Here is a 55,886-nt window from a genome sequence, read left to right as displayed (position 1 = left end):
CTGATAGAAACACTCTGGAAGGATGATCGGCCATGACCACCGCGCGTACGGCCACGCCGAGCACCGCCCGGGCGATCAACGACCGGCTGGCGCTCAACCTCCTGCTCGAACAGGGTCCGCTCACCGCGACCGAGCTGCGCGACCTCACCGGCCTGTCCCGGCCGACCGTCGCCGACCTGCTCGACCGCCTCCAGCGCACCGGCCTGGTCGCCGTCGTCGGCGAACGCGGCGAACAGCGGCGCGGCCCCAACGCCCGGCTCTACGCACTCGTCGCCTCCCGCGCCCACATCGCCGCCTTCGACGTCCGCGAGGGCGGCGTCAGCCTGGTCGTCGCCGACCTCGCCGGGCGCAGCCTCGCCACCGCCGAGGTGCCGGTCGATCCGTCGGGCGGTTCCTCGGGCGCGTCGGGTGAAGACACCGCCGGGGCGATCGTGCGCACCCTGCTGGAGACGGCGCGCGGCGCCGGCGTCGAGCGGCTGCACACCGTCGCGGTCGGCGCCCCGGGCCTGGTCGACCCCGCCACCGGCCGGCTGCACAGCACCGGCAAACTCCCCGGCTGGCACGCCGAACTCCTGGCCGCCCTCAGGGAGTTGCCCGGTACCGACGTCATCCTGGAGAACGAGGTCAACCTGGCCGGCCGGGCCGAGTACCGGGTCGGCGCAGCGCGTGACCGCGACACCTTCGTGCTGATGTGGCTCGGCCACAGCGTCGGCGCCGCCGTCATCCTCGACGGGCGGCTGCGCCGGGGCTTCTCCGGCGGCACCGGCGAGATCTGCTTCCTGCCCGTCCCCGGCACGGTCGGGCTGCCCAGCGCCGACAGCTGCGAGGGCGGCTTCCACGGCCTGGTCGGCAGCGCCGCCATCTGCGCACTCGCCCGCACCCACGGGCTGCCCGCCGACCCGGCCGCGGACGCGTCCGCCGCCGAGGCCGTGGTGCGCGCCGCGCCGGCCGCCGGTGCGGCGGGCGAGGCGTTCCTGGACGAGCTGGCCGAGCGGATCGCGCTCGGCGCGGCCGCGCTCTGCGTGGTGCTCGACCCGGGCTGCGTGGTGCTCGGCGGCGAGATCGGCCGGGCCGGCGGCGCCGAGCTGGCCGGGCGGGTCGAGCGGCGGCTGGCCGGGTTCTCCCCGCTGCGCACCGAGGTGCGGGCCGGTACGGCGGGCGGCGGGGCGGTGCTCGCCGGGGCGGTGCTCACCGCCGGGGACGCCGTGCGGCGGGACCTCTTCGGCGAGCCGTAGGCCGTGCCGACGGACGGCGCCCAGGGGCTGGTCCGGGGCCGTTTCCCGTCGGCGTCCTTGGTACGGCAGGATGGCGGAGGGGCGCGCGTACCCCGTACCTCGAACCACCGTCAGGAGTCGCACATGGGCCAGCCCGAGGTGCCGGTCAACCCGTACCGCATCGGTGAGGCGGCGGCGCTGCTCGGCGTCAGCGCGGACACCATGCGGCGCTGGGTGGACGCCGGGCGGCTCGCCGCCGTGCGGGACGAGCACGGGCACCGGATCATTCCCGGCGCCGAGCTCGCCGCCTTCGCCCGCGAGCTGGCCCGGCCGGAGAACGCCGAGGCCGAGGGCCGGCCCTCCTCGGCGCGCAACCGTTTCCCCGGGATCATCACCGACGTGGTGCTCGGCGACGTGGCCGCGCAGGTGGAGGTGCAGGCCGGGCCGTTCCGGGTGGTGTCGCTGATCAGCCGGGAGTCGGCGGAGGAGCTGAACCTGGTGCCGGGGGCACCCGCCACGGCGGTCGTCAAGTCGACCAATGTGATGATCGAGCGACGCTAGGGCGTGGTTCTCGGATCACGCCGGGCGGTCGCCGTGATCCGAAGGACACGCCCTGGTCCCGTCCTTCCGATCCGCACCGAAGAACCGAAGACGAGTCCCGACCGAGAGGCCCGGATGCCGCCCCCGCACCTGCCGACCACCCAGAGCGCCGTGCTGGCGATCGAGGCCGTCGCCGCCCGGCACGGCCGCGCCGTGCGCGCCCAGCACGACATCGGACACGACCGGACCTTCGCCGGACTGGTCGGCCACGACGACGGGCCGGACGCCATCCCGCACGAGGCCCTGCTGGAGTTCGGCGGCAGCCCGCGGACCGCCGTCCGGCTGTTCCACCACGACGAGGCAACCGTGACGGTCGAGGGCATCCCCTTCGACGTCCCGCGCGACAGCGTCCCGGCCTTCCTGAACTCCGTCTGGTCCGGCCTGGTGCACGTCAAGGCACGGACCTTCCCGCCGTCCACCACCCTGATCGTCACCGTCCCGCGGGAACCCGGCTACCGCGAGTCGCTCGGCGCCCACGACCTCACCCCCTGGCTGTCCGGAAGGATCCGATGAGCCCCGCCGCCCCCGCCGACCGCCGCCCGGTGCTCGCCGTCGCCCACCGCGGCGACCCGTACCGCCACCGGGAGAACACCCTGCCCTCCGTCGAGTCCGCGCTCGCCGCCGGGGCCGACGCCGTCGAGGTGGACGTCCAGCTCACCCGCGACAAGGTGCCGGTGCTGCTGCACGACCCCACCCTGGAACGGCTCTGGGGTGACCCGCGCTCGATCGGCCGGGTCACCACCGAGCAGCTGGCCGAGCTGCGCCAGGGCGCCCTTTCCGTGCCCACCCTCGCCGAGGCGATCAAGGTAGTGGCGGACGCGAACGGCCCGCGACTGCTGATCGACCTGGACGAGCCCGGGCCGGCCGCCGCCACCTGGTCCGTCGTCACCGGGCTCGGCGCCGAGGGGCTGGTCGCCTTCTGCGGCCACACCACCGCCATGCTGGCCGTGCGCGAGCTCAGCCCGGACGCCGAGATCGCGCTCACCTGGAAGCAGCCCCGGATGCCCGCGCCCGCCCTGCTGCGCGACCTGCGCCCGCGCTACCTCAACCCGCCGTTCGGCCTGGTCACCCCCGGGTTCGTCGAGGCCGCGGCGGACGAGGGGCTCGCCGTCTCCGCCTGGACCGCCGACCTGCGCCGCACCATGCGCCGACTGCGCGACACCGGGGCCGCCTCCATCACCACCAACCGGATCTCCGTGCTGCGCTCCGTCGTGGACGGCCGCCGGTGACGGTGCTCGGCAACCGCGCCCTGGGCCGAGCCCTCCTGGCCCGTCAGCACCTGCTCGCCCGTACGGACCGGACGCCCCTGGAGGTCGTCCACCACCTCGACGGCCTCCAGGCCCAGGCCGTCCCCCAGCCGCCGTACCTCGGGCTGCTCTCCCGGCTGGACGGCTTCGCCGGGGAGCAGCTCACCGGGTTGGTCGAACGGCGGGCGGTGGTCCGGATCGCGCTCCAGCGCGGCACCATCCACCTGGTCACGGCCGAGGACTGCCTGACCCTGCGCCCGCTGCTGCAGCCCGTCCTGGACCAGGCGCTGCGCACCACCTACGGCAAGCGGCTGGCCGGACTGGACCTGGCCGCGCTGGCCACCGAGGCCCGCGCCCTGGTCGAGGAGGAGCCGCGCACCTTCCAGCGCCTCGGCGCGCTGCTGGCCGCCACCCGCCCCGACCGCGACCCGGCGGCGCTGGCCCAGGCCGCGCGGTGCCTGCTGCCGCTGGTCCAGGTGCCACCGCGCGGGCTGTGGGGGCGCGGCGGCCCGGCCGCCCACACCACCGCGGAGGCCTGGCTCGGCCGCCCGCTCGACCCCGCGCCCCCGCCGGACGGCCTGGTGCTGCGCTACCTCGCCGCCTTCGGCCCGGCCGGGGCGGCGGACCTGGGGAAGTGGTCCGGCCTCACCGGGCTCGGCCCCGTGCTGCGGCGGCTCGCCCCGCGGCTGCTGACCTTCCGGGACGAGCAGGGCCGACTGCTGTACGACCTGCCGCAGGCGCCCCGGCCCGAGCCGGACGCCCCGGCGCCGGTGCGGCTGCTCGCGCCGTTCGACAACCTGCTGCTCTCGCACGCCGACCGGAACCGGGTGCTGCCGGAGGAGTACAAGGGGCGGGTGATGACCCGGAACGGGCTGGTGCTCGGAACCCTGCTGGTGGACGGGCTGGTCGCGGGGACGTGGCGGCTGACGGGGGAGCAGGAGGCGGTCGTCCAGCCGTTCGTCCGTCTGGCGCGGGCGGACCGCGAGGCGGCGGAGGCGGAGGCGCACCGGGTACTGGCCTTCGCGGGCGCGAGCGGGGGCGGGACGGTGCGGATCGAGGCGGTCGGCTAGCCGCCACAACGGGCGGGTCGTCAGGTTCTCTGGTGAGATGGGTCGGTTCGGACTCAACGACGACCCCCGTCGGAGGCTGCCGTGTCCGTGGAGCGCCCGCCCGGTGGGCGGCCCGACCACCGCAGGCCGTACCTGATGCTGCCGCCCGCCGTGCGGCGGGCGGCAGCCTGGTCGGTGGCGGTGATCCTGCTGATCACCGTGGGCTCGCTGGTGGTGTTCGCGCTGGTCGAACTGAGGGCCGCCACCGTGCCGTTCATCCTGGCGCTGCTGGGGGCCTCCCTGCTCCACCCGGTGGTGCCCTGGCTGGTCCGGCGGGGGGTGAGCCGGAGCCTGGCGGCCGCACTGACCTGCCTGGTGCTGGTGGTCGCGGTGGTCGGGGTGATCGTCCTGCTGGTCAACTCCCTGGTGCACAGCGCCCCGCAGATCGCCACCTCGCTCCCGTCCGCCGGACGGCGGCTGGCCGAGTGGCTCGGGCCGTTCGGGGCGAAGGTCCAGCACGCGCTGGAGAACGCCAAGGGCGAGACCAACTCGCTGCTCTCGGCGCTGACCAACGGCGTGCTCTCGGGGCTCGGCCTGCTCGCCCAGCTGCTCACCGGCGGGGTGCTGGCCCTGGCCCTGGTCTTCTTCTTCCTGCGCGACGGCCACCGCACCGGCGACGCCATCCGCGCCACCCTGCCCGGGCGGGGCGCCGACACCGTGGTCGCCTGCGCCGACCGCGCCTTCGAGGCGATGGCCGGCTTCATGCGCGGCACCACCCTGATCGCCCTGATCGACGCGGCCTTCATCACCGCCGGCCTGCTCGCCCTCGGCGTCCCCGGCGCCCCGGGCCTGGGCGCGCTGGTCTTCATGGGGGCGTACGTCCCGTTCGTCGGCGCGTTCCTGTCCGGCACGGTGGCGGTGCTGGTCGCGCTGGCGGACGGCGGGCTCGGCACGGCGCTGTGGGCGCTCGGCGTGGTGCTGGCGGTCCAGTTGGTCGAGGGCAACGTCCTCCAGCCGGTCATCCAGAGCCGCACGGTGGAGCTGCACCCGGCGACCATCATGGTCGCCGTCGTGGCCGGCTCCGGCATCGCGGGCATCATCGGCGCTCTCCTGGCGGTGCCGGTGTGCGCGGCAGGCATGGGCGTGATCTCGGTCCTCCGGGGGCTGCCGGACGCGCGCGGGTAAGTCGGTTGCCCCGGGCTGGCGGGTGTGCGAGGATCACTAATGCGACGAGAGTCGCGATAGTGATGGAGGGGTGCGGGTGGAACTGTTCGAGGTGGCCGGGGCGGGGGACGGGCCGTACGGGGTGGCCGTGGGGCCGGACGGGGGTGTGTGGTTCACCCTGGTGCACGCCGGGGAGGTCGGGCGGCTGGCACCGGACGGCTCGGTGCGGCGGTTCGGGCTCGGTGCGCCGCGCTGCGGGCCCTCGGTGATCACCGCCGGGCCGGACGGGGCGCTGTGGTTCGCCCAGATGAACGCCGGGCGGATCGGACGGATCACGGTGGACGGCGAGGCGTCCTCGTTCGCGCTGTCGGCGGTGGACGCCGGACCGGGCGGGATCGTCACCGGGCCGGACGGCGCGCTGTGGTTCACCGAGGTGAACGCCGACCGGGTCGGTCGGATGACCACGGACGGCGAGCTGACGGAGTATCCGCTGCCGGTGCCGGGCGCCTTCCCCGCGCACATCACCGCCGGGCCGGACGGCGCGCTGTGGTGTGCGCTCAACCAGGCCGACGCGATCGCGCGGGTGGGCACCGACGGCGAGACGACCGTCCACCGGCTGCCCACACCGGGCACCGCGCCGGTCGGGATCACCGCCGGGGCCGACGGGGCGCTCTGGTACGTGGGGATCGGCGGCGGACTGGTCGGGCGGATCACGGTCGACGGGCGGGTCACCGAGTACCCGCTCGCCGACCGCGCGGCCAGGCCGCACGCGATCGCCGCCGGGCCGGACGGACGGCTGTGGTTCACCGAGTGGGGCGCCGGCCGGATCGGCGTGCTCACCCCGGACGGGCGGCTGGACGGCCACCAGGTCCCCGGCCCCGGCGCCGAACCGCACGGGATCGCCGTCGGCCCGGACGGGGCGGTGTACGCGGCCCTGGAGCGCGGGCAGATCGCCCGGCTGGCGGGCTGAGCGCCGTGCCGGGGCAGCGGGGGCGCAGGCGCAAGCAGGAGGAGGAACGGCGTCGGTGGACCGAGCGCCGGGCCGCCGTCGAGGCCACCGCCGGGCCGTGGGAGGTGCTGCTCAGCACCCAGGGCTCCGCCGAGCAGCGGGACTTCGTGCGGCGACTGTACGAAGGCGGGCTCCCGGACGGCGTCGAGGTGGTCTGCGACATGCTCTGCGGGCGGCTCCGGCGGCCCACCTGGTACCAGGTGCGGATGCGTCGTGTGAACGGTGGCGCCGAGGACTGACGTTTCGTCAACCATGTCTCGGCGAAGGGCCGGTGCGAGGGTGGGGCCCGACCGGGCCCGGTCGGGAGGTCCCGGGTGCGGTCCGGTAACTCGGGCCCAGCGGCCCCGGCCGGGCGGGTCCAAGGGCCCTGGGACGCGCGGGGCGCGGGTTCGGATCATGGATCGCCACCCATTCGCACGACGTTCCGAAGGAGCGCGTCCTTGAGCGCCACCCAGGCACAGGGCGACCCCACCCCGCCGCCGACGCCCCTGCCCCCGCGCCCGGTCCGGGCCAGGCGGCCGGGTTCGGCCCTGGTCGGACTGCTGACCACCACCGACCACAAGACGATCGGCACCATGTACCTGGTGTCCTCGTTCGCGTTCTTCCTGATCGGCGGCATCCTGGCGCTGGTCATGCGCGCCGAACTCGCCCGGCCCGGAACGCAGATCCTCTCCAACGAGCAGTTCAACCAGGCCTTCACCATGCACGGCTCGGTGATGCTGCTGCTCTTCGCGATGCCGCTGTTCACCGGCTTCGCCAACTGGATCATGCCGCTCCAGATCGGCGCGCCCGACGTGGCGTTCCCGCGCCTGAACATGCTGTCCTACTGGCTGTTCATGTTCGGCTCGCTGATCGCCGCCGCAGGCTTCGCGACCCCGCAGGGCGCCGCCGACTTCGGCTGGTTCCTCTACGCGCCGCTGTCCGACGCGGTGCACTCGCCGGGCGTCGGCTCCGACATGTGGATCATGGGAGTCACGCTGTCCGGTTTCGGCAGCATCTTCGGCGCGGTCAACTTCGTCACCACCATCATCTGCATGCGCGCCCCCGGACTGACCATGTTCCGGATGTCCATCTTCTGCTGGAACGTGCTGCTCACCTCGGTGCTGGTGCTGCTGGTCTTCCCGGTGCTGGCCGCCGCGCTGCTGGCGCTCGAATGCGACCGCAAGTTCGGCTCGCACGTCTTCGACCCGGCCAACGGCGGGGCGATGCTCTGGCAGCACCTGTTCTGGTTCTTCGGGCATCCCGAGGTGTACATCCTGGCGCTGCCGTTCTTCGGCATCGTCTCGGAGGTCATCCCGGTGTTCAGCCGCAAGCCGATGTTCGGCTACGCGGGCCTGATCGCCGCCACGGTGGCCATCGCGGGGCTGTCGGTGACGGTGTGGGCCCACCACATGTACGTCACCGGGCAGGTGCTGCTGCCGTTCTTCTCCTTCATGACCTTCCTGATCGCCGTGCCGACCGGGGTCAAGTTCTTCAACTGGGTCGGCACCATGTGGAGGGGCTCGCTGAGCTTCGAGACGCCGATGCTGTGGACGGTCGGCTTCCTGGTCACCTTCCTCTTCGGCGGTCTGACGGGCGTGCTGCTCGCCGCCCCGCCGATCGACTTCCACGTCTCCGACTCGTACTTCGTCGTCGCCCACTTCCACTACACGCTGTTCGGCACGGTGGTGTACGCGATGTTCGCCGGCTTCCACTTCTGGTGGCCCAAGATGACCGGCAGGAAGCTCGACGAGCGGCTGGGCCGGATCACCTTCTGGACGCTCACCGTCGGCTTCCACGCGACCTTCCTGGTGCAGCACTGGCTGGGCGCCGAGGGCATGCCCCGCCGTTACGCCGACTACCTGGCCTCGGACGGCTTCACCACGCTCAACACCGTGTCCACCATCGGGTCCTTCCTGCTCGGCCTGTCGATCCTGCCGTTCCTCTACAACGTCTGGAAGACCGCCAAGTACGGCGAGAAGGTCACCTCGGACGACCCCTGGGGCTGGGGCCGCTCCCTGGAGTGGGCCACCTCCTGCCCGCCGCCCCGGCACAACTTCGTCAAGCTGCCCCGGATCCGCTCCGAGTCCCCGGCCTTCGACCTCCACCACCCGGACATCGCGGCCCGGGACGTGCTGGAGAACACCGGGAAGCCGGCCGCGCACCTGGGCGGGGTGGAACCGGTGAAGTACGACCGGCCGCTGACCCGGGCGCAGCGGGCCCGTACGTCGCCCTCGTCCTCGTCCTCGCCCTCGTCCCCGTCCGCCGGCGGCTGAGGCCGCCGCCCCGAACGGTCGTCCCCGCCCGCCGCTGCCCCGGGCGGGCGGGGACGGCCCCCGCCACCCACCGTCAGCCCTGCGCCCCAGGAAGGCCGGCCCATGACCCGCACCGTGCTCGCCATCGGCACCGCCGCGCTCACCGCGAGCGGCTGCGTCTGGTACCTGCCCGCCATCGCCGACCTCCAGGCCGGTGCCGACCGTCCCCGCTCCACCCGTACGGCCGCGGCGGCCTGCGTGCTCTGGTGGGCGGCGCTCGCACTGGCCGGCGGACTGCTGCTCGCCGTGCCCGACTGGCACCCGGCCGCCCAGGTGGCCCTCACCGGGCTGGTCGCCGGCACGGCCCTGCGGCTGCGGGCGGCGTGGGACCGGCGCGGCGAGCAGCGGGAGAGCGCGGCGCGCTGGGCCGCGCTGGAGGCGGGACCGGTGCCGCGCGGCGGCCGCCCGGCGGCCCTCGCCCTGGCCGGGTGGCTGGTGGTCGGCGCGGCGGTGGCCTCGCTGGGCGCGGTGGCGATCCTGCTGTCCGCCGGGGGCGGGCTCGCCCCGAAGGCGGTGCTCGCGGCGGTGGGCGGGGCGGCCGTCGCGCTCGCGTTCCTGCTGGTGGGGCTCGGCAGCGTCCGTCGGCAGGGGCGCTGAACGGCGTCCGGCCCGCGCCGACGGGGGGACGGCGGAGTGGCGGTGAGGGGGGCGGGGCGGGCGAATGGGGTCGTTCGGCCCTGGGCCCCGGCCGTCGCGCGGGGGATGATGCGCTGGGCCCCGCTGTTCGTGTGCGGGGGTGACGAGGGCGGAGCCGCGTGATGGCGACCATGGCGGAGGGGGCCGAGGCTTCGGCGCCGGTCCGGGTGTTCCTGCTGGACGACCACGAGGTGGTGCGCCGCGGGGTGCACGACCTGCTGGACGGTGAGCCGGACCTGGTGGTGGTCGGCGAGGCCGCGACGGCCGAGCAGGCGCTGGTCCGGGTGCCGGCGCTGCGGCCCGACGTGGCGGTGCTGGACGTGCGGCTGGGCGACGGGGACGGCGTGTCGGTCTGCCGTGAGCTGCGGTCGCGGATGCCCGACCTGGCCTGTCTGATGCTCACCTCCTTCGACGACGAGGAGGCGCTGCTGGACGCCGTGATGGCCGGCGCCGCCGGGTACGTGCTGAAGCAGATCAGCGGCACCGACCTGGTCGCCGCCGTCCGGACCGTCGCCTCCGGCCGTTCGATGCTCGACCCGGGCGCGGCCACCCGGCTGCTGAACCGGCTGCGCAGCGACGCCGAGCCGGCCCGGCCGGTGACCGCGGGCCCGGCCCTGACGGTGCGGGAGCAGGAGGTGCTCGCGCTGATCGGGGAGGGCCTGACCAACCGGCAGATCGGCGAGCGGCTCTACCTCGCCGAGAAGACGGTGAAGAACCACGTCTCCCGGCTGCTCGCCAAGCTCGGCGTGGAGCGCCGGGTGCAGGCGGCGCTGATCGCCACCGAGCTGCGGCAGTCCGCGGCCGCCCAGTGGTCCCCGCTGCGCCGCGGCTGACGGGCACCGGGGCCGACGGGTCCTCCCCGGAGGAGCCGCGGGGATCCCGGGGGCGGCGGCGAGGCACGGTCGGCCGGGTCGGGGTGCTCCTGGCGTCCTGGGCGACGGGGCCGGCGGACGCGGACCGGGTACCGCCCGCCCGCGGAGCACTGACGCGGCATCGGCCGGTGACCGGAACGACTGCGTCCCCTACGCTGGGCCGGACATCGCCGACGGAGGGACCGTGACGCCGTGTTCGACCCCGTGACCGCCGCGCTGTACGAGCGGGACGAGACCAGCCGGTCGCTGGGCATCGTGCTGGAGTCGGTGTCCGCCGGGCGTGCGGTGATGCGGATGACGGTGGCCGCGACGATGGTGAACGGGCACGGCACGGCGCACGGCGGGTTCCTCTTCCTGCTGGCGGACGCCGCGTTCTCGTACGCCTGCAACAGCCACGGCCCGGTGACCGTCGCCCAGGCGGCGCAGGTGGCCTTCCTGGCCCCGGCGGCCGTCGGGGACGAGCTGGTGGCGGAGGCGGTGGAGCGTTCGCGGGCCGGGCGCGGCGGGATCTACGACGTGACGGTGCGTCGGGCGGACGGCAAGGTGATCGCCGAGTTCCGGGGGCAGAGCGTGGTGATCGGGGGCCGGCCGCGGCACGACTGAGCCGGCCCCCGATTCCCGGGTCGGGCTACTGCCGGGGCCGCTCGTCCAGGACCTGCTGGAGCTTGCCGGTCCGCGGGTTGGTGACCAGCTCCGAGCGCGGCACCCACTCGACCGAGAGGTGGTGGACGCTGCCGAGGGCGACCTCGGACGGGTAGAGCGGCAGGGCCGTGTAGACGGCGTCCACGAGGCGGCCGGCGAGTTCGGCGGGCGGCGGCTGGCCGATGTGGCCGAGCCGCAGGATGACGCCGTCCCGGCCGTTCCACCGACGTTGCACCAGCTGCATCCCGGCGATGTGGCGGTCCGGGTCGGCGGCGAGCAGGACGGCGCGGATCTCCTCGGTGGGCAGGGTGACGGTGCCGGCCCGGGCGCCCTCGGCGGAGCGGCCGAGCAGGCGGAAGCGGCGGCACTCGCCGTCGACCCATTCGGCGCGGTCGCCGGTGGGGTAGCGCAGGATCGGCATCAGGGTGCGGAACAGGTTGGTGACCACGACCCGGCCGGGCGTTCCGGGCGTGGTGACGGGCTCGCCGGTGACCTCGTCGAGCAGTTCCACCACCGTGCGGTCGGCGAAGGCCTCGTGGACCCGGACGTCCTCGCCGGGGACGGGCGCGCCGACCAGCCCGGCGTCGTTGGAGGCGTAGCCGACCGAGGCGACCGCGGCCTTCGGGAAGGCCCGGGAGAGCAGCGGGCGCAGGTCGGCGAAGAGCAGGTCGCCGCCGAAGAGCAGCAGTTCGACGCCGTCGGCGCGCTCCCCGCGGGCGACCAGGCGCTCGGCGACGGCGCTGAGCTTCATCGGCTCGCCGGCCAGGACGTGCACGCCGAAGCCGGTGATCAGGTCGGCGACGTAGTCGTCCGGGGCGGCGCCGCCGACGCCGAGGCGGACGTTGTCCACCGGCGCGTGGTGCAGGGCGTTCTCGATGTAGAGGAAGCCGCCGTAGAGTTCCCCGGCGACGAAGAGGTTGGCCACCCGGTGCCCGGGCCGCAGCCCGGCCCGGACGAGCCCGGCGCCGAAGGCGGTGACCGAGTCGGCGTGTTCGGTGCGGGTCCACGGTGAGAACTTGGGGACGCCCGTGGTGCCGCCGGTCTTGTAGACGCCGGCGTCGGTGAGCGGGCCGGTGAGCACCCGGTTGTCGGGCCAGGTGTTGGCGGCCCAGAACGCGGTCTGGTCGATCACCGGAAGCAGGTCGAGCCGGTCGACGTCCGGCGGCAGGTCGCGGTGGAGCTCGGCGTAGAACGGGGAGTTGGCGCGGGCGAACCGGACCAGCTCGGCGAGGGGCTTGGCGGGCATGGCGGGACTCCGGGGGTCAGGTCGTGGACGGTGGCTGCCCGAGCCAGCTGCGGGCCAGGGTCTGGACGGCGGAGCCGTCGGGGTCGGCGAGTTTGGCGGCCAGGTAGCCGGCGGCCCAGGCGCTGGTGGGCACCCGGAACGGCGGCCGCCGCTCGCGGAGGGTGCGGACGACGACCTCGGCGACCTCCCGGGCCGGCTGGCCGGCCGACTCCCAGCCCTGGCCGCCGACCCAGTCGAGGTAGCCCGCGAAGGTCGGCGCGTACGGGCCGGAGGCGGCGTGGAGGGTGGCCCGGTCGACGTCGGGGAAGATCCCGAACCCGGTGTCCGGGACGAAGCCCGGCACCACCAGCGACACCTGGACGCCGTGCGCCGCCGCGACCGGGGCGAGCGCCTCCATGAAGCCCTCGACGGCGAACTTCGCGGCGCAGTAGGCCTCGTTGAACGGCTGCCCGACCACCCCGTGCACGCTGCCGACGGTGACCAGCCGCCCGCCCGCGGCGCGCAGCAGCGGCATGGCGGCCCGGCTGACGGCGGCGACGCCGAAGAAGTTGACCTCCAGGTTGGCGCGCAGCGCCGCGTCGGTCGACATCTCCAGGGTGGGGTCGGAGTTGGAGACGCCCGCGTTGTTGACGAGGGCGTCGAGCCGCCCGTACGTCCGCCGTACGGCCGCCAGGCAGTCGCTGACAGATCCGGGGTCGGTGACGTCCAGTCGGCGGACGTCCACGGTGACCCCGGCGGCCTCGGCCGCGCCCAGCAGGGCCGTCGCCCGGGCGGGTTCGCGTACGGTGGCGACGGTGGTGTACCCGGCTCCGGCCGCGGCGAGGGCGGTGGCCAGGCCGATGCCGGAGGAGGTGCCGGTGATCAGCAGGACCTTTCCCGACGGGTCCACCGGGTGCTGGTCGTTCATGCGCCCACCTCGCTGCGCCCGGCCGCGTCCAGCAGCGGCTGGAGGCCGAGGGCGGGGAGGAAGGAGCAGGCGGCGAGCAGGGTGCCGCCGGCCGTCACCGCCCGGGTGGCGTCCAGGATGCCGAGCGGCCCGGTGAGCAGGGTGACGGCGAGGCCGCCGACCAGGGCGGCGAGCGGGATCACGCCCCAGGTGACGGTCCGGAAGGCGGCGTGCATCGCGCCCTGGTTGCGGGCGGACATCCGGGACTGCCGGGCGGGGGCGCTGCACACGTTGATGCAGGACATGAAGAAGCCGTAGCAGCCCATGGTCACGGCGATCACCGGGCCGGGGGGCAGCGCGGGCGCTGCGAGCACGCCGAGGCCGACCAGGCAGTGCAGCAGCAGCGACCAGGCCATCGTCCGGCCCAGGCCGAACCGCCGGGACAGCCGGGGCGCGACCACGGCGCCGAGCAGGGCGCCGAGCGCGGAGACGGACATGGCCGCGCCGAAGACGCCGACCTGCACGCCCAGGCCGCGGTAGGCGAGGACGGGCAGCACGGTGACGAACACCGGGCCGCCTGAGTTGAGGGTGACGGCCGCCAGCACCACCCGGCGCAGCACCGGGTCGGCCCAGTTGAGCCGGAAGCCGAGGGTCAGCCGCTCCCGGATCGAGCCCTCCTCGACAGTCCGCTCGCCCCAGGGGCGCATGTACCGGAAGCAGACCGCCGAGACCAGGTAGCTGGCCGCGTCGACCAGCAGGGCGGCCACCCCGAGCGCGCCGTACAGGGCGGCGGCGACCGACGGCCCGGCGACCTCGGCGACCGAACCGCTGCCCTCCAGCCGGGAGTAGGCGCGGACCATCCCGTCCTCCGGCACCACGGCCGGGACGGCGACCAGGTAGCCGACGTTGAAGAAGATCGTCGCGCCGCTGATGACGGCCACGCAGCCGAACAGCAGCGGGGTCGAGAGCACGTCCAGCGCGTACCCGAGCGGGATCGCGGCGACGGCCGCCAGCCGGACCAGGTCACAGACGAGCATCGTGCGGCGCTTGTCCCAGCGGTCCACCAGTACCCCGGCGACCGGCCCGAGCAGCGGGATGCCGAGGTACTGGGCCATGGCCACCACGCCGACCTGGAGGGCGGAGGCATGCAGCACGAAGATCATCAGAGTGGGGACGACGAAGACGGTGACCTTGTCGCCGACCAGGCTGACGGTCTGTCCGGCCCAGAACAGCGAGAAGCTCCGGCCGAGCGGTGACCCCTTCGACTCCTCCGGGCGGGCCCGGGCGGCTTCCGCGGTCACGACTCCTCCCGGACGACCAGGGCGGCGGTCTTTCCGGTGCGGCCGTTGCCGACCAGTTCGTCCACCGGGCGCACCCGGAAGGATCCGGGGTCGTGCTGGAAGGCCGTGTTGAGGGTGAAGGTGTCGCCGAACAGCTCCTCGCGCAGCCGCTCGACGTCCGGGGCCGCGCCCCGGCCGGCGGCCAGCACCAGCACCTCCACGCCGGTGGCCCGGCCGTCCCGCTCGGTGAGCACCACCTGCGCCCGGGCCACCCCGGGCTCGCGCTCCGCCCGGGCGATCAGCTCGTCCACGTCCAGCCCGAGGCCGCGCACCTGGACGACGCTGTCGCGCCGGCCCAGCACGCGCATCGCCGGCTCCGGGCGGCCGCAGCGGCAGCCGGTCAACTCGCCCGCGTCGCCGGTTCGGTAGCGGAGCACCGGGTTGAGCATCTCCGGGTTGAGGGTGGTGAAGTCGAGCAGTCCGTCGGCGTCGGCGTGCACCAGCTGGTCCGGCAGCGGGTGGAAGACGTCCGCCGGGCAGTGCGGGGTGTTGGTGCCCACCACCCAGGTCTCGGTGCTGCCGAACATGCCCCAGCGTTCGGCCCGCGGGGCCACCGCGGCGAGGTCCGCCTCCAGCTGCGGCTGCCAGGCCTCGCCGAGCCACAGCACCTTGCGCAGCGAGGGGAGTCGGGAGCCGGTGGCGCGGGCGTGCGCGAACCACAGCCGCAGCACGCTGGGGGTGCCGCCGATGGCCGTCACCCGGCGGGCCGCCAGGAACTCCAGCCAGGCGCCGTACTCCTCGCGGGCGACCGAGCCGAGCGCGATGATCCGGCAGCCGGAGAGGTCGGCGAGCGCGGCGGCGAGGAAGTGGGCGCCCCACATCCGCCCGGCGCCCCAGGCGTTGACGAAGACGTCGGTGCGGTCCAGCGGCTGCCAGTGGGCGTGCACCCCGGCCATGTAGAAGCCGGTGGGGGCGTAGCCGACCTTGGGTGCGCCGGTGCTGCCGCCGCTCTGGAACAGCCAGGTGGCGGACCGCTCGGCGGCCGGCTCCAGGTGGGCGAGGGCGGTGTTGAGGTCGTCCTTGGCCAGCGGCGGGAGCTCGGCGAGCCGCTCCAGGGAGCCGGCGTCCAGGTGCCCGGGGTAGCGCCCGGCCAGGGCGGGGACGCTGCGCAGCCGCTCCAGGGTGCGCCGGGCCACCCGGAGCCCGGGCCCGGCGGCCTCGGGGGTGAGGGAGAAGGCGGTCATCGGGCGTCCGTCCGGTGGTGGGGGGCGAGGGGCAGGGTGAGCGGGCGGGCGCCGTCGGTGAGCCACTCGGCGTGGCCGTCGCGGTAGGCCGCGAACCGGGCCCGGGCGACGTCCCGTTGCAGGGTGCGCTCCGGGTCGGTGTGGTCCGGGGCGATCACCCCGTCCGGCTCCAGCTCGGAGAACCAGTAGCGCTCGCCGTCGAAGAGGAAGTCCACGCAGAAGAACGGGATCGGCAGCCGTTCGGCGAACCAGGCGGTGGCGGCGGCGAGTTCGGGCGGTACCGGGGGGAACTCCATGGCGCCGCCGCGGCTGGCGTTGGCGACCGGGGAGCCGGGCTCGGGGGTGCGCTTCATCACCGCGTACGGCCGCCCGTCGACCACGTACACCCGGTAGTCGACCGTCCCGTCGCCCAGGTACGGCTGGATCACCAGGGTGGTGTCGCCGCCCTGGGCGAGGCTGGCCAGGCCCCGGACGTCCTCGGGGCCGCGGGCCAGGTTGATCCCGCCGCCGCCGCACCAGCCGGACGGCTTGACGATGGCCGGATAGGTCATGTTCCCGAGCGCGACCTCGTAGCCGTACTTGGCGGTGTCCCGGCCGGTGCCGATCCGCACGGTGGGGACGGTCGGCACCGGGGAGCCGGCCAGGAAGAGCAGCGTGGCCAGCTTGTCGTTGCCGATCAGTGACACCTGCGGCGGGAACGGCAGGTAGAAGCCGGCCTGTTCGAGCACCGCGTACAGCGCGTACTGGTTGAAGACGTCCATCGACTGGTACGGCAGCGAGTAGAGCGCCGTGATGAACAGGGTGTCCTCGGGGGTGACGGGTTCGTCGTCCACGTACACCAGGGGGCGTCCGGGGGCGGTGGCGTCCACGGTGACGGCGTCCGGGGCGTGCCGGCTCCAGCGCAGTCCGAGGTCGGCGGCGCTCTCGGCGTAGAGGTCCCAGAAGAATCCGTGCCACAGCTCGGCCATCCGGGAGGACTCCCGGTCGGGGAAGATCCAGCACATCCGGCGCAGACCGCCGGCCGGGTCGGGGGTGCTCATCGGGCTCCTCGGGGTGCGGGGGCGGCGGACGGGTCGGTCCACCAGCGGCGGCCGGCCTCGGGCAGGGTGTCCACCGGGTCGTAGTAGGGGTGGCGCCGGTCGAACGCGGACGCGTCGGCCGGGTCGCACTCCAGGCTGGTGCGGTAGTTCTTGGTCCAGTACGAGATGCCGCGCTCGCGGTCGTAGGCCACCGCCTGGTGCACCCAGCGCTTGCCGACCCGCGGGACGTCGCAGACCAGGCGCGGCGTGGCGTAGCCGGGCAGGTAGCCCATGATCGACTCCTGGAGGTGCTGCGCCCGGTGCAGCGGGGTGCGCCAGTGCTCGGCGCCCGGGACGAGGTCGCAGAGGTAGAAGTAGTACGGCAGGACGTTGGCCTCGCCCTGGAGGGCGAAGCAGAGGTCGAGCAGGGCCTGCGGGGTGTCGTTGATCCCGCGCATCAGCACGCCCTGGTTGCGGACGTCCCGCACTCCGGCGTCCAGCAGTGCCCGGGCCGCCTCGGCGACCAGCGGGGTGACGGACCGGACGTGGTTGGCGTGGGTGTGCACGGCGAGGTTGACGGCGCGGCGGGCGGCGACGGCGGCGACCCTCGCCACCCCTTCCAGCACCCTCGGCTGCAGCCAGTGCTGGGGCAGGCCCACCACGGCCTTGCTGGCCAGGCGGATGTCGCGCACCGAGCCGAGGTCCAGCAGCCGCAGCAGGAAAGCCTCCAGGCGCGGCCAGGGCACGTTGGCGAGGTCGCCGCCGGAGACCACCACGTCGCGCACCGACGGGGTCCGCTTGAGGTAGTCGAGCATCTGCTCCTGCCGGTCGGCGGGCCGCAGCCTTAGCCGGGTCTTGGCCACCTGCGGGGTGGAGGTGCCGACCAGGTCCATCCGGGTGCACGGGCCGCAGTACTGGGGGCAGGTGGCGGTCAGCTCGGCGAGCACCTTGGTGGGGTAGCGGTGGGTCAGGCCCTCCACCGCCCACATGTCGGCCTCGTGCAGCGAGTCGCGTTCGGCCAGCGGGTGGCTGGGCCAGTGCGGGTGGCGGTCCGTGCGCACCGGCAGCATGTAGCGGCGCACCGGGTCGGCCAGGAAGGCCTCGGTGAAGGCCTGCGGACCGGCCGGGGCCTCGGCCGCCATGGTGTTCAGCACCTGCGGCGGCAGCAGGACCGGCATGGTGGCGAACTCGGCCTGGTCGGCTTCGAGTTCGCGGTAGAAGTGGTCGGTGAGCAGCTCGCCGACGACCTCCCGCAGCTGGCGGGTGTTGCGGACGGAGTGGGTGCGCTGCCACTGGGCGTCGCGCCACTGCGCCTCGGTGACGCGGCGCCAGCCCGGCAGTCGGCGCCAGTCCGGTTCGACCAGCGGCGTCCGGGCGTACTGGTACGGCTGGCGGATCACGGGGCGGTCCACGGCGTCTACTGGCCGGTGAGGAGGTCGGCGTGGCGGGTGCGCAGTTCGCGCTTGAGCACCTTGCCGGTGGGCCCGAGCGGGAAGTCCTCCGGGGTGCGGGCGATGCGGACGGCGGCGAGGGCGGCCAGGCCCGCCCCGGCCAGCGCACGGTTGGCCGCGGCCCGTACGTCCTCGGCCGCTCTGTCCTGGGCTTCGGCTTGCAACTGGACCACGGCGATGGGCAGTTGGGCGGCACCGGGGCCCGCCGGGACGCCGACCACGGCGCAGTCCCGGACGAGGTCGGCGCAGTCGGCGAGCAGCACCTCCTCGACCGGCAGGCTGTAGACCGGGCCGTCGGCGGTGTCGATGACGTCCACCGTGCGGTCGAGGTGGTGGAAGCGGCCGTCGGCGTCGCGGCGGGCGACGTCGCCGGTGAGCCAGTAGCCGGCCAGCTCGAAGCCGGCGGTCAGCCGCTCGTCGTTCCAGTAGCCCGGGGTCAGCGAGGGGGCGTCCACGGCCAGCAACCCGGCGGTACCGTCAGGGAGTTCGTTGCCGTCGTGGTCCAGCACGGCGGCCCGGCGGACGACCTCCAGCGGCTTGCCGACGCAGCGGTCGTCGCGCTCGCTCTCCGGTGTGGTGACCTGCCCGAACAGGGCCATGCCCATCTCCGAGGAGCCCAGGCCGTCGATGAACTGCGAACCGGGCAGGGCGGGTTCCTCGGACCGCTGCCGCGGCAGCAGCCAGGGGCGGATCAGTCCGGCGGGCCGCTCGCCGAGGGTGACCAGCCGGCGGACGTGCCCGTGGTGGGCGCTGTCGCCGGTGTTGAACCAGGAGTGCACCCGGGCCGCGCCGCGCACCGGCAGCTCCCCGGTGGCCAGTTCGACGAAGGTGCGCGGGAAGGAGGCGACCATGGTCGGCTGGAAGGCCTCCATCACCGGTTCCACGACGACGCGCCGCCAGTCCGACATCACCACGGTCGGCAGCCCGAGCAGGACGGCGGTGAGGAAGTAGCTCAGACCGCCGGCGTGGGTGTGCGGCATCAGCGACATCAGCCGGTCGTACGGCTCGGCGGGGAAGCGCACCATGCGGGGCTGCTTGCCGTCCCAGAAGCCGCGGTGCGCCAGCATGGTCGACTTGGGGGTGCCGGTGGTGCCCGAGGAGTGGATCAGCGCCACCACGTCGTCGGCGGAGTGCCGGTACGGGTGGCCGGCGGGCAGGGCGACGGAGGCGGCGTCGAAGGCACGCACCTCGGCGGCGAGAGCGAGGAAGCGCGGGCGCCGCTGCGGGTCGGCGCGGTAGGCGGCGGCCAGCCGGGTGGTGTCGTCGGCGACCACGCCGACCACGCCGACGTGGTCCAGGTAGCGCACCAGCACCTCGTGCCGCAGCGCGTCGTTGACCAGCGCGGGGACGGCGCCGAGCGAGGTGAGCGCCAGGAAGTGCAGCAGCGGCTCCAGGCCCTCGCCGACCACGACGGCGACCGGCTCGCCGGGGCGCACCCCGTTGGCGTGGTACCAGGCGGCGTAGCGGTCGCGCAGGGCGACCAGGTCGAGCAGGCTGTGGCCGCGCAGCACCACCTCGCCGTGGTGGTCGGTGCGGTGGGTGAAGACGAACGGGACGGAGCGGTGCGGGTTTGCCGCGACCGCGTGGTCGAGGAAGTTGCCGGCCCCGAGGGTGGGCTCGGTCATCAGCCGCTGCCTGGCGGCGAGGGGCGCGACGGGACTCTGATCGCTCATGGCGGCCTCCGGACGTGGGGTGCCGGGCGCGGGTCCTCGTGGGACCGGCGCCCGGGGAGCGGTGAGGGGGGTGTGGTGCCCGCGGGGGGACGGCGCGGGCGGGGGAGGGGGTACGGCCCGGGGCTCGGGCCGGGGCCGGTCGGGTCAGCCGCGGGCGAGGATCTCGGCGACCACCCGGTGGCCGGAGCGGACCGCGCCCTCCATCAGGCCGAAGAACTCGGTGCTGGTCTCGGTGCCGGCCCAGTGCACCCGCCCGTGCGGCTCGGTGAGCGTCGGACCGATCCTGGTCCAGTCGCCAGGCCCCAGCAGTGCGGCGTAACAGCCCTTGCTGTAGGGGTCGTTGAGCCAGTCGGTGACATGGAACCCGATCGGCTCGGGGAGCATCGGGAACAGCCGGGCGGCCTGGCCGAGGGCCTCGGCGCGCTGCTCCCCGGGGCTGAGCGCGGCGAAGCGGTGGGTCTCGCGGCCGGTGACGAAGCCGGTCAGCACACCGATCCCGCCCTCGGGGGAGTCGTCCACGGTGGAGAGCAGCGGCCCCCGGGCGTTGACCGACCAGCCGGACAGGCCGTGGTCGCGCCAGAGCGGGGCCGGGTAGACCAGGTGGACCTTGACCGCGCAGCCGGGCACGGTGCGCTCCTCGGCGCGCGGCGTCGGCAGGGCGGGGCGGTAGGCGATCGCGTCGGCGAGCAGCGGGGGCAGCGCCAGCACCGCGACCTCCGCCCGGTGCGAGCCCCGGTCGCTGTGCACGGTCACCTCCCCGTCGTCCTGGTGGACGGCCCGGACGGCCTCACCCAGCCGCACCCGGGGGCCCAGCCGTTCGGCCAGCCGCTCGCACAGCAGGTGGGCGCCGCCGTCGATCCGGTCCTGCTGGGCGCCCCCGGCGAAGGCGTTGAGGTAGCGCAGGCCGCCGCCGGAGCGCAGGTAGAAGGCGAGGTGGAGGACGGAGATGTCGGCCGGGTCGGCGGCGCACATCTCGCCCAGGAAGAGCGGGAAGAAGAGCGCGGCGTCCGGGTGGGTGAGGTGCTGCTCGGCCCACTCGGCGGCGGTCAGGGTGTCGAGCTTGGCGGCGTCCGGGGTGAGCCAGGGTGCCTCCGGACGTACGGCTTCGGTGAGTTCGGCCAGCCGCTCGAACAGGTCGCCGAGGGCGACGGCGTTGAGCGGCGGGAACCGGCCGTCCCGGGTGACCGGCTGCGCGGAGTCGGCGTGGAGGGCGAAGCGGCTGGCGCCGAGCATCGTGGTGGGCGCCTTCCTCAGCCCCGAGTGCGCCAACAGCGCGCCGAGTTCGGTGTGCTTGTCGCCCAGGTAGGCGGCGCCCGCGTCGACCCGGACGCCGGGCACGGCCTCGATGCCGCGGGTGCGTCCGCCGACCCGGTCCCGGGCCTCCAGTACGGTGACGGCGAAGCCGTGGGCCGTCAGCCCGGTCGCGGCGGTGAGCCCGGCGAGGCCCGCGCCGACCACGACCGCGGTGCGTCTGTGCTCCTCGTTCATGCGGCGGCCGCGATGCGCCGTGCCAGGCGTGCCGGGGTGGGGGCGAGCAGGAAGTCGTCGAAAGCCAGCTCGACGCCGTGGGCGCGGGCGACGGCGCTCAGTACCCGGGTGGCGAGCAGGGAGTCGCCGCCGAGGTCGAAGAAGTCGGAGTCGGCGGTGACGTCCTCGTCCTCCAGGACGCGCCGGAAGACGGCCACCAGGGCGTCGGTGGTGGCGGGTGTGGTGAAGTCAGTGCTCAAGGGAGGTCTCCTTGGATCCGTCGGGGGAGCCCGCGTAGCGCAGGTGGCAGCCGGCCCGGTCGACCTTGCCGCTCGGGGTGTGCACCAGCCGGGGCACCAGGGTGATCCGGCCCGGCACCAGGTGGCCGGGGACCCGGGCCCGCAGGTAGGACAGCAGTTCGTGGTCCAGCCGCCCGGCCGGGGCCTGCGGGCGCGCCACCACGTACGCGACCAGGGTGGTGCGGCCGGCCGCGGTGGCGCCGGCGACGGCGGCCGCGGTGACGTCCGGATGGCCGGTGAGGTGCGCCTCGACCTCGGCCGGGTCGACCCGGATGCCGCGGACCTTCAACTCGCCGTCCAGGCGGCCCTGGTGGGTGAGCAGTCCGTCCGGGTCGCGGCTCATCCGGTCGCCGGTGCGGAAGAACCGCCCGTCGTCCAGGGTGACGAACCGGGCCGCGGTCGCCTCGGGCAGGCCGAGGTAGCCGAGCGCGAGGGCCGGACCGCCGATCAGCAACTCGCCGCGCTCGTCGAGGCGTTCGACGACGTGCGGCAGGGCGCGGCCGATCGGTGCGCGGGTGGTGCCGTCCCAGGCCGGCCCGGGGGCCAGCGGGCCGGCCAGGTCCACGGCATGGGTGATCTGGGTGGTCTCGGTGCAGCCGTAGGTGTTCAGCAGCCGGACCCCGCCGGTCGGCAGCCGGGACCAGTCGGCCAGCCGGGCGGGCCCGGCCGGTTCCCCGCCGATCACCAGCAGGCGCAGGCAGGAGGGGAGCCGGTCTCCGGAGTCGACCAGGTGGTGGACCAGTTCGTGCCAGAAGGCGGTGGGCAGGTCCAGCACCGTGATCCGCTCGCGCTCGACCAGCCGCAGGAACCGGGGGAAGGAGCCGCTGTGCGCGTCCCGGTCCATCACCAGGGTCGCGCCCGTGGTGAGGGTCGGGAGGATCTCCTCGAAGCAGGTGTCCCAGTTGAGCGAGGCGAACTGGAGCACCCGGTCCTCGGGGGTGAGCCCGAACAGCCCGCCCAGCGCGTGGGCGGTGGCCGCGACGGCCCGGCGGGGTGTCACGACGGGTTTCGGCTGCCCGGTCGAACCCGACGTGAAGAGAATGTAGGCCGGTTGTTCCGGGCCCGTCCGGAGCGGGTGCACCGGGGGGTCTCCCGGGATTTCCTCGGGTTTCGGTAACTCCACTAATCGGGTGTCGAGTTGGAGGAGGTCTCCGGAGCTTCCGGACACCGCGGCGCGGCACTGCGCGGCCGCCGCCATGGCGTGTCGGCGGGCCGCCGGGAATACCGGATCGACGGGGCAATAGGTGCCCCCGGCGGTCAGCACGCCGAGAAGCGCGACCACCGTTTCCGGTGCGTGGGCGGCCGGCACGGCGACCGTGCCGGGATCCGGGCCGAGGCTTCCGGCCAGGGCGTTCGCCGACTCCAGGAGCCGGCGGTAGCTCAGGGCGCGTCCGTTGTGGACGATCGCCGGACGACGGGGATTTCGACGTGCGATATCACTGAACACGTCAAGTAGGTCGGGGGCGACCCGAAGGGAACCGTGAATAATTGACATGCCCGCCCCAAATGCGCTGAGAACTGCTCATCCGTGCTCGGCGAACGGCGACTCTACCTTCGAACATGCGTGGCGACAATGGATGTTGAGGGTGTTCTTCCAAGGGTCCGTGGTGGAAGTGTGAACTGCTCACCGCCGGTCGCTTCGTTCGGGTAGGTACGGTGCGCCCGGCCCGTTCCGAGGCGACGGCGGTGGAGGCGGACGGATGCGTGCGGACCACTTGCCCGACCGGCGTGCGGTTCGCTTGACTACGCGTCGGAACGGGGAGGACGGATGCTCGACTACGACGCGGAGGCGCGGCACTACGACACCACCCGCGGTGGCGAACCCCGAGCGGAAGCCGCCGCCCGGGCCGTCGAACGGCTGCTGCCGCCCGACGGGCGGACGGTGCTGGACGTCGCCTGCGGCACCGGCATCGTCACGGCGCACCTGCTCCGCCCGGGCCGCACCGTCCTCGGGATCGACCGCGCGCCCGCGATGCTGCGCCTCGCGGCGCGGCGCCTGCCCGGCGCCGTCCTCCGCGCGGACGCGACCCGGCTCCCGCTGCGCACCGGCACCGTGGACGCCGTGGCGATGGTCTGGCTGCTCCACCTGCTGCCGGACGCCGCGCCCGTCCTCGCGGAAGCCCGGCGGGTGCTGCGCCCGGGCGGGGTGCTGATCACCACCGTGGACAAGGAAGACGCGTACTTCACCGCCCCGAGCGACCTCGCCGAGGCCATGGCAGCCCTGCGCCGCCGGCACGCCCCGCAGGCGGCGGACGGCGCCGCCCGGCTGACCGCCCAGGCTGCCGCCCTCGGACTGCGCCCGGCGGCCGGGGCGGAGTTCCCCGGCCTCGGCCAGGGCCGCAGCCCGCGCGCGTGGCGGGAGGCCGTCGCCAAGGGGCGCATCCCCTGGTGCCGGGCCACCGCCGACGCGGCCACCGCAGTACGGGCACTCGCTGCCCTCCCCGACCAGGACGCCCCGCGCCCCGATCCGCGCTACCGCCTGCTGGCCTTCCGGGGCTGACGGGGGGCCACCGCTTCGAGCGAGGTGGCCGGCTCCGTGCCGTCCCGGAGACCGTGGCCGCTTCGACTCCCTGCACGGGCGGTTCCTCCACGCCGGGCGGCGCCGTGCGGCCCGAGGCCGCGGCGGAGTCCCCACGTGCGGGGCGGGCCGTTCGCGACCGGGCGCGACCGCGTCACGACCCGAGCGGCGCCTCCCACACCAGGCGGGTGCCGCCGCCCTCGCCGTCCGCCGGGCCGAGGGTGAGGGCCCCGCCGACCCGTTCGGCGCGCTCGGCGAGGTTGCGCAGCCCGCTGCGCCGGCCGCTCTCGGGGATGCCGACCCCGTCGTCCGCGACGCTGAGCACCACCCGGCCGGCCAGGGCGCGCAGGGTCACCTCGACCCGGGTGGCGCGGGCGTGCCGGGCGGCGTTGCTGAGCGCCTCCGCCAGGACGGCGACCACGTGCTCGGCGAGTTCCTGCGGGACGTCGGTGTCGAGCAGGCCCTCCATGCTCAGTCGGGGCGCGAGGCCGAGGGGGCCCTGGGCCTCGGTGACGACCCGGGTGGCGCGGGCGCGCAGGCCGCGGTCGGGTTCGCTGTGGGCGCGCAGGCCGAAGATGGTCGAGCGGATGATCTTGATGGTCTCGTCCAGGTCCGCCACCGCGCGGGCGACCCGGTCGGCGGCGGCCGGGCTGTCGATCAGCCGGGCCGCGCTCTGCAGGGTCATCCCGGTGGCGAACAGCCGCTGGATGGCCAGGTCGTGGAGGTCCCGGGCGATCCGGTCGCGGTCCTCCAGCAGGTTCAACTGCTCGGCGTCGCGCCGCCGTTCGGCCAGCTCCAGGGCGAGCGCCGCCTGGTCGGCGAAGCCCAGCAGCGGTCCGGTCTCCTCCGGGCCGAACGCGGCCGCACCCTGCGCCCGGGCGAGCAGCAGCACGCCGCGCCCGTATCCGGTGCCGGTGCCCAGCGGCACCGCGACGGCCGGGCCCAGCCCGTCGAAGCGGCCCGCCGGACCGGCCGCGAAGCGTGCGTCGCAGGCCAGTTCGTCGCTGGTCACCGGCGAACCGGAGGCGTACGCGGCGCCGGAGAGCGTGCCGTCCACCGGCACCGTCACTCCGAGCCGGGCCGAGGGCTCGGCGCCGAGCGCGACCTCCACCGCCAGTTCCTCGGCCCGCTCCTCCGGGCCGGCCAGCGCCACCGAGACGTCCGCCAGCTCGGCACCGGCGATCTCCCGGGCCCGGCGGGCGATCAGCTCGACCACGTCCAGGCGCGGCGCGCCGGACAGCAGGCTGCGGGTGATCTCGGTGCTCGCCCGCAGCCAGCGCTGGCGCAGCTGCGCCTCCTCGTACAGCCGGGCGTTGTCGATCGCGACCCCGGCCGCGACGGCCAGGGTGGCGATCACCGCCTCGTCGTCCTCGTCGAAGTCCAGCCCGCCGCGCTTGTCGGTCAGGTAGAGGTTGCCGAACACCTCGCCGTGCACCCGCACCGGCACCCCCAGGAAGGTGTGCATCGGCGGGTGGTTGGGCGGGAAGCCGACCGAGGCCGGATGGTCGGACAGGACCGGGCAGCGCAGCGGCCGCGGGTGGCGGATCAGCTCGCCGAGGATGCCCCGGCCGGCGGGCGGCGCGCCGATCTCCGCCATCTCCTCGTCGGACAGACCGACCGTCAGGAACTGCGAGAGGCTGTGCCCGTCCGGGCCGATCACGCCCAGCGCGCCGTAGCGGGCGTCCACCAGGTCGACGGCGGCCTCGACGATCCGGTGCAGCGCCTGCGCGAGGTCCAGCTCACGGCCGACCGCGAGCACCGCCTCCAGCAGGTTGTGCACCCGGTTCTGGGTGCCGCGCGCCGCGTCGATCCGCCACTGGAGCTCCTCCAGCAGTTCGTCCAGGCGCAGCCGGGGCATCCGCGCGCCGCCGCCCGCCGCGCTGCCGTCCGCTCCGCCCACCGCTGTCCTCCTCGTTCTCGCCCGCGCTCGTTCCCGCCCGGACCCGTCCTCGCCCCGACCGCCGTCGCTTCGACCGCCGTCGCTTCGACCGTCCACGCCGACTCGGGCGCCGTCCGACTAGCGGGAACGTCGTGTCCACACGGTAGTGCCCGGGTGTCGCCGGGGTGGAGGCCGGGGTCGCCCGTAGTGTTCCGGCCGTCGGGTCCTTCGTCCCGCGGGAAGGGGGCTTGCGGCCCCTGGTGGCGGGCCGTCGGCGGACGGCAGGGTGGGAACAGGGCGGACGGGGCGTCAGCGCGCGCCGTTCCCGGCGCCGAGGCAGTAGGAGGAACTCTGATGACGTCAACCGTGGTGGCCGGGATCGACGGCTCGCCGGCGAGCACCGCCGCCGCCCAGTGGGCCGCCGAGGAGGCGCGACGCCGCGGGGCGGCGCTGCGGCTGGTGCACGCCTGGCCGTGGCTGACGGACGGGGTGTCCACCTTCGCCGAGCCCGACGACCTGCCGGCCGCCGCCCAGCGCATCCTGGCCGAGGCCGCCGACGCGGTGCGCGAACTGCACCCGGACCTGACCGTCCGCACCGACGCGGTGCTGGACGCCCCGGTGGACGGGCTGGTGTCGGCCGCCGCAGAGGCGGACCTGCTGGTAGTCGGCTCGCGCGGGCGCGGCGGCTTCACCGGGCTGCTGCTCGGCTCGGTCGGAATGGCGGTGGCCGGGCGCAGCGACGCGCCCGTGGTCGTGGTGCGGGACACCGGGCAGGGGTCCGAGCCCTCCGGTGAGGTGGTGGTCGGCGTGGACGCCCACAGCCCCGAGGAGGCGGTGCTCGCCTTCGCCTTCCGCGAGGCGGCCCTGCGCGGCGCCCGGGTCCGGGCGGTGCACGGCTGGGACCTGCCGCCGCTGTTCGGCTACGCGGGCGGGGCCGTACCGCCCGAGGAGGTCGAGCAGTTGGAGGCGTTGGAGGCGAAGCTGCTGACGCTCGCCCTGGCCGGGCAGCGCGAGCAGCACCCGGCGCTGGAGGTGGTCGAGGACGTCCGGCTGGGCGCCGCCCGCGGACTGGTCCAGGCCTCCGCCGGGGCCGCCCTGGTGGTGGTCGGTCGGCGCCACCGCTCGATCGAGCTCGGCGCGCGCCTCGGCCGGGTCGCGCACGCGGCGCTGCACCACGCCGAGGCGCCGGTCGCGGTCGTCCCGCACGACTGACGCGCACGGCCCGGCGGTCGGGGGCCCGCTCCCCGCCCGCCGGGCCGTCGGGGTCAGCGCGGGCGCTCGCCCGGCGGCAGGACCGTGGCGGTCAGCCGCAGCGGCGGGCTGTGCCGGAAGGTGAGGGTGAAGCCCACCCGCTGGCCCGGCTTCAGCGGGGGAGGGGCGGCGATCATCAGATCGGCGTCCTCGGGGGACATCGCCAGTTCGCCCCCGCCGGGGACGGGCAGGGCGGGGACCGGCTCCCAGCGGCCCGCCGCACCCTGGTGCAGGTGCCGCTTCGGAGTGATCGGCCCGCCGAACTCCCAACTGGCACCGGTCAGTTCGTCGGGGATGTCGCCCGGGTTGCGGATCGTGAAGAACGCCGCGGTGGCCGAGGCCGCGCCCGCCGCCGGCAGCAGCATCCAGCCGTCGTCGGCCACCACCGCGCGCGGAGCCCCGGCGCCGCCGACGGCCGTCCAGCCGGTGAGCAGGGCCAGCGCCAGCGCCGCCGCGCCGACCGGCGGGCCCGCCGCCTTGAGCCGCTCGGCCGCCTTGAGCCGCTCGGCCGTCTTGAACCGTTGCGCCGCGTTGAACCACTGCGCCGCGTTGAACCGTTCGCGCGCCCTCATCGTCGGCCCCCCGTCCGCCGCTGCCCGCGCCCCGGTTCCCAGGTGCGCAGCCGCAGACTGTTGCCCACCACCAGCAGCGAGCTGAGCGACATCGCGACCGCCGCCAGCATCGGGTTCAGCAGCCCGACGGCCGCCAGCGGGATCAGCACCAGGTTGTAGCCGAAGGCCCAGAGCAGGTTGGCCCGGATGGTGGCCAGGGTCTGCCGGGCGAGACGCACCGCGTCCACCACCGCCTCGATCTCGCCGCGCACCAGGGTCAGTCCGGCCGCGCCGATCGCGGCGTCGCTGCCGGAGGCCAGGGCCACCCCGAGGTCGGCCGAAGCCAGCGCGACCGCGTCGTTGACGCCGTCGCCGACCACCGCGACCGTCCGTCCGGCGGCCCGCAGTTCGGCCACCACCTCGGCCTTGCGCTCGGGCGAGGCCGAGGCGTGCACCCGCTCGACGCCCAGCTCGGTGGCGACGGCCCGCGCGGCGCCCGGGCCGTCGCCGGTCAGCAGGACGGTCTCCAGCCCCATCCCGCGCAGCCGGTGGAGGGCTCGCCAGCTGCCCGAGCGCAGGGTGTCGCCGACGGCCAGCACGGCTGCCGGCCGTCCGTCCAGCTCCACCAGTACGGCGGTGCGTCCCGCGTCCCCGGCCGCCGTGACGGCCCGGGCCAGCTCGGGCGGCAGTGCGGCGGCGGTGGCGGCGCCATCGGGCCGGACGACCCGGACCGAGCGGCCCTCGACCGTGCCGGACACCCCGAGCCCGGTGGTCGCCGCGAAGCCGTCCACCGGCGGCAGCGCCCCGCACCGCTCCCGGGCGGCCGCCGCGACGGCCCGTCCGATCGGGTGCTCCGAGCGGTGCTCGACCGCGCCGGCCAGCCGCAGCACCTCCCGCTCGGTGAACCCGGGGGAGCCGTCGGCGACCGTCGCCGCCGCCAGCTCCATCCGGCCGGTGGTCAGCGTGCCGGTCTTGTCCACCACCACGGTGTCCACCCGGCGCAGGCTCTCCAGCACCTCCGGGCCGCGCACCAGCACGCCCAGCTCGGCGCCCCGGCCGGTCGCGGCGAGCAGCGCCGTCGGGGTGGCCAGGCCCAGCGCGCACGGGCAGGCCACCACCAGCACGGCGACCGCCGCCGTCACCGCCGCCTGCGGGGCCGCGCCCGCCCCCAGCCAGAAGCCCAGCACGCACACCGCCACCGTCAGCACACAGGGCACGAACACCCCGGCGACGGCGTCCGCCAGCCGCTGCGCCCGGGCCTTGCCGGCCTGGGCGTCGGCCACCAGTGCGGTGATCCGGGCCAGTTGGGTGTCCGCGCCGACGGCCGTGGCCCGGACCACCAGCGCCCCGCCGACGTTCACCGTCGCCCCGGCCACCCGGTCCCCGGGGCCGACCTCGACCGGCACGCTCTCCCCGGTCAGCAGGCTCTGGTCGAGCGCCGAACCCCCTTCGACCACCACCCCGTCGGTGGCCACCCGTTCCCCCGGCCGTACGACGAACTCCTGCCCGGGCAGCAGAAGTTCGATCGGAATCAGGCGCTCCTCGCCGTCCTTCGCCCGGACGCACACCTGCTTGGCGCCCAGCTCGGCGAGCGTCCGCAGAGCGGATCCGCTGCGGCGCCGCACCCGCCCCTCCAGCCGCCGCCCGGCGAGTACGAACAGCGGGACGCCGACCGCCGCCTCCAGGTACACGTGCGCCGCGCCGCCGCCGTCGGCGGTCAGCGAGAAGGGCATCCGCATGCCCAACTGCCCCGCCCCGCCCAGGAACAGCGCGTACGCCGACCAGCCGAAGGAGGCGACGACACCCAGGCTGACCAAGGAGTCCATGGTCGCGGCGGCATGCCGCAGCCCCCGCAGGGCCCGCAGGTGGAAGCCCGCCGAACCCCAGGTCACCACCGGGACGGCCAGTGCGAAGCACGTCCACTGCCAGGCGGTGAACTGCAGCGCGGGCACCATCGACAGCACCAGCACCGGGACGGCCAGCAGGGCGGTGACCAGCAGTCGCCGGCGCTCGTCCGGCTCCTCCTGCGCCGGACCGCCGGGCGCCTCGGCCGAGGCCAACTCGGCCGTGTAGCCCGCCCGTTCGACCGCCGTGACCAGCTCCTCGACGGACACCCCGGCCGGATGCAGCACCCGGGCCCGCCCGGTCGCCAGGTTCACCCCGGCCGTCACCCCGTCGATCCGGCCCAACCGCTTCTCGACCCGGCCCACGCACGCCGCACAGGTCATCCCGCCGACGGCCAGATCGGTGGACACCAGCGACTCGGAGTCCGCCCCCGCGACCGGGCTCACCGCATCCCGCCCATGTCGTGCCCACCGGCCCCGGGTGACGCCCCGCCGCCCCGGCTCGGCGTCAGCCCCGGAGCCACCGGCCCGGCCTGCCGCCCCGCCTCGTACGCCACCACGAACACCACCACCAGCAGCAGGGCGAACCCCGCCAGCACACTCAACGGCCGGACACCCGGCGATTTCGCACTCACCCCCCACCAGTCGGACGACCGGAGCGGTTGGTTCCCGCACCGTCCGGAGCCGCTTCCGTCCCGGGCGTCACCAACCTCGGACCGGTCGGTCCAGCGGTGCACGGCGGCTTCCCAGGATCACTGACCGCGGACGCTCCGGGGGCCGGTGACGCCGGCTCCCAAAGCCGTTGCGCGGGAGCGCAGTTCGCGATCGGCGGTGACCACCAGGCAGGCCCGCGCCGGTTGTCCGGCGCGGGCCTCGCGGACCAGTTCCACGATCCGGTCGTCCCCGCTGCCGTCCGCCGGCACCACCCGGACCTCGGGCACACCGGTGACACCCCGGGCCGCGCCCTCGACCACCAGCACCACCTCCAGCGGGCCGGGATGCTCCGGCAGCCCCCGCTCGGCGACCATGACCAGGGAGTCCCGCAGGCGCTCCGCGGCGCCGCGCCGGTCGCGCCACCAGCCGTCGGGCACCGAGCCGACCACGTTCGCGCCGTCCACCACCAGCAGGAGCGGCGGTGCGGCCTCGTACTGTTCCATGGCTGCCAAGCCTGCCACGGCGAGCGGCCTCCGGGGCGGTCAGTCCGCCAGGGTGATCCGGACGCCGACGGTGCCGCGCTCGCCGCGGCGCAGCCGGCTGCCGAGCAGGGTGAGCACGCCGAGCAGGCCGTACTTCTGCCGCAGCAGGGTGCGGTAGGCGGCGGTGCGCTCGGGGCCGAGGATCTCGGCGGTGGCGGGGTACTGCTCCCCGGTCGGCCTGCCCTTGACGTCGCAGGGTCCGACCAGGACGTCGGCGCGGTTGCGGATCCGCTTGACCTTCCAGGAGTCCGTGACGGTCCAGACGCCGAGGGCCTCCCCGTCGCGGACCACCCACACCGGGGTCGGCACCGGGGTGCCGTCCTTCTTGTACGTGGTGACGAGCAGGTAGCTGCCGGCGGAGAGGCTGACGATCCGGGCGAGCCGGTCCGAGGCGGCGGGGTCGGGCGTGGTCATGGCCGGAAGTCTAGGCCCTGGGCCCGGCTCCGCGGGCGCCGCCGCAGGTCAGCCCCGGTGGGTGCGGCGGCGCAGCAGGGCGCGGGCGCGGCGGAAGTGCCGCCGGTGGGTGCGGCTGCCGACCCCGGTGGAGCCGATGCCCATCACTCCCACGCCGGTGGGACCGCCGACGAGCATCGGCGCCGTCGGGACGGCGGACGCGGCAGGACCGGCGGACGCGGCGGCGGCCGAGGCGCGGCGGCGGCTGATGGTGCGGGCGGTGCCCCAGGCGGCGAGTCCGGTGGCGAGGACGGCTCCCGACCACAGCGCGGGTGCCAGGCCGGGGCCGCCGTGGAGGACGGGCGTGCGGGACCAGGGCGGCAGGTCGGCCTCGCCGTTCCCGGCGGCCCGCGGCGCACCGCTGGACGGGCTGCCCGAGGCCCCGCCCGTGGCGCCGGCGGTGGCCTGCGGGGCGAGGTCCTCGACCAGCTGCCCGACCGGCTCCACCTTGCCCGCGGCCGCGAAGCCCCAGTCGAGCAGGCTGGCGGCCTCGTCGTACACCCTGCCCTGGGCCTCGGGGTGCATCACCGTCACCAGGAGGATGCGGCCGCCGCGCTCGGCGGCGCCGGTGAAGGTGGCGCCCGCGTTGGTGGTGTAGCCGTTCTTGACGCCGATCAGCCCCGGGTACTTGCCGAGCAGCCGGTCGGTGTTGGCGATGTCGAAGGTGGTGCGCTGGCCGGTGGTCTTGTCCAGGCCCCCGGGGAAGCGCGCGGTGCGGGTGGAGCAGTAGGAGCGGAAGTCGGCGTTGCGCAGGCCGGCGCGGGCGAACAGGGTGAGGTCGTACGCGGAGGAGACCTGGCCGTCCATGTCGTAGCCGTCGGGGGACGCCACCTTGGTGTCCTTGGCCTGGAGCGCCCGGGCGCGGGCCTGCATCTCGCTGACGGTCTGCGAGACGCCGCCGTTCATGTGCGCGAGGACGTGCACGGCATCGTTGCCGGAGCTGAGGAAGACGCCCCGCCAGAGGTCCTCGACCCGGTACGGGAGGTTCTCCTTGACGCCGACCAGACTGCTGCCGACGCCGAGGTCGGCGAGTTCGGCCGGGGTGACCTGGTGTTCCAGCGAGCGGTCGAACTTGGGCAGCACGGTGTCCGCGAACAGCATCTTGAGGGTGCTGGCCGGGGGCATCGGCAGGTGGGCGTTGCGGGCGGCGAGCACCTCGCCGGTGCCGGCGTCGGCGACCAGCCAGGAGCGGCCGGTCAGTTCGCGGGGCAGGGCGGGGGCGCCGGCCAACGGCGCGACCTGGACGTCCGAGCGGCCCAGCCGCTCGCCGCCGACGGTGGAGGAGCCGGTGTCCTGGGCGAGGGCCGCCGGGGCGCCCGCGGCGAGCACCAGGGCGGAGGCGGCGGAGGCGACCGCGATCGTGGTGACGGACGGTGACTTCTGCTGACGCTTCTGCTGCACACGGCGAACGTACCGGCGCCGCCGCCGGGCCGCCGTGCCTGCTGCTCCGTCCGAGCCACCGGCCCTCCGGCGCCCGCCTGTCCGCCTGTCCGCCTGCCCGTCGGTCCGCCCGTCCGGCGCCCGTCCGGCGCCCGTCCGGCGCCCGTCTGGCGGGCGCCCGTCTGCCCGGCGCCCGCGACTTTGGTGATCGCCGGTCGCGCCGAAAGTCGGTTGGGCGGGCGGCGGCGGATTCCTAGGCTCGGGGGCATGAAGAACCTGCTCGGCTACCTCGGTTTCGTGCTGATCCTGGGCGGAGGCTCCGGCCTGGTGTCCGACCGGCTCGGGGGCTTCCGGCTGTTCGGCTTCGTCCGCTTCCTGGTGCCGGACGGCCACGAGACCGCCGGGTACGCCGCGCTGCTGGTGCTCGGCGTCCTGCTGGCGATCCCGGCCGCCCGCAAGGGCTGACCCGCCAGGTGCGCCAGGTGCGCCAGGTGCGCCAGGGCCGGCCCTGAACCCTTCGGTGGCGTTCAGCCCCCGGCCCCCGAGGCCACCCCGTCGAGCAGCACCGCGAGTCCGGTGCGGAAGGCCTCCCGGCCGCCGTCCTCGGGCGCTCCGCCGCCGGTGCTCTGCAGGGCGGTCAGCAGCGGGAAGCGCTGCGGGAAGTCCGGTGCGAGTTCGGCGAGACGGGCCGAGCGGGTGTTCCACCAGTCCTCGTCGGCGACGCCGGTGGCGGCCGCCGCGCCACGCGCGTCCGCGGTGGCGGCTGCCGTGCCACGGACGAACTGCCAGAGCGCGGCGACCGCCCCGCGCAGTCGCTCCGGGGCCAGCGCGGCCGGTTGGAGCGCGGTCAACAGGCTCTCCATCGCGGCGAGTTCGGCCGGGCCGAGGACGGGGCGGGCCTGCGAGACCTGGAGCACCCAGGGGTGGCGCAGGTAGCAGGCGTACAGCTGCTCGCCCCAGGCGGTGACGGCGGCCCGCCAGCCGTCCGACGGCGGGAGTTCACCGGGGAGTTCGGCGAGCACCCGGTCGTGCATCAGGTCGAGCAGTTCCGCCTTGCCGGGCACGTAGGTGTAGAGCGCCATCGCGGTGCGGCCGAGCCGTTCGCCTACGGCGCGCATCGACAGTGCGGCCATCCCCTCGGCGTCGGCCACCGCGATTCCGGCGGAGACGATCGCGTCCACACTCAGGCCCGGTTTCGGGCCGCTGCGCCCGGTGCGCGGTTCCTCGGCCCGGCCCCAGAGCAGGGCGAGTGAGCGGTCGGGGTCTCCCTGCCCCGCGTAGACGGTCATCCCAGTGTCTCCTTATGGCGTAAAGTATCTGCCCGACGGGAACTCTTTATGTCGTAAGGTTATCAGCATTCCGCACCGAAGGGGTTTCGCGATGACACTGCCAGTCACCTTTGCCGAGGTCGTGGCGGTCGACCGGATCACGCCGCGCACGGCCCGGGTCACCTTCGAGGCCGAGGCCCTGGCCGACACCGTGGGCACCACGCCCGACCAGCAGCTCAAGCTCTGCTTCCCGCGCCCCGGTCGGCGCCGGCCGGTGCTGCCCGTCCAGCAGGGCGACCCGATGGGCTGGTACCAGGCCTACCTGGCGATCCCCGAGGCCGAGCGCCCGCCGCTGCGCAGCTTCACCCTGCGCCGCCGGCACCCCGGCACCCGCCGGATCGAGATCGACTTCGTGCTGCACGGCGACGCCGGTCCGGCCGCCGCCTGGGCGCTGCGGGCCGCGCCGGGGGACGTGCTCGGCCTGGTCGGACCGTCCGCGCTGTACGCCCCGCCGGTCCCGTTCGCCGAGGCCGCGGCGGAGGCCGACTGGGTGCTGCTGGCCGGGGACGAGACCGCGCTGCCGGCCATGGCGACGCTGCTGGAGGCGCTGTCCGAGGGGGTGCGGGCGTACGCGTGGATCGAGGTCGAGGACCGGGCGGAGCGCCAGGAGCTCCGGGGCCGGGCGGAGTTGGAGGTGCGCTGGCTGCACCGGGACGGCGCGCCTCCGGGCAGCGTGCTGACCGGGGCGTTCCGGGGCGGCGTGCTGCCGGGCGGGCGGCCCTTCGTCTGGCTGGCCGGGGAGGCGGGGGCGGTACGGGCGGTGCGCCGGTGCCTGGTCGAGGAGCACGGGGTGTCGAAGGAGGGCATCGACTTCACCGGGTACTGGCGCCACCGGCTGACCCAGGACGACGCGCCCACGGCCGAGGACCTCGCGGATGCCCAGGAGCGGCTGGCCGCGTCCTCCTGACGGTTCGTGACCGGAACCGCCGGCGGCCGGGGTGCGTGGACGAACTCCCCGGCCGCCCGCGCGGCGTCCGGCCCGGCCCCGTCGAAGTGCGTTGTTTCGACCGCGCTCGGAGGGGAAGGAAGGGTCGCAGTGTCGACAAGTAGGCAGTCGGTGGCGATGTTCCGCCGGTGGCCAGAGTTCGCCACTGGCACTTTTTGCAGGTCGATCGCTCAGTTCTCACCGTTCTCCGACCGGCTCTGATCGGTGAAAAAGGGGCGGACGACGCCGGATTTATACTGTGTATTTTACTTTCTGATGGTCATTTTTACTTTCTGATGGGGATTTCGCCCCTTGTCGTGGTCGTGCCGGATGCGCTGGAATGCGTCCGCTGTCGGGACGCGCGGTCCGGAGCACACGCGTCCGACCAGGATCCGGGTATGCTCAGCCGTGCAACCTGACGTCTCATCAGACGAAAGGATGTCCATTGATCGGCTGGCGCAAGACCCAGCTAGCAGCCGCCGTCACCGTCACCGCCGCCTCCATGGTCCTGAGCCTCGGGACCATCGCCAGCGCGGCTCCGGCCCAGGATCCGCAGAACGCCCAGGCGTCCTCGGACGGGGCGCCGGCGCCGGTGATCGTGATCCTCAAGGACCAGATAGCGGACGCCCCGGCCGACCACGGCCACCTGGGCGCCCGTCAGCAGAAGACCGCCAGCTCGCAGGCGCCGCTGCTGAACAAGGTCAAGGCCAACGGCGGCACCAACGTCAAGAGCTTCGTGGTCGGCAACGCCTTCTCGGCCACGGTCAGCCCGGCCCTGCGCGCCTCGCTGCAGGCCGACCCGGCGGTCGCCGCCGTCGTCGCGGACACCCAGGTCCAGGTCGCCCCGGTCGCCGGGGCCACGGCGAAGAAGGACGCGAACACCGCGGCCCCGTCCTCGGGCACGTCCGGCGACGCGTCGAAGGCCGTTTCGGGCAGCAACGGCCAGGCCTCCCAGGAGAACGCGACCAACACGGTCTGCCCCTCGGACCCGTCCAAGCCGCTGATGGAGCCCGAGGGCCTCTACTCGGTGCACGCCTACACCGGCAACGGCAACCCCGGCGTGGAGAACCTGGCCACCGGCAAGGGCGTCAAGGTCGCCTACATCGCCGACGCGCTCGACCCGAACAACCCGGACTTCATCCGGGCCGACGGTTCGCACGCCGTGGTCGACTACCAGGACTTCTCGGGTGAGGGCTGGAACACGCCGAGCGGTGGCGCCGAGGCCTTCGGCGACGCCTCGGCGGTCATCGCCCAGGGCCGTCAGACCTACGACGTCTCGCAGTGGGTCAACGCCTCGCACCCGCTGCCGGCCGGCTGCAACATCCACATCCGCGGCCTCGCCCCGGACGCCGACCTGGTCGCCCTGAAGGCCGGCGGCGAGATGATGTCCAACTCGTCGATCCTGCAGTCCATCGACTACGCGGTGCGGGTCGCCCACGTGGACGTGCTGAACGAGTCCTTCGGCGGCAACGTCACCCCGGACAGCGGCGCCCACGACACCATCGCGCTCTTCAACGAGCAGGCCGTCAAGGCCGGTGTCACCGTCGCCGTCTCCACCGGTGACGCGGGCCTCAGCGGCACCATCGGCACCCCGGCCACCGACCCGTACGTGATCTCGGTCGGCGCCTCGACGGACAACCAGAACTACCAGCAGACCGGTTACGCGGCCTCCAAGTTCTCCAACGGGACCTGGAGCAACAGCCGGATCTCGGCGCTGTCCTCGGGCGGCTTCACCATGGCCGGGCGGACCCTCGACCTGGTCGCCCCGGGCGAGTCGGACTGGGCGCTGTGCACCGCCGACACCTCCAAGTTCGCGGACTGCACCAACTTCAACGGCAAGCCCACGAACATCCAGTCGTTCGGTGGCACCAGCCAGGCCGCCCCGTTCGTCACCGGTGCCGCGGCCCTGGTCATCCAGGCCTACCGCGACACCCATGGCGGCGACTCGCCGTCCCCGGCGCTGGTGAAGAAGTTCATCACCGGCACCGCCTCCGACCTCGGCGTCCCGGCCGAGGAGCAGGGCGCCGGTCTGCTGAACGTCCGGGCCGCCGTCGAGGCCGCCCGCGGCTACGACGACGGCGACGGCACCGACGGTGCCCGCACCGTCGTGGTCAACACCGGCCAGGTCAACATCTCCGGCACCCCGGGCTCGACCCACACCGCCGACGTCTCCGTCACCAACACCAGTGACGAGACCCAGTCGGTGAGCGCCACCACCCGCAGCTTCGCCCCGCAGGCGAACAACCAGCAGACCGTCAAGCTGGACTCGGCCGCGACCGACACCTTCAAGTACGCCACCAACGGTGCCACCTGGGTGCAGAAGCAGGTCAAGTTCACCGTTCCGGCCGGTGCCGACCGCCTCGCGGCGTCGATCGCCTGGCACGGCGGCCCGAACCCGGTCACCAACGGCCCCGTGGTCCGCATGACGCTGCTCGACCCGTCGGGCCGCTTCGAGACCAACACCCGTCCGCAGGGCGGCGCCACCCCGGCCAACTACGGCCTGGTCGACGTCCCGCACCCGGTGGCCGGCGAGTGGACCGCGGTCCTCTACACCCCGGCGGGCAAGGCCGGTTACACCGGCGACGTCCAGCTCGGCACCTCCACCCAGCGCGCCGTCCCGGCCGGCTCGGTGAGCCCGAACACCACCGACCTGAAGCCGGGTGAGACCAAGACCCTCAAGGTCCAGCTCACCACCCCGGCGACCAGCGGTGACAGCAGCGAGGCCGTCGTGGTCTCCAGCTCGAACGGCAACACCACCAGCGTTCCGGTCGTGCTGCGCAGCCTCGTCCCGGTCAAGGACGGCAAGGGCACCTTCACCGGCACCATCACCGGTGGCAACGGCCGCGGCTCCTCGCCGACGCAGATGTTCGCCTACGGCTTCGACGTCCCGAAGGGCCAGAAGGACCTGCGGGTCGGCGTCACCGTCGCCAAGGACGCGAACCTGTTCATGCAGGGCGCGCTGATCAGCCCGAACGGCACCCCGATCGACATCGAGGGCAACGCGCTGTTCGACGCCCAGGGCAACGTGACCGGCACCGCCAACGGCGTCTCGGCCACCACGGTCGACCCGGCCGAGGGCCACTGGCGCTTCGTCCTGAACGTGCTCGGCCCGGTCAGCGGCCAGGAGCTCTCGCAGGACTTCGCCGGCACCATCGCGTTCAACCAGAACCAGGCCACCGCGGCCGGTCTGCCGAACGACGCGAAGACCAAGCTGGCGGCCGGCAAGCCGGTCACCGTCAACGTGAACTACACCAACAACACGGTCGCCCCCCAGTCGATCGCGGCCGACGGCCGCCTCGACAAGCGCGTCGACCTGCCGCTGGTGCCGCAGGGGGCCTCGGCCAGCGTCAACCTGCCGCTGAGCCTCACCTCCTCGGTGCCGAGCTTCCTGGTGCCCCCGGGCACCGACCAGCTCAAGGCCGTGGCGGCGTCCTCGACGCCGGCGCAGGTGGAGCTGAGCGCCACCACCGCCTCGCCGGACCTCTTCGGTGACCTGAAGAAGGCCCAGGACGGCTCGACCATCTCGGTCGCCACCTCCAAGGGCAGCGCCGAGCAGCCGGTCGTCCCGGGCGCCTGGGGCACCTTCGTCCAGCAGATCGGCCCGTTCGGCCCCGCCGGCGCGCCGAAGGGCACCGCCACCATCAGCGCCACCGCGCACACCCTGGCGTTCGACCCGGCGCTGACCTCCAGCACCGGTGACCCGTTCGCCTCCGGTGTCAACGCCTCGGCCCCGGCCGCCAACCTGGTGACCGTCGCCCCCGGCGCCACCGGCTCGCTGCAGGTGACCGTCACCCCGACCGGCCCGAAGGGCAGCACGGTCAAGGGTGTGCTCTACCTGGTGTCCGGCCCGACCTTCGTGCCGACCGCCAACAACAGCCTCGGCACCACCGGTTCGGTGCTCGCGGCGATCCCCTACAGCTACACGGTGAACTGACGCTCAATCAGTTCAGCGAAAGCTGAGGCCGAGGCCGTCCCGGAACTCCGGGGCGGCCTCGGCCGCTTCGCGTCCCCGGGGTTCCGGACCCGCCGCGCTGGGCAGGTCCGTACCGAACTGACCTCTTGTCGGGCCGAACCGGGAGCGGGAGTTGAACGAGGCGATCAGGCACAGCCACGTCGAGGTGAACGGCGTACGGCTGCACCTCGCGGAACAGGGAGACGGGCCGTTGGTCCTGCTGCTGCACGGCTTCCCGGAGAGCTGGTACTCCTGGCGGCACCAGTTCGCACCGCTCGCCGCGGCCGGGTACCGGGTGGTCGCCCCAGACCAGCGCGGCTACGCCCGCAGCTCGCAGCCGGAGGACGTGGACAAGTACACCCTGCTGCACCTGGTCGGCGACGTGACCGCGCTGATCGGCGCGCTCGGCGCGGAGCGGGCCGTGGTCGTAGGGCACGACTGGGGCGCGCCGGTCGCCTGGGCCACCGCGGCGCTGCGGCCGGACCTGGTGCGCGGCGTCGCCGGGCTGAGCGTGCCGCCGCTGCCGGTCGGCGGGCCGCCGCCGCTGCGGGCCGCCCGGGAGAACTTCGGGGACGGCTTCTACCAGATCTACTTCCAGGAACCGGGCCGGGCCGACGCCGAGTTGGCGGCCGACGTCAAGTCCAGCCTGCGGCGCATCCTGTGCGGCGTCCAGCCGGACGGCGTGCCGCGCCCGTGGATCGTCCCCGAGGGCAAGGCCCTGCTGGACACCGTCCCCGAGCCCGAGAAGCTGCCGGACTGGCTCACCGACGCGGACCTCGACGCCTTCACGGCCGACTACGCCTTGCACGGCGGGCGGGCCTTCACCGGCGGGCTCAACTGGTACCGCAACCTGGACCGCAACGCCGAACTGCTGGCCGCCTTCACCGGAGTGACGGTAGAGGTGCCGGCGCTCTACGTCGCGGGCGAGCAGGACCTGGTCAACGCGATGATCCCGCCGGAGGCCCTGGCCTACCTGCTGGGCCGGCTGCCCAGGCTGCACCGGCACGTCCGGCTGCCGGACACCGGGCACTGGACCCAGCAGGAGCGCCCGGCCGAGGTGACCGGGGCGCTGCTGGACTTCCTGGAGAGCCTGGACTAGGAGCCATCCGGTTCGCCCCGAGCGGTCGCCACCCGCTGTGACCAGCGCGGCCACGTCTGCCTCGGCACCGTGGCCGCAGCAGCCCTTGTCATCCGACGGCCCCACGTCATGTGATCGTTCCGCGCAGATCGCGCGGGTTGTGCGAGCACCTGTCCAAGTCGCTGTTCAGGGCCGGATCGAACGGCAGAACTGCCCCTATACTGACCGCCGCCCCACGGAGGGGGCGACCGGGAGATCGGGGGAGACGCATGAGCGGCGGCGACAACGGCTCGGTCGGGGTGGGGTTCAGTGCCCATCCGGACAAGCTCGGGGACGCGGGTGACCAGCTGATAGCGGCGAGTACGGACGTGGGCTCGGTGAAGGACGCACTGGGCAAGCTCGGCATGTCCGGCGAGGACACGTTCGGCGAGTACGGCGCGAGTGACGCGGCCAAGGCGTTCTGGCAGGCCTGGCAGGACGAACTGGGAGTGAACGTGGACGCCCTGAACGACCTCGGCGGCAAGGTGCACACCACCGCGGCCAACTACACCACCACCGATCACGGCGTCAGCCAGCAGTACCAGTACCAGCACCAGGGGGCGTGACGGTGCCCGACCACGGCATGGACCCGCTCAACCCGCTCGGCGTCGACCAGCCCTCCCTGCGGGAGAAGGTCGAGGGGCTGAAGAAGACCATCGACGAGTCCCACGGCATGTGGGGCGCCGGCGACCTCAAGTACGCGGTGCACGACGCCCTCCAGCTGCCCGCGCCCAAGGGTGACCCGGGCAAGCTCGGCGAGCTCGCCGCCGCCTACAACACCGCCGTCTCCCAACTGGACACGGTCCAGATGAAGGTGGCGCGGGTGGGCGCCCAGCACCTGCCGGACGCCTGGACCGGGCAGGTCGGGGAGAAGGCCGCCGAGGTGGTCAAGGCCTCCGCCGACGACCTCGGGCGCTGCCACGAGATCCTGGGCAAGGGCCGGGACCAGCTCAAGGCGCTGGCCTCCGCGCTCAGCGAGGCGCAGTCCCTGCACGGGCAGGGCCACGCGCCGCTGAGCGAGGCGCTGAAGCTGCTGCACGACATCACCTTCAGCGACGGGCCGGACCTGGTCCACTGGGACGATGACAAGATGCACCGCGCCCACGCGCAGGCGAAGGAGGGCATCAAGTCGATCTTCGACGCCGCGGTGAAGGCCGAGGAGGCCGGCCGGGCCGCCGCCCGGGAGCTGCACGCGCTGGCGGACAAGGCGCTGGCCGCCAGCTTCAAGAACAAGGGCCTGGGCGCGGCCGACAAGCTGGTCGTCGCGGACGCGGAGGTCGCCGGCAGCGACCAGTTCGGCACCATCCTCACGGCCAACGACGTGACCCGGGCCGGCCAGTTCATGGACAAGATGAGCGACGCCGACCGGGCCCGCTTCGACCAGCTGCTGGCCGGCAGCAAGTCCCCCGAGGAGCGCGCCTACCTGATGAAGGCGCTGGCCGCCGGGCACGGTTACGACGAGATCAAGGCCTTCGACGACCAGATCCACGGGCACGGCGACGACCCCGCCTGGCTGGCCCAGCGCCTCTCGCCGGTGCAGATCGACTCCGCCTCCACGAACCAGTCGGCCACCGCCTACCAGGGCGTGGCGTGGAACCAGGGCGACAAGCCGACCTGCGTGGCCGCCTCAACCGTCACCGCCCGGGCGATGGTCGACCCGCTCTACTCGCTGCAGCTCACCACCGGCGGCCACCCCGGTGACCCGAAGTACGACAACGGCCAGGCCGCGTACGACCGTTGGCTCAAGGAAGCCGACCGCGTCTACGACACCAAGAACTGGTGGAACGAGTGGCAGGACGGGATGAGCGACGGCGAGTCCAAGGACGCCGCCAACGACGAGATCGGCAAGCACACCGGAGCGGGCTACCACACCGTCGACCTGGAGGGCCCGGAGCAGCGCCGGGACGTGCTGGCCCAGGTCGAGTCGGCGGTGGACCAGGGCAAGCCGGTGCCGATCGGGGTCAAGGAGGACACCTGGTTCCGTCCGGACGGCCACCAGATGATGATCATCGGTCATCGCGGCGACCAGCTGGAGATCTACAATCCCTGGGGCTACACCGTCTGGGTGAGCGAGAACGACTTCGTCAACAACCACATGGAGGGCGCGGCGCAGGGCGGCAACATGCCGATCGCCGACCACGTCCAGATGCCCCAGTGAGGCCCGAGGTGAGCACGTGAGCACTTCCCCCCGACCGACTCCGCAGTCGATGAGCGACGCCCGCCTGGCCGAGCTGGACGTCGAGGTGCTGCTGCGCTTCGGCCTGCCCGCCGCGGGGCCGCACCGCTCGACGCTGTTCGGCGACGGCGCGGTGGCCGCCGCGATCACCGTCGACCGGCTCGGTGCCATGCCGCGCGCCCTGGTCTTCCTCGGCGACGTGGTCCGCTCCGGCGGCACCCGCTTCGCGGCCGACCTGCCCGAGCCGCTGCCCGGCCCGGCGGCGGCGGTGGCGCGCGGCTGGCTGGAGGCGGCCGCGATGGTCGTCGGGGACGCCACCGGGGACCTCCTGGTCGCCCGCTGGCTCGACGCGGTCGCCGCCGTGCTGGCACTGCGGGTCACCCACCGGGAGGCGAGCGCGTGAACTGGCGTCGGATCCTGGTCGTGGCGCTCGCCCTGCTGGCCGTCGCTGGAGTGGTGGGGGCGGTGGTGGTCCACCGGATGACCACCGGCAGGCTCGACCACGGCACGGTGTTCGCCGCGGACTCCGGTGAACTGGCCGTCAAACCGGGCGAGCTGTTCTCGGTCGAGGTCAGCGCCCACCGGGTGACCGGCCAGGTCTGGAGCGTGGCCGACCCGGCTCCCGACCCGGCCGCGGTCCAGACCGTGGGCGACGAGTACGTCAAGAACTTCGGCCTCAAGGACCTGATCGGAGCCACCGGTTCGGCCGGCTCCGGCGGCCGCTACTACTTCGTCTTCCGGGCCGGCCCCAATCCCGGCCGGGCGACCATCACCCTGCGCAACCCCAACCACACCGGCACCGCTGGTGGCTCGGACCAGGGCGAGCGGCACTACACCGTCGAGGTGCAATGAACACCGGAGCCGCCGTGGCCCTGCCCGGGGCTGGCGCTACGTCCCCAGCCCGGCCTGGTCGCCGCTGCCCGTGCGGGCGGTGACCAGGCCGGACTCGTAGGCCGCGATGACGGCCTGGGCGCGGTCCCGGACGTCGAGCTTGCCGAAGATGCTGGTGATGTAGTTCTTCACCGTGGACTGGCTGATGTCCAGGGCCAGCGAGATCGCGGCGTTGTCCAGGCCGGTGGCGATCAGCCGCCAGACCTCGACCTCGCGGGGCGTGAGCTCGCCGGTGGCGAGGGCGGGCGGCGCCGGGACGGCGGCGGCGACGGGTGCCCGGACGTACGTCGAGATCAGCCGGGTGAGCAGGCGCGGGGCGACCACCGCCTCCCCGGCGTGCACGGTCCGGATCGCCGCGGCCAGGTCCTCCGGGGAGACGTCCTTGGGCAGGAACCCGTGGGCTCCGGCGCGCAGCGCGGACACCACGTACTCGTCCATGTCGAAGGTGCTCAGGGCCAGCACCCGGCAGCCGGGCAGGTCCCGGGCCAGCCGCTGGGTCGCGCCGACGCCGTCCAGGACGGGCATCCGGATGTCCATCACCACGACGTCGGGGCGCAGCCGGAGGGCGGCGGCGACGGCCTGCTCGCCGTCCTCGGCCTCGCCGACCACGTCGAGGGCCGGGTCGGGGGACAGGATCAGCGACAGGCCGCGCCTGACCAGCGGCTGGTCGTCCACGACGAGCACCCTGATCGCGCGGCCGGCGCCCTCGGCCGGGCCGGTGCCGCCGGTCATCGGACCGCCTGCCCGTGCTGGAGGGCCGCCTCGGCCGATTCGGCGCAGGACAGCGGGAGTTCGGCCCGTACCGCGAAGCCGCCGTCCGGCCGGGGGCCGGTCGTCAGGGTGCCGCCGTGCAGGGCGACGCGCTCGCGCATGCCGAGCAGGCCGTACCCGGCCGGGCCCGCGCCCGGCGCGCGTTCCGGCGGTGGCGCGCCTCCGCCGTCGTCCCGCACCTCGACCGTCACCCGGTCCGGATGGTAGGCCAGGCGGACGGACGCCCGGGCCGGGCCGGCGTACTTGCGGGCGTTGGTCAGGCCCTCCTGGACGATCCGGAACACGGTCAGGCCGACGGTCGGCGGCAGCGGACGAGGGGGCCCGTCGACGGTCAGCTCGGTGGGCAGTCCGGCCAGGCAGGACTCGTCCACCAGCCTGCCCACCTCGTCCGCCCCGGGCTGCGGCAGCGGCGGGGCGGAGTCCGGTTCGTCGCCGGCCCGCAGGACGTTCAGCAGCTGGCGCATCTCGCGCAGCGCCAGCCGTCCGGAGGACTCCAGGGTGACCAGGGCGTCCCGGACCACCTCCGGTCGGCCGAGGTTGGCGCGGGCGCCGCCGGCCATCAGCTGCATCGTGGTGATGTGGTGGGCCACGATGTCGTGCAACTCCCGTGCGATCCGCCGGCGTTCCTCGGCCACCGCGCGGTCGGCCAGCAGCCGGCGGTTGGCGGCCACCTCGCGCTGCCAGCGGGCCACCGCCAGACCGGCCGTTCCCACCATGACGGCGGCCGCGGGGTCGGGGACGAGCTGCTCCCAGAGCGGGGCGTGCAAGCGGAACTGGCTCAGCGTGGTGCTCACCGCCGTCATCAACACGGCGGCCGCGGTCACCGGGACGCTCCGGTTCACCCCGACCGAGTACAGCGCGACGGTCACCACCCCGCCGAAGTGCGAGCCCATCGGGGAGAGCAGGTCGGCCGCCGCCTGGAGCGCCAGGACGACGGCCAGCGCCGGCACCGGGTGGCTGCGCCGGGCCAGCAGCGGCAGACCGGAGAGGACGGTCAACGCGAAGCCCGGCACGGACATGCTGCGGGTGTCGGTCAGCGGGCCGAGCAGCAGGTAGCCGAGCAGGTCCAGCGTGCCGGCGCCGATGGCCACCAGGGCGTCGGTACGGGTCCACGGCAGGCGGTCCGTCCAGTCCCCCTGCGGCCCGTCCGCAGCAGTGTCCACCCCGGGGCGCTGACGCCCGTCCATCTGATTCCTCCCGGCCGACCAGCGCTGACGCCCCCATTCTGGCATCGGCCGTCCGGCCCGGGCGTGGTCCCCCGGGCGGAGGAGCAGGGGCCCGGACCAGGACCACGGTCCCGGTTCCGCCGCAGGTGGGGGACCGCGGGCCCCGGCCCGGATCGTCCGCTGCTCGGACGCTCGGGCACCCCTTCACCTGATGGTCTGGAGACAGGCGCCGGGAACTCCCGGCGCCGAAGCCGACGTTCGCGTCCATCAGCCGGAGGAATCGTGATCCGCGTACTGACCGGGTTCGCCACCAGACACGCGTGGAAGGTCATCGCCCTGTGGGCGGTGCTGGGCATGGGGCTGGCGGTCCTCGGCCCGGCGCTGATGTCCCGGGTGACCGAGTCCCAGAGCGGGGACTTCCTGCCCCGGAGCTACGACTCGGCCGCCGCCCTTCGGATCGCCGAGGAGCACTTCGGGGTGGAGTCGGACGCCACCACGGTCACGGTGCTGGTCGCCCGGACCGACGGCAAGGCGCTCGGCGCCGCCGACCAGCAGCGGATCGAGGCCGAGGCCGCGAAGCTCGCCACCCACCGGGTCACGATGCCCCGGCGGGAGGACGAGCCGGAGTTCCTCGTCCCCGACCACTCCCAGACGCCCCGGATCGCCCCCGCGGTGGTGGCGCCCGACCGGACCTTCGAACTGCTGTCGGTGGAACTCACCGGCAACGCCTCCGAGGAAGGCGTGCAGGGCGTCTTCCGGGCCTTCCGGGACGACGCCCGCGCACGGTTCGCCGACCTCGGGATGCGCACCGGGTTCACCGGCGGCCTCGCCCAGGTGGCGGACAGCGCCGACGCCAACCGCACCGCCGCGACGATCGGCAGCGCCCTCGTCACGGGACTGATCGTCCTGCTCAACGTGCTGGTGTTCCGCAGCGTCCTCGCCGCCGTGCTGCCGCTGCTCGCGGTCGCCGTGATCGGCGGCGCGGCCACCGGCGCCGTGGCCGGCGCGGCCTCGCTCACCGGCCTCAAGCTGGACGCCGGCACCCCCGGCCTGATCTCCGTGGTCCTGCTCGGCATCGGCGTCGACTACCTGCTGTTCCTGCTCTTCCGGTTCCGGGAGCAGCTGCGGGCGCGGCCCGAGCAGCCCGCCCGGGAGGCCGCGGCCGAGGTGTCCGGCCGGGTCGGCACCGCGATCACGTCGGCCGCGCTGACCATCGTGGCCGCCTTCGCCACCCTGGGCGTGGCGAGCTTCGGCCAGTTCCGCTCGCTCGGCCCGGCGATCGCCGTCGCCGTGCTGATCATGCTGCTGGGCAGCCTGACCCTGATGCCCGCCCTGCTGGCCGCCTGCGGACGCAAGATCTTCTGGCCGTCGCGCAGCCTGCGGAGGGTGCCGCGACCGGGCCTCGCCGCCCGCCTCGGCGACCTCGTCGCCCGCCGGCCGCTGGCGCTGCTGCTCGTCTCCGTCGCCCTGCTCGGCGCGCTGGCGGGCGGCACGGCCGGGCTCCGGATGAACTACAGCCAGGCCGACGACACCAGGACACCGGCCACCGCCACCGCCGCGGAGATCTCCCGCGCCCTGCCGGCCGGGGTGTCCGACCCGACGACCGTCTACCTGGTGGCCGAGGGCGGAGGCACCCTGGAGGCCGGCCGGTTCGACGGCCTCGCCCACGCCCTGAGCGGGGTCGAGGGCGTCGGGCAGGTGGGCCGGACCGTCCTCGCCGACGACCACCGCGCCGCCCGGATCGACCTCTACCTGAACGCCGACCCGCAGAGCCAGCGGGCCCGCGACCTCGCCTCCGGGCCGGTCCGCGCCGCGGTCGCCGCGCACGCCCCGGACGGGACCACCGGCCACGTCGGCGGCACGGCGGCGATCTTCGCCGACATCTCCACCGCCGTCGACCACGACCTGACCGTGGTCTTCCCGGTCGCCGCCGCCCTGATCGCCCTGATCCTGCTGCTGCTCCTGCGCAGCCTGCTCGCTCCTGTCGTCCTGATGCTCGCGGTCGGCCTCGGGTTCGCCGCCACCCTCGGCGCCGCCACCCTGTTGTTCCAGCACGGCTTGGGCGAGCCCGGCGTCGCCTTCACGCTGCCCCTGGTGCTGTTCCTGTTCGTCGTCGCCCTGGGCACCGACTACAACATCCTGATCACCGACCGCATCCGCGAGGAGATGCACCGCCCCGGCCCGGCCCGCGCCGCGGTGGCCCGCGCCGTCCGCCACACCGCCCCGGCCGTCGCCACGGCGGGCCTGGTCCTGGCCGGCTCCTTCGCCACCCTGGCCACCACCCCGGGCAGCGAGCAGATCGCCTTCTCGCTGACCCTCGGGATCCTGCTCTCCGCCGTGGTCCTCTCCCTCGTCACGGTCCCCGCGGCGGCGGCCCTGCTCGGCCGCTCCCTCTGGTGGCCGCTGCGGCCCGACCCGGCCGCGGCGCCGTGCGCCGACCGCCCGCCGGTCGCCACCCCGCGGCCGGCCCCGGACCACCTGCGCGTCGGGTGACGGTTCCCGGCCGCGGCGGGACGGGAGGCCGCCGTGGGATGGGATGTCCCAGGGACACCTCCCCCCTGGCGGGACGGGTGGCGCGCCGTCAAGCATGAGCCGTGTCCGGAAACGGGGATCGTCGCCCACCAGGTGCGGTCCCCCGCCACGGTGGCCCGGACGACCCGAAACTCCACATGGGGGGACTTCCATGATCAACAGCCTGTTCAAGCGCGGTGCCGTCACCGCCGGCGCCGCCTTCCTCGCCGTCTCCGTCTTCGGCGGTGTCGCGCACGCCGACCCGGGCGTTCCGTACATCAAGCCCAGCCAGCGCAGCCAGGCCGTCTCCTGCGTGCAGCAGGGGCTGCGGGACGCCGGCTACAACATCGACGTCGACGGCATCTACGGCCAGGCCACCTACTCGGCGCTGACCGACTTCCAGGCCCGGCGCGGCCTCCAGGCGGACGGCATCGTCGGCCCGAAGACCGGCGACCGCCTCTACTACGACTACCTCGCCAAGTCGGGGAACGTGGTCCAGATCGAGGAGTGCGGTTACCTCATCCCCACCACCCGCTGAGGCCGGTGACCGCCTGACAGACCGGGGCCGTCGGCCCGCCGCTGGCCCCCAGCGCGCGGGCGGGCGGCCCCGGCCGTTCTCCGGGGCGTCAGACCGGAAGCAGCCGGGCGATCAGTTCGCCGAGTCGGCGGGCGTTGCGGCAGGAGTGCATCTCCACGACGTCCGCGTACGCCGGGGCGGCGGAGTCGCCGGTCGACCAGAGCGCGGGCTGTTCGGGGTTGAGCCAGAAGACCCGACGGGCCCGGGCGACGATCCGGCGCAGGGCGTCCAGGTTGGGGTCGCGGTGGTTGTTGCGGGCGTCGCCGAGGACGAGGACGCAGGTGCGCGGGCCGACGGCGTCCAGGTGGCGGTCGACGAACCCGCCGAGGGCGGAGCCGTAGTCGCTGTTGCCGTGGTGGCCCGTCACCTTGGCCTCGGTGAGGATGCGCGCAGCGAGGCGGGCCGGGTCGTCCTGGCCGCGCCGCAGCAGGTCGGTGACCTCGGCGGTGCGGTTGACGAACGCGAACACCCGGACCTTGCTGAACTGTTCGCCCATCGCCTGGACCAGCAGCATGGTGAAGTCGGCGAAGCCCGACACCGAGCCGGACACGTCGCACAGCAGCACCAGCTCCGGCCGGGCCGGGCGGCGCAGCCGGTACGCCGGGCGCAGCGGGACCCCGCCGGTGGTGAGCGAGCGGCGCAGGGTGCGGCGCAGGTCGATCTGCCCGCTGGCGGCGCGGCGGCGCCGGGCGGCCAGCCGGGTGGCGAGCTTGCGGGCCAGCGGGTGGACGGTGCGGCGCAGTTCGGCGAGCTGCTCGCGGCCGGCGTACAGGAAGTCGATCCGGTCGGCGGTGGGGGCGACGGCGCGCTCCGCGATCCGTTCGGGGCCGCGCAGTTCGGCGACCCTGCGGCGGGCCTCGCCGGTGACCAGGGCGCGGAAGTCCCGGATGCGGCGGCGGATCTCGTCGGCGAGGACGCGGTCGGAGAGGTCCTCCCGGGAGGGGCCCTCCCGTCCGGGGTTCTCGCGCAGCGCGGCGAGGATCCGGGCGAGCAGGGTCTCGGGGGAGAGGCGGTTCAGCGCCTGGTGGGCGGACCAGCCGTCGGACCCGGGGGTGCTGCCGGCGCCGTACCGGCCGAAGGCCTCGACGACCTCGCCGGCCAGCCGGGCCTGGGCGGCGCGGTCGTCGGCGGCCAGGGCGGCGGCGAGGCGCTCGCGCAGCCGGTCGCGCAGCGGGTCGGGGCGGCCGAAGCGCGGCGGCTCGGGGTCGTCCGGTACGGGCGGGGGCTCGCCGCGCAGGGCTTCGGGGGTGCCGACGCCGAGCGGGAAGAACAGGTCGAAGGTGGCGTCGAAGACCGTCCGCTGGCCGTCCGAGCGCAGCAGGGCGGCGGCCAGGCCGGCCCGCATCTGCTCGCGGTCGGCGAAGCCGAGCACGTCGAGGACGGCGGCGGCGTCCACCGTCTCGGCCGGGCCGATCCGCAGGCCGTGCCCGCGCAGGGCGCGGACCAGGCCGGTCAGCCGGGCGGCGGTGTCGGCGGGGCCTGCCGCGGTCATGCGAGGGTGAGCTTCTGGGCGGCCTTGCGGACGTCGTCCTGGTGCTTGAGGATCACCCCGAGGGTGTCCCGGACGACGGTCTCGTCCAGGGAGTCGGCGCCGAGCGCGAGCAGGGTGCGGGCCCAGTCGACGGTCTCGGCGACGGACGGTGCCTTGCGCAGTTCCATGGCGCGCAGCGCGCCGACCACCCGGACCAGCGAGGCGGCCAGGGTGTCGTCCAGCCCGGGCACCTTGAGCCGGACGATCCGCCGCTCCAACTCCGCGTCCGGGTAGTCGAGGTGGAGGAAGAGGCAGCGGCGGCGCAGCGCCTCGGAGAGCTCTCGGGTGGCGTTGGAGGTGAGCAGGACGAAGGGGCGGCGGCCGGCGGTGATGGTGCCGAGTTCGGGCACGGTCACCTGGAAGTCGCTGAGCACCTCCAGCAGCAGGGCCTCGACCTCGACGTCGGCCTTGTCCATCTCGTCGATCAGCAGCACCGTGGGCTCCTCGCCGCGGATGGCGGTGAGCAGTGGACGGGCGAGCAGGAACTCCTCGCCGAAGATGTCGCCGCGGGCCTGCTCCCAGCCCTCGTCGCGGCCGGCGGTGATCCGCAGCAGCTGCTTCGCGTGGTTCCACTCGTAGAGGGCGCGGGCCTCGTCGATGCCCTCGTAGCACTGCAGCCGCACCAGCCGGGCGGCGCCCAGCTCGGCGACCGCCTTGGCGAGTTCCGTCTTTCCGACCCCGGCGGGGCCTTCGACCAGCAGGGGCTTTCCGAGCCGGTCGGCGAGGAAGACGGTGGTGGCCACGGCGGTGGAGGCGAGGTAGCCGGTGGCCGCGAGCCGTTCGGCGGTGTCCGCCACCGAGGTGAAGAAGCCCGTGCCGTCGCCGTTCCCGTTGCTGCCGCTGGTCATCTGACGCGCCCCGTTCCGGTTCGCCGGGCCCGTTCCGCGGGGCCCGCGCGGCGCCACCCTACCGGCCGGTCACCTGCTTGTCGCCGGGTTCCGGTGCCGCACGGTGGAGCGGCGTACGGGGGGTGCTGCCCGCCGTACGCCGCTCGCGTGGATCTGCCGTTCCCGTGCGTCAGTTGACGTACAGGACCGGGCTGCCGGCGACCGAGGTGTCGGTCACCGGGCCGTAGGAGGCGCTGAAGTAGCCGGTCGAAAAGCACAGGCCGGGACCGGAGACCAGGTTGGCGGGCTGGTTGGAGAAGCTGATGCTGTTGTCGGTGTTCGAGGTGGAGCCGGCGATGCCGCCGGGGCTCTGGTAGACGCAGTTCACGGTGCCCAGGAGGGTGTTGAGGACGACCGTGATGCCCACCGGGCCGGCGCCTGTGCCGTTGAGCGACACGTTGGTGCCGGAGCCAGAGGTGACGGTGTTGCTGTACGGCAGGCTGGTGGCGGTGACGCTCTTCACGCTCCGGACGCCGAAGACGTTGGAGGTGCAGGAGCCGAAGGACTGGCTGTTGAGCTGCTCGGTCGCGCTGCCGGGGGCGGCCGGGTTGGACGTCACGGTCGCGGAGAACGAGGAGCTGGCACAGCTCACCCCGCTGGTGCTTCCGGGGCCGTTGGTGAAGGTCGCGGCGGTGCCGGCGGCCAGGTTGGCGACCAGGGTGTCACCGACGGCGATGGCCGGGCCGGACGCGCTGCCCTGGGTCAGGACGGCGGCGGAGGAGGCCTGGGCGGGTGCCACGGCGGCACCGGTGAGGGCGATGGCGGCGAGGGATGCGGCTGCGAGCGTGCGGCGGATGCGCATGAGGGTGCCTCTCTCCGTCCGGGGACGGGTGGGGGAATCCCCGTGTGCGGGTGTGGTGGTGTGCACGACGGGGGAGGTGCACGGCGTACCGGAGCTCCGGTGGACCGCGAGAAGGGGCGGGCCCGGCGCCACGGGCCCGCTCGTGCGGTTCGGCGGTGTTGCGTGCGGTGCAGCGGTGCAGCGGTGCAGCGGTGTCGGACTCGGCCGGTGGCGGCCTGCGCGCCGAACCGGTCGGAAACCTGGCAGTGTTGTAAACCGCGTGTTGCGTCAAAGTCAATACAGGCCACAGGAGTTGGTGATGTATCCCAAGCCCCTCCGGAGTTCCGACGTGCTCCTGCTGCCGGGTGCCAGGACCGGCCGTGATCCGGCCAGGTCGATCAAGCCGGGCCCGCGCCGGCAGCCCGCCGGAGTGGTCGCCGCGACCCAGCGTGAACGGCTGCTGGACGGGCTGGTCCGTACGGTGGCCGAACGCGGCTACCAGCACGCGACGGTGAGTGACATCTGCCGGGCGGCGGGGGTGACCAGGCCGGTCTTCTACGAGCTGTTCAGCGGTAAGGAGGACGCCTTCCTGGCCGCGCACCGGTTCGGCACCGGGGTGGTGATCCGGCGGATGGCGGCGGCCTTCGCGGCCGAATCCGACTGGTGCGCCGGGATCCGGGAGGCGCTCGGGGTGATGCTCCAACTCCTGGCCGGGACACCGCCCTTCGCGGCCATGGCGGTGATCGAGATCGAGGCGGTCGGGCCCGCCGGCCGACGCGAGCGGGATCAACTCATCACCCGCTTCCGGGCGTTCTTCGCCGATGTGCCCCAACTCCCGGGCGGTGTCGGGGTTCCGGAGATGGTGGACGCGGTGGTGGGCGGCGTGTACAGCGCGATCTACCGCCGGATCGCCTCCGGCCGCACCGACCAACTGACGGAGCTGCTACCGGTGTTGAGCATGTTCTGTCTCGCGCCCTTCCTCGGGCCGGCCGAGGCGGACCGGCGGCTCGCGTCGAGGACTGGTGAAGATCCTTCGTGCACCCGTATTGACCGGGCAACTACCGAGCAGTAGCTTCCCAGTTACTCACCGCGCTCCGACCGGACCGCCCCGCCGCCGAGCGGCGGACGGCCCGGCCGGGACGCGCACAACGCTGTCCGCGCCAGGGCAACGTGCCAGTGCCTGCACACCCGTTTCCATCCACAGGGAGCACACATGGCCATGTCCGAGGACGCCGCCGTCGCGGCGGAGACCCCGACGCCGACCGGGCCCAGAAGAGGCCGGGTACGGATCAAGCGCACCGCCCTGATGGCCGTACCGGCCGTCGCGGTCGGGGGCATCCTGATGACCCTCACCGCCCAGGGCGTGCTCGCCGCGCAGTTCTCCATCTCAGGCATGCCGTTCACCATCACCGCCGACAAGCTCGACGGCGACGGCTTCGCCCAGTTCGGCTCGCTGGACTCGATGATCCCCGACAGCCCTAACGCGGGGAACACCGGCGGGCAGGTGCTGGTGGCGGTGTCGGCGATCAAGAGCGCCCAGATCACCAACCTGTGCCAGAGCGTCGACCTCGGCGGCGTCAGCCTGGTGATCCACGCGGGCGACCAGGGCACCCCGGTCTCCGCGTCCGACCTCACCACCGACTCCGATCTGCTGTCCGGCGACGCGGAGTTCAAGAACATCGAGATCGGCGGCGACGCCAGCACCTACACCAAGGCCGGCCCGGTCGGGAAGGGCCAGCCCGGTGTCTTCGGCCAGCAGGCCGACCACGTCCAGCTGACTCACCTCAACCAGCACAACTACGCGAGCACCGCCGTCGGGTTCAAGCTGCCCAGCCTGCGGCTGAGCTTCAGCTCCAAGGGCTGCTGAGCATGACGGAGTCCGTACCGGAGCCGGCCGAGACCGGTGAGGGCGCCGTGGCGCGGACCGAGGCGGTGACGGCCCAGGGGACGGCCGCCACCCCCGCCGCTGCCACCGCCCCCGCCGTGGGCCCCGCCGCAGCTCCCGCTGCGTCCGCTCCGACCGCCGCGCCCGCGAGCCCCGCGGGTCCGGTCAGGCGTGACTGGCGGGGCGGACGACCGTTCTGGGGCGGGCTGCTGGTGACGCTCGGCGGCGCCGAGGTCCTGTTCACGCTGTGGGCCCCGCTGCCCGTCCTGCTGCACATCTCGCTGGTGGGCCTGGCGGGGTACCTGGTGCCCTCGGTGATGCTGCTGTGCGGCCTGCTGATCCTGTTCAACCCGACGCAGCGGCTGTTCTACTCCATCCTCGCGGTGCTCGCCTCGCTGGCCAGCTGGGTGACCTCCAACCTCGGCGGCTTCCTGATCGGGATGCTGCTCGGGGTCGTCGGTGCCTGCCTGACCTTCGGGTGGCTCCCCGACCAGCCGCTGCGCCGTGGGCGGCAGCGGCGGGAGGACCGGCGTGCGCAGCGCCGGGCGGCGGGGGCCGGCGCCTGACGGCCGGGGGGTCGACGGCAAGGGGGTCACCGGCTGCCGGCGCCTGACGACTGCCGGGAGTCATCGGCGCCGCCCCGCGCGACTGGTGGTGGGAGAGCACCGGTCGCGCGGGGCGTTCCGTCCGACCGTCCGCCTCGCGGACCGGCGGTCAGATGGTCGAGGCGTCGATCACGAAGCGGAACCGGACGTCGCCGTCCAGCACCCGCCGGTACGCCTCGTTGACCTGCTCGGCCCGGATCAGCTCGATCTGCGCGGTGATGCCGTGCTCGGCGCAGAAGTCCAGCATCTCCTGGGTCTCCGGCAGCCCGCCGATCGCCGAGCCCGCCAGCGAGCGGCGCCCGATGGCCAGCGGGAACGGGTGCAGGGAGACCGGCTTCTCCGGCACGCCGACCTGCACCATGGTGCCGTCGGTGCGCAGGAGGCCGATGTAGGCGGTCAGGTCGAGATCGGCGGAGACCGTGTTGACGATCAGGTCGAAGCGGCCCGCGAGCTCCTCGAAGGTCGCCGGGTCGGAGGTGGCCCGGTAGTGGTCCGCGCCGAGCCGCAGACCGTCCTCGCGCTTGCGCAGCGACTGGCTGAGCACGGTGACCTCCGCGCCCATCGCGTGGGCGAGCTGCACGCCCATGTGGCCGAGGCCGCCCAGGCCCACGATCGCGACCTTCTTGCCCGGGCCGGCGCCCCAGTGCGCCAGCGGCGAGTAGAGCGTGATGCCCGCGCACAGCAGCGGCGCGGCGGCGTCCAGCGGCAGCGCGTCGGGGATGCGCAGCGCGTACGCCTCGTCCACCACCAGCTCGGCCGCGTAGCCCCCGTAGGTGGGCCGGCCGTCCTTGCCGGTGTCGTTGTAGGTGAAGACCATGCCGCCGTCGCCGGTGCAGTACTGCTGCAGGCCGGCCCGGCAGTTGTCGCACTCCCGGCAGGAGTCGACGAAGCAGCCGACGCCGACCCGGTCGCCGACCTTCCAGCGGGTGACGCCCGGGCCGACCTCGGCCACCAGACCCGCGATCTCGTGGCCCGGAACCATCGGGAAGATCCCGGTGCCCCAGTCCTCGCCGACCTGGTGGATGTCGGAGTGGCAGATGCCGGAGTACTTGACGTCGATCACGATGTCGTGCTCGCCGACGGCCCGGGTGGTGACGGTGGTCTTCGCCAGCGGGGCCTTCGGCCGCTGGGCCGCGTAGGCGGCGACGGTGCGGGTGGCGGTGGCGGTGCTCTGGGTCGTGATCTGGGGCGTCTCGTTCGTCATGCCCATCAGACTGCTGCGGGCCGGCCGGCCCAACCAGATCAGTGTTCATCGCACGTAAACGGAACGTACGATCGGCGAACGTACGCACCGCAGTATCACCCTCGCCCGTGCCCCGGCGCCCGCTGTGGCCCGCATACTGCACTCATGGACCAGCGCACCGAACTCAGCGAGTTCCTCCGATCCCGCCGCGCCCGGCTGCGGCCCCAGGACGTGGGCCTGCCGGCCGGCACCACCCGCCGACGGGTGCCCGGGCTGCGCCGCGAGGAGCTGGCCCAGCTCGCCGGAGTCAGCACGGCCTACTACACCCGGCTCGAACAGGGCCACGGCGAGAACGTCTCCGCCGCCGTGCTGGACGCCATCGCCCGGGTGCTGCGCCTCGGCCCCGCCGAGCGCGACCACCTCGGCCGGCTGACCAAGCCCGCCCGCCGCCGCCCCGGCGGCCCCGGTCCCGCCCGTCCCCAGCGGGTGCGGCCCGCGCTCCAGCAACTGCTCGACAGCATGGAGAGCGTGCCCGCGTACGTGCTCGGACGGCGGCTCGACATCATCGCCTGGAACCGGCTCGGCGCCGCCCTGCTCGGGGACTTCGCCGCGATGCCGCCCGAGCAGCGCAACATGGCCTGGCACGTCTTCCTCGACCCGGCCGCCCGCGAGCTCTTCGAGGACTGGGAGACCAAGGCCTGCGACGTCGTCGGCCTGCTGCGGCTGGACGCCGGGCGCTACCCGGACGACCGGGCCCTCGCCTCGCTGGTCGGCGAACTCTCCCTCAAGAGCGAGGAGTTCCGCAGCCTCTGGGCCACCTACCGGATCCAGGACAAGGGCCACGGCACCAAGCGCCTGCACCACCCGGTGGTCGGGCCGCTCAGCCTCCAGTACGAGACGCTGCGCCCGGCCGGGGACGCTGACCAGGTGCTGGTCGCCTACAATGCCGAGCCCGGTTCGCCGTCCGCCGAATCCCTCCGGCTGCTGGCCAGTTGGGACGCCACCGAGCTCCGGGCGTCGGCCGCCGCCGACCGGGTGGAGGCCGCCGACCGGGCCGACCCGGCCGACCGGGTCGCCGAGCAGAACCGGTAGGGGAACGCGCCGCCGGTCACGAGGGGGCCGATGGTCCCGGGTCCGCCCGGGGCCATAGGCCCATCTCCCGCGCGGCAGGCGGCAGTTGACTGGGGCGGTCAAGGACAACAGCAGCAAGGCCGCAGCCGCCACCGCCGAGTACGA

The 55,886-nt window shown here is 74.4% G+C and carries 52 protein-coding genes; 28 read left to right on the top strand and 24 right to left on the bottom strand.

Annotated elements, in window-relative coordinates; all coding sequences use genetic code 11:
• Window positions 1–32: 32 nt before the first annotated feature.
• From ACFV1W_RS10465 to paaI, 12 genes are all read left to right on the top strand, one after another.
• Window positions 33–1,235, top strand: coding sequence for an ROK family transcriptional regulator (locus tag ACFV1W_RS10465; protein ID WP_380415000.1), 1,203 nt, complete (start codon window positions 33–35; stop codon window positions 1,233–1,235).
• A gap of 123 nt (window positions 1,236–1,358) precedes the next feature.
• A complete protein-coding gene (locus tag ACFV1W_RS10460; protein ID WP_380414998.1) occupies window positions 1,359–1,775 on the top strand; it encodes a molybdopterin-binding protein in 417 nt (138 codons plus the stop codon).
• A gap of 114 nt (window positions 1,776–1,889) precedes the next feature.
• A complete protein-coding gene (locus tag ACFV1W_RS10455; RefSeq protein ID WP_380414996.1) occupies window positions 1,890–2,327 on the top strand; it encodes a hypothetical protein in 438 nt (145 codons plus the stop codon).
• The gene (locus ACFV1W_RS10450) at window positions 2,324–3,043 is read left to right on the top strand and encodes a glycerophosphodiester phosphodiesterase (protein ID WP_380414994.1); all 720 of its coding nucleotides are present in this window, start codon (window positions 2,324–2,326) and stop codon (window positions 3,041–3,043) included. Before ACFV1W_RS10455 ends, ACFV1W_RS10450 begins: the two co-directional genes overlap by 4 nt.
• Window positions 3,040–4,131 (top strand): winged helix DNA-binding domain-containing protein, encoded by a 1,092-nt coding sequence (locus tag ACFV1W_RS10445; protein ID WP_380414992.1) that lies wholly within the window; start codon window positions 3,040–3,042, stop codon window positions 4,129–4,131. The genes ACFV1W_RS10450 and ACFV1W_RS10445 overlap by 4 nt, the downstream gene beginning before the upstream one ends.
• Before the next feature lie 81 nt (window positions 4,132–4,212).
• The gene (locus ACFV1W_RS10440) at window positions 4,213–5,295 is read left to right on the top strand and encodes an AI-2E family transporter (RefSeq protein ID WP_380414990.1); all 1,083 of its coding nucleotides are present in this window, start codon (window positions 4,213–4,215) and stop codon (window positions 5,293–5,295) included.
• 70 nt (window positions 5,296–5,365) lie between these two features.
• The gene (locus ACFV1W_RS10435; protein ID WP_380414988.1) at window positions 5,366–6,244 is read left to right on the top strand and encodes a virginiamycin B lyase; all 879 of its coding nucleotides are present in this window, start codon (window positions 5,366–5,368) and stop codon (window positions 6,242–6,244) included.
• Window positions 6,245–6,249: 5 nt separating this feature from the next.
• Window positions 6,250–6,522 (top strand): hypothetical protein, encoded by a 273-nt coding sequence (locus ACFV1W_RS10430; RefSeq protein WP_380414987.1) that lies wholly within the window; start codon window positions 6,250–6,252, stop codon window positions 6,520–6,522.
• Window positions 6,523–6,723: 201 nt separating this feature from the next.
• Entirely contained in the window at window positions 6,724–8,538 is a 1,815-nt protein-coding gene (ctaD, locus tag ACFV1W_RS10425) for a cytochrome c oxidase subunit I (protein ID WP_380414985.1), read from the top strand.
• A 102-nt stretch (window positions 8,539–8,640) separates the two neighbouring features.
• Entirely contained in the window at window positions 8,641–9,174 is a 534-nt protein-coding gene (locus ACFV1W_RS10420) for a hypothetical protein (protein ID WP_380414983.1), read from the top strand.
• 161 nt (window positions 9,175–9,335) lie between these two features.
• A complete protein-coding gene (locus tag ACFV1W_RS10415; RefSeq protein ID WP_380414981.1) occupies window positions 9,336–10,046 on the top strand; it encodes a response regulator in 711 nt (236 codons plus the stop codon).
• Window positions 10,047–10,277: 231 nt separating this feature from the next.
• Entirely contained in the window at window positions 10,278–10,688 is a 411-nt protein-coding gene (gene paaI, locus ACFV1W_RS10410; protein WP_380414979.1) for a hydroxyphenylacetyl-CoA thioesterase PaaI, read from the top strand.
• A gap of 25 nt (window positions 10,689–10,713) precedes the next feature.
• Here paaI and ACFV1W_RS10405 read toward each other — a convergent pair whose 3' ends face one another.
• The 10 genes from ACFV1W_RS10405 to ACFV1W_RS10360 all read right to left on the bottom strand — a co-directional run bounded on the left by ACFV1W_RS10405 (window position 10,714) and on the right by ACFV1W_RS10360 (window position 22,787).
• Window positions 10,714–11,973 carry a phenylacetate--CoA ligase family protein gene (locus ACFV1W_RS10405; RefSeq protein ID WP_380414977.1) on the bottom strand — a complete coding sequence of 420 codons (1,260 nt, stop codon included), beginning with the start codon at window positions 11,971–11,973 and terminating at the stop codon, window positions 10,714–10,716.
• 16 nt (window positions 11,974–11,989) lie between these two features.
• Window positions 11,990–12,880, bottom strand: a complete 891-nt coding sequence (locus tag ACFV1W_RS10400) for an SDR family NAD(P)-dependent oxidoreductase (RefSeq protein WP_380414975.1) — start codon at window positions 12,878–12,880, stop codon at window positions 11,990–11,992.
• Window positions 12,877–14,160: an MFS transporter gene (locus tag ACFV1W_RS10395; RefSeq protein WP_380414973.1), complete on the bottom strand. Its 1,284-nt coding sequence runs from the start codon at window positions 14,158–14,160 to the stop codon at window positions 12,877–12,879. The genes ACFV1W_RS10400 and ACFV1W_RS10395 overlap by 4 nt, the downstream gene beginning before the upstream one ends.
• Window positions 14,157–15,383 (bottom strand): AMP-binding protein, encoded by a 1,227-nt coding sequence (locus ACFV1W_RS10390; protein WP_380414971.1) that lies wholly within the window; start codon window positions 15,381–15,383, stop codon window positions 14,157–14,159. Before ACFV1W_RS10390 ends, ACFV1W_RS10395 begins: the two co-directional genes overlap by 4 nt.
• A complete protein-coding gene (locus tag ACFV1W_RS10385; RefSeq protein ID WP_380414969.1) occupies window positions 15,380–16,423 on the bottom strand; it encodes a RimK family alpha-L-glutamate ligase in 1,044 nt (347 codons plus the stop codon). The genes ACFV1W_RS10390 and ACFV1W_RS10385 overlap by 4 nt, the downstream gene beginning before the upstream one ends.
• Window positions 16,420–17,802 (bottom strand): KamA family radical SAM protein, encoded by a 1,383-nt coding sequence (locus ACFV1W_RS10380; RefSeq protein ID WP_380414967.1) that lies wholly within the window; start codon window positions 17,800–17,802, stop codon window positions 16,420–16,422. The genes ACFV1W_RS10385 and ACFV1W_RS10380 overlap by 4 nt, the downstream gene beginning before the upstream one ends.
• Before the next feature lie 17 nt (window positions 17,803–17,819).
• Window positions 17,820–19,526, bottom strand: coding sequence for a class I adenylate-forming enzyme family protein (locus ACFV1W_RS10375; RefSeq protein ID WP_380414965.1), 1,707 nt, complete (start codon window positions 19,524–19,526; stop codon window positions 17,820–17,822).
• A 144-nt stretch (window positions 19,527–19,670) separates the two neighbouring features.
• On the bottom strand, window positions 19,671–21,014 hold the full coding sequence (locus tag ACFV1W_RS10370; protein ID WP_380414963.1) for a flavin monoamine oxidase family protein: 1,344 nt from the start codon (window positions 21,012–21,014) through the stop codon (window positions 19,671–19,673).
• Entirely contained in the window at window positions 21,011–21,253 is a 243-nt protein-coding gene (locus ACFV1W_RS10365) for an acyl carrier protein (protein ID WP_380414961.1), read from the bottom strand. Before ACFV1W_RS10365 ends, ACFV1W_RS10370 begins: the two co-directional genes overlap by 4 nt.
• Window positions 21,243–22,787, bottom strand: coding sequence for an AMP-binding protein (locus ACFV1W_RS10360; protein ID WP_380414959.1), 1,545 nt, complete (start codon window positions 22,785–22,787; stop codon window positions 21,243–21,245). The genes ACFV1W_RS10365 and ACFV1W_RS10360 overlap by 11 nt, the downstream gene beginning before the upstream one ends.
• A gap of 273 nt (window positions 22,788–23,060) precedes the next feature.
• On the opposite strand from ACFV1W_RS10360, the gene ACFV1W_RS10355 reads away from it, so the two are divergent.
• Complete coding sequence (locus ACFV1W_RS10355) at window positions 23,061–23,792, top strand: class I SAM-dependent methyltransferase (RefSeq protein ID WP_380414957.1); 732 nt, start codon at window positions 23,061–23,063, stop codon at window positions 23,790–23,792.
• 172 nt (window positions 23,793–23,964) lie between these two features.
• On the opposite strand, the gene ACFV1W_RS10350 is transcribed toward ACFV1W_RS10355, so the two are convergent.
• On the bottom strand, window positions 23,965–25,668 hold the full coding sequence (locus ACFV1W_RS10350; RefSeq protein WP_380415121.1) for a GAF domain-containing protein: 1,704 nt from the start codon (window positions 25,666–25,668) through the stop codon (window positions 23,965–23,967).
• A 375-nt stretch (window positions 25,669–26,043) separates the two neighbouring features.
• Here ACFV1W_RS10350 and ACFV1W_RS10345 point away from each other — a divergent pair, with 375 nt between their 5' ends.
• A complete protein-coding gene (locus tag ACFV1W_RS10345) occupies window positions 26,044–26,901 on the top strand; it encodes a universal stress protein (RefSeq protein WP_380414955.1) in 858 nt (285 codons plus the stop codon).
• Window positions 26,902–26,954: 53 nt separating this feature from the next.
• On the opposite strand, the gene ACFV1W_RS10340 is transcribed toward ACFV1W_RS10345, so the two are convergent.
• The 6 genes from ACFV1W_RS10340 to ACFV1W_RS10315 form a co-directional block, all read right to left on the bottom strand.
• Entirely contained in the window at window positions 26,955–27,512 is a 558-nt protein-coding gene (locus tag ACFV1W_RS10340; protein WP_380414953.1) for a copper chaperone PCu(A)C, read from the bottom strand.
• Window positions 27,509–29,782, bottom strand: a complete 2,274-nt coding sequence (locus ACFV1W_RS10335; RefSeq protein ID WP_380414951.1) for a heavy metal translocating P-type ATPase — start codon at window positions 29,780–29,782, stop codon at window positions 27,509–27,511. Before ACFV1W_RS10335 ends, ACFV1W_RS10340 begins: the two co-directional genes overlap by 4 nt.
• Window positions 29,779–29,940 (bottom strand): hypothetical protein, encoded by a 162-nt coding sequence (locus ACFV1W_RS10330; RefSeq protein ID WP_380414949.1) that lies wholly within the window; start codon window positions 29,938–29,940, stop codon window positions 29,779–29,781. The genes ACFV1W_RS10335 and ACFV1W_RS10330 overlap by 4 nt, the downstream gene beginning before the upstream one ends.
• A gap of 147 nt (window positions 29,941–30,087) precedes the next feature.
• A complete protein-coding gene (locus ACFV1W_RS10325; protein WP_380414947.1) occupies window positions 30,088–30,492 on the bottom strand; it encodes an NTP pyrophosphohydrolase in 405 nt (134 codons plus the stop codon).
• A 39-nt stretch (window positions 30,493–30,531) separates the two neighbouring features.
• Window positions 30,532–30,945: a PPOX class F420-dependent oxidoreductase gene (locus tag ACFV1W_RS10320; RefSeq protein WP_380414945.1), complete on the bottom strand. Its 414-nt coding sequence runs from the start codon at window positions 30,943–30,945 to the stop codon at window positions 30,532–30,534.
• 48 nt (window positions 30,946–30,993) lie between these two features.
• On the bottom strand, window positions 30,994–32,385 hold the full coding sequence (locus ACFV1W_RS10315; protein WP_380414943.1) for a D-alanyl-D-alanine carboxypeptidase family protein: 1,392 nt from the start codon (window positions 32,383–32,385) through the stop codon (window positions 30,994–30,996).
• 246 nt (window positions 32,386–32,631) lie between these two features.
• Here ACFV1W_RS10315 and ACFV1W_RS10310 point away from each other — a divergent pair, with 246 nt between their 5' ends.
• Entirely contained in the window at window positions 32,632–32,829 is a 198-nt protein-coding gene (locus tag ACFV1W_RS10310; protein WP_380414941.1) for a hypothetical protein, read from the top strand.
• Window positions 32,830–32,891: 62 nt separating this feature from the next.
• Here the strand turns inward: ACFV1W_RS10310 and ACFV1W_RS10305 are convergent, their stop codons facing one another.
• On the bottom strand, window positions 32,892–33,653 hold the full coding sequence (locus tag ACFV1W_RS10305; RefSeq protein WP_380414940.1) for a TetR/AcrR family transcriptional regulator: 762 nt from the start codon (window positions 33,651–33,653) through the stop codon (window positions 32,892–32,894).
• A gap of 91 nt (window positions 33,654–33,744) precedes the next feature.
• Here ACFV1W_RS10305 and ACFV1W_RS10300 point away from each other — a divergent pair, with 91 nt between their 5' ends.
• The 7 genes from ACFV1W_RS10300 to ACFV1W_RS10270 all read left to right on the top strand — a co-directional run bounded on the left by ACFV1W_RS10300 (window position 33,745) and on the right by ACFV1W_RS10270 (window position 42,714).
• Entirely contained in the window at window positions 33,745–34,599 is an 855-nt protein-coding gene (locus ACFV1W_RS10300; RefSeq protein ID WP_380414938.1) for a siderophore-interacting protein, read from the top strand.
• A gap of 463 nt (window positions 34,600–35,062) precedes the next feature.
• A complete protein-coding gene (locus ACFV1W_RS10295; protein ID WP_380414936.1) occupies window positions 35,063–38,551 on the top strand; it encodes a S8 family serine peptidase in 3,489 nt (1,162 codons plus the stop codon).
• Window positions 38,552–38,702: 151 nt separating this feature from the next.
• Window positions 38,703–39,668 (top strand): alpha/beta fold hydrolase, encoded by a 966-nt coding sequence (locus ACFV1W_RS10290; protein ID WP_380414934.1) that lies wholly within the window; start codon window positions 38,703–38,705, stop codon window positions 39,666–39,668.
• 248 nt (window positions 39,669–39,916) lie between these two features.
• Window positions 39,917–40,252, top strand: coding sequence for a hypothetical protein (locus ACFV1W_RS10285; protein ID WP_380414932.1), 336 nt, complete (start codon window positions 39,917–39,919; stop codon window positions 40,250–40,252).
• On the top strand, window positions 40,249–41,844 hold the full coding sequence (locus ACFV1W_RS10280; RefSeq protein ID WP_380414931.1) for a peptidoglycan-binding protein: 1,596 nt from the start codon (window positions 40,249–40,251) through the stop codon (window positions 41,842–41,844). Before ACFV1W_RS10285 ends, ACFV1W_RS10280 begins: the two co-directional genes overlap by 4 nt.
• A 16-nt stretch (window positions 41,845–41,860) precedes the next feature.
• Window positions 41,861–42,265: a hypothetical protein gene (locus ACFV1W_RS10275; protein ID WP_380414929.1), complete on the top strand. Its 405-nt coding sequence runs from the start codon at window positions 41,861–41,863 to the stop codon at window positions 42,263–42,265.
• The gene (locus ACFV1W_RS10270; protein WP_380414927.1) at window positions 42,262–42,714 is read left to right on the top strand and encodes a protease inhibitor I42 family protein; all 453 of its coding nucleotides are present in this window, start codon (window positions 42,262–42,264) and stop codon (window positions 42,712–42,714) included. Before ACFV1W_RS10275 ends, ACFV1W_RS10270 begins: the two co-directional genes overlap by 4 nt.
• Before the next feature lie 36 nt (window positions 42,715–42,750).
• Here ACFV1W_RS10270 and ACFV1W_RS10265 read toward each other — a convergent pair whose 3' ends face one another.
• Both ACFV1W_RS10265 and ACFV1W_RS10260 read right to left on the bottom strand, forming a co-directional pair.
• Window positions 42,751–43,485 (bottom strand): response regulator, encoded by a 735-nt coding sequence (locus ACFV1W_RS10265; protein WP_380414926.1) that lies wholly within the window; start codon window positions 43,483–43,485, stop codon window positions 42,751–42,753.
• Window positions 43,482–44,711, bottom strand: a complete 1,230-nt coding sequence (locus ACFV1W_RS10260; protein WP_380414924.1) for a sensor histidine kinase — start codon at window positions 44,709–44,711, stop codon at window positions 43,482–43,484. Before ACFV1W_RS10260 ends, ACFV1W_RS10265 begins: the two co-directional genes overlap by 4 nt.
• 261 nt (window positions 44,712–44,972) lie before the next feature.
• On the opposite strand from ACFV1W_RS10260, the gene ACFV1W_RS10255 reads away from it, so the two are divergent.
• Complete coding sequence (locus tag ACFV1W_RS10255) at window positions 44,973–47,183, top strand: MMPL family transporter (RefSeq protein ID WP_380414922.1); 2,211 nt, start codon at window positions 44,973–44,975, stop codon at window positions 47,181–47,183.
• A 190-nt stretch (window positions 47,184–47,373) separates the two neighbouring features.
• Window positions 47,374–47,739: a peptidoglycan-binding protein gene (locus ACFV1W_RS10250; protein ID WP_380414920.1), complete on the top strand. Its 366-nt coding sequence runs from the start codon at window positions 47,374–47,376 to the stop codon at window positions 47,737–47,739.
• 88 nt (window positions 47,740–47,827) lie between these two features.
• Here ACFV1W_RS10250 and ACFV1W_RS10245 read toward each other — a convergent pair whose 3' ends face one another.
• From ACFV1W_RS10245 to ACFV1W_RS10235, 3 genes are all read right to left on the bottom strand, one after another.
• On the bottom strand, window positions 47,828–49,270 hold the full coding sequence (locus ACFV1W_RS10245; protein WP_380414918.1) for a VWA domain-containing protein: 1,443 nt from the start codon (window positions 49,268–49,270) through the stop codon (window positions 47,828–47,830).
• A complete protein-coding gene (locus ACFV1W_RS10240) occupies window positions 49,267–50,157 on the bottom strand; it encodes an AAA family ATPase (RefSeq protein ID WP_380414916.1) in 891 nt (296 codons plus the stop codon). Before ACFV1W_RS10240 ends, ACFV1W_RS10245 begins: the two co-directional genes overlap by 4 nt.
• Before the next feature lie 169 nt (window positions 50,158–50,326).
• Window positions 50,327–50,998: a Tat pathway signal sequence domain protein gene (locus ACFV1W_RS10235; protein WP_380414914.1), complete on the bottom strand. Its 672-nt coding sequence runs from the start codon at window positions 50,996–50,998 to the stop codon at window positions 50,327–50,329.
• 298 nt (window positions 50,999–51,296) lie between these two features.
• Here ACFV1W_RS10235 and ACFV1W_RS10230 point away from each other — a divergent pair, with 298 nt between their 5' ends.
• From ACFV1W_RS10230 to ACFV1W_RS10220, 3 genes are all read left to right on the top strand, one after another.
• Window positions 51,297–52,049 carry a TetR/AcrR family transcriptional regulator gene (locus ACFV1W_RS10230; protein ID WP_380414913.1) on the top strand — a complete coding sequence of 251 codons (753 nt, stop codon included), beginning with the start codon at window positions 51,297–51,299 and terminating at the stop codon, window positions 52,047–52,049.
• 141 nt (window positions 52,050–52,190) lie between these two features.
• The gene (locus ACFV1W_RS10225) at window positions 52,191–52,844 is read left to right on the top strand and encodes a DUF6230 family protein (protein ID WP_380414912.1); all 654 of its coding nucleotides are present in this window, start codon (window positions 52,191–52,193) and stop codon (window positions 52,842–52,844) included.
• Window positions 52,845–52,960: 116 nt separating this feature from the next.
• Complete coding sequence (locus tag ACFV1W_RS10220; RefSeq protein ID WP_380415119.1) at window positions 52,961–53,428, top strand: DUF6114 domain-containing protein; 468 nt, start codon at window positions 52,961–52,963, stop codon at window positions 53,426–53,428.
• Between the two features lie 148 nt (window positions 53,429–53,576).
• Here the strand turns inward: ACFV1W_RS10220 and ACFV1W_RS10215 are convergent, their stop codons facing one another.
• A complete protein-coding gene (locus ACFV1W_RS10215; protein ID WP_380414910.1) occupies window positions 53,577–54,671 on the bottom strand; it encodes an NAD(P)-dependent alcohol dehydrogenase in 1,095 nt (364 codons plus the stop codon).
• Between the two features lie 144 nt (window positions 54,672–54,815).
• Here ACFV1W_RS10215 and ACFV1W_RS10210 point away from each other — a divergent pair, with 144 nt between their 5' ends.
• Window positions 54,816–55,742 carry a helix-turn-helix domain-containing protein gene (locus ACFV1W_RS10210; protein WP_380414909.1) on the top strand — a complete coding sequence of 309 codons (927 nt, stop codon included), beginning with the start codon at window positions 54,816–54,818 and terminating at the stop codon, window positions 55,740–55,742.
• Window positions 55,743–55,886: the final 144 nt, after the last annotated feature.

Source organism: Kitasatospora sp. NPDC059648 (assembly GCF_042734825.1).
Classification (GTDB): domain Bacteria; phylum Actinomycetota; class Actinomycetes; order Streptomycetales; family Streptomycetaceae; genus Kitasatospora.
The sequence above is the reverse complement of the archived record's forward strand: the minus strand, read 5'-3'. Positions and strand labels throughout refer to the sequence as shown.

Excerpts from the sequence above, each read along its gene's own strand:
- ACFV1W_RS10405 (WP_380414977.1), bottom strand. The coding sequence starts at position 11,973 with ATGCCCGCCAAGCCCCTCGCCGAGCTGGTCCGGTTCGCCCGCGCCAAC.
- ACFV1W_RS10340 (WP_380414953.1), bottom strand. The coding sequence starts at position 27,512 with ATGAGGGCGCGCGAACGGTTCAACGCGGCGCAGTGGTTCAACGCGGCG.
- ACFV1W_RS10420 (WP_380414983.1), top strand. The coding sequence starts at position 8,641 with ATGACCCGCACCGTGCTCGCCATCGGCACCGCCGCGCTCACCGCGAGC.
- ACFV1W_RS10240 (WP_380414916.1), bottom strand. The coding sequence starts at position 50,157 with ATGACCAGCGGCAGCAACGGGAACGGCGACGGCACGGGCTTCTTCACC.
- ACFV1W_RS10245 (WP_380414918.1), bottom strand. The coding sequence starts at position 49,270 with ATGACCGCGGCAGGCCCCGCCGACACCGCCGCCCGGCTGACCGGCCTG.
- ACFV1W_RS10250 (WP_380414920.1), top strand. The coding sequence starts at position 47,374 with ATGATCAACAGCCTGTTCAAGCGCGGTGCCGTCACCGCCGGCGCCGCC.
- ACFV1W_RS10210 (WP_380414909.1), top strand. The coding sequence starts at position 54,816 with ATGGACCAGCGCACCGAACTCAGCGAGTTCCTCCGATCCCGCCGCGCC.
- ACFV1W_RS10305 (WP_380414940.1), bottom strand. The coding sequence starts at position 33,653 with ATGACCGTCTACGCGGGGCAGGGAGACCCCGACCGCTCACTCGCCCTG.
- ACFV1W_RS10375 (WP_380414965.1), bottom strand. The coding sequence starts at position 19,526 with ATGAGCGATCAGAGTCCCGTCGCGCCCCTCGCCGCCAGGCAGCGGCTG.
- ACFV1W_RS10385 (WP_380414969.1), bottom strand. The coding sequence starts at position 16,423 with ATGAGCACCCCCGACCCGGCCGGCGGTCTGCGCCGGATGTGCTGGATC.
- ACFV1W_RS10450 (WP_380414994.1), top strand. The coding sequence starts at position 2,324 with ATGAGCCCCGCCGCCCCCGCCGACCGCCGCCCGGTGCTCGCCGTCGCC.
- ACFV1W_RS10345 (WP_380414955.1), top strand. The coding sequence starts at position 26,044 with ATGACGTCAACCGTGGTGGCCGGGATCGACGGCTCGCCGGCGAGCACC.
- ACFV1W_RS10325 (WP_380414947.1), bottom strand. The coding sequence starts at position 30,492 with ATGGAACAGTACGAGGCCGCACCGCCGCTCCTGCTGGTGGTGGACGGC.
- ACFV1W_RS10390 (WP_380414971.1), bottom strand. The coding sequence starts at position 15,383 with ATGACCGCCTTCTCCCTCACCCCCGAGGCCGCCGGGCCCGGGCTCCGG.
- ACFV1W_RS10370 (WP_380414963.1), bottom strand. The coding sequence starts at position 21,014 with ATGAACGAGGAGCACAGACGCACCGCGGTCGTGGTCGGCGCGGGCCTC.
- ACFV1W_RS10320 (WP_380414945.1), bottom strand. The coding sequence starts at position 30,945 with ATGACCACGCCCGACCCCGCCGCCTCGGACCGGCTCGCCCGGATCGTC.
- ACFV1W_RS10400 (WP_380414975.1), bottom strand. The coding sequence starts at position 12,880 with ATGAACGACCAGCACCCGGTGGACCCGTCGGGAAAGGTCCTGCTGATC.
- ACFV1W_RS10355 (WP_380414957.1), top strand. The coding sequence starts at position 23,061 with ATGCTCGACTACGACGCGGAGGCGCGGCACTACGACACCACCCGCGGT.
- ACFV1W_RS10415 (WP_380414981.1), top strand. The coding sequence starts at position 9,336 with ATGGCGACCATGGCGGAGGGGGCCGAGGCTTCGGCGCCGGTCCGGGTG.
- ACFV1W_RS10360 (WP_380414959.1), bottom strand. The coding sequence starts at position 22,787 with ATGTCAATTATTCACGGTTCCCTTCGGGTCGCCCCCGACCTACTTGAC.
- ACFV1W_RS10215 (WP_380414910.1), bottom strand. The coding sequence starts at position 54,671 with ATGACGAACGAGACGCCCCAGATCACGACCCAGAGCACCGCCACCGCC.
- ACFV1W_RS10265 (WP_380414926.1), bottom strand. The coding sequence starts at position 43,485 with ATGACCGGCGGCACCGGCCCGGCCGAGGGCGCCGGCCGCGCGATCAGG.
- ACFV1W_RS10230 (WP_380414913.1), top strand. The coding sequence starts at position 51,297 with ATGTATCCCAAGCCCCTCCGGAGTTCCGACGTGCTCCTGCTGCCGGGT.
- ACFV1W_RS10310 (WP_380414941.1), top strand. The coding sequence starts at position 32,632 with ATGAAGAACCTGCTCGGCTACCTCGGTTTCGTGCTGATCCTGGGCGGA.
- ACFV1W_RS10300 (WP_380414938.1), top strand. The coding sequence starts at position 33,745 with ATGACACTGCCAGTCACCTTTGCCGAGGTCGTGGCGGTCGACCGGATC.
- ACFV1W_RS10455 (WP_380414996.1), top strand. The coding sequence starts at position 1,890 with ATGCCGCCCCCGCACCTGCCGACCACCCAGAGCGCCGTGCTGGCGATC.
- ACFV1W_RS10260 (WP_380414924.1), bottom strand. The coding sequence starts at position 44,711 with ATGGACGGGCGTCAGCGCCCCGGGGTGGACACTGCTGCGGACGGGCCG.
- ACFV1W_RS10465 (WP_380415000.1), top strand. The coding sequence starts at position 33 with ATGACCACCGCGCGTACGGCCACGCCGAGCACCGCCCGGGCGATCAAC.
- ACFV1W_RS10285 (WP_380414932.1), top strand. The coding sequence starts at position 39,917 with ATGAGCGGCGGCGACAACGGCTCGGTCGGGGTGGGGTTCAGTGCCCAT.
- ACFV1W_RS10225 (WP_380414912.1), top strand. The coding sequence starts at position 52,191 with ATGGCCATGTCCGAGGACGCCGCCGTCGCGGCGGAGACCCCGACGCCG.
- ACFV1W_RS10460 (WP_380414998.1), top strand. The coding sequence starts at position 1,359 with ATGGGCCAGCCCGAGGTGCCGGTCAACCCGTACCGCATCGGTGAGGCG.
- ACFV1W_RS10235 (WP_380414914.1), bottom strand. The coding sequence starts at position 50,998 with ATGCGCATCCGCCGCACGCTCGCAGCCGCATCCCTCGCCGCCATCGCC.
- ACFV1W_RS10350 (WP_380415121.1), bottom strand. The coding sequence starts at position 25,668 with ATGCCCCGGCTGCGCCTGGACGAACTGCTGGAGGAGCTCCAGTGGCGG.